Source organism: Synechococcus sp. MIT S1220 (assembly GCF_047303025.1).
In the GTDB taxonomy this organism is placed as follows: Bacteria; Cyanobacteriota; Cyanobacteriia; order PCC-6307; family Cyanobiaceae; genus Parasynechococcus.
Map to the genome: position 1 here is coordinate 1799565 of NZ_CP138939.1, position 57110 is coordinate 1856674.

General features: G+C 51.0%; 57 protein-coding genes and 1 other RNA gene (1 of these 58 only partly in view). 28 read left to right on the forward strand and 30 right to left on the reverse strand.

What is annotated here, in order from left to right:
- The first annotated feature begins 33 nt into the window (after positions 1 to 33).
- Positions 34 to 285, forward strand: coding sequence for a hypothetical protein (locus SIB64_RS09235; protein WP_413439947.1), 252 nt, complete (start codon positions 34 to 36; stop codon positions 283 to 285).
- A 491-nt stretch (positions 286 to 776) separates the two neighbouring features.
- Here the strand turns inward: SIB64_RS09235 and SIB64_RS09240 are convergent, their stop codons facing one another.
- Entirely contained in the window at positions 777 to 2489 is a 1713-nt protein-coding gene (locus SIB64_RS09240; protein ID WP_413439948.1) for an ATP-dependent DNA ligase, read from the reverse strand.
- 104 nt (positions 2490 to 2593) lie between these two features.
- Here SIB64_RS09240 and SIB64_RS09245 point away from each other — a divergent pair, with 104 nt between their 5' ends.
- Positions 2594 to 3064, forward strand: a complete 471-nt coding sequence (locus SIB64_RS09245) for a hypothetical protein (RefSeq protein ID WP_413439949.1) — start codon at positions 2594 to 2596, stop codon at positions 3062 to 3064.
- On the opposite strand, the gene SIB64_RS09250 is transcribed toward SIB64_RS09245, so the two are convergent.
- Entirely contained in the window at positions 3061 to 4047 is a 987-nt protein-coding gene (locus SIB64_RS09250; protein ID WP_413439950.1) for a ligase-associated DNA damage response exonuclease, read from the reverse strand. The two genes, SIB64_RS09245 and SIB64_RS09250, sit on opposite strands and share 4 nt — an antisense overlap.
- Positions 4048 to 6415: 2368 nt before the next feature.
- Between SIB64_RS09250 and SIB64_RS09255 the strand changes: the two genes are divergently transcribed.
- Complete coding sequence (locus SIB64_RS09255; RefSeq protein WP_413439951.1) at positions 6416 to 6730, forward strand: Nif11-like leader peptide family RiPP precursor; 315 nt, start codon at positions 6416 to 6418, stop codon at positions 6728 to 6730.
- A 257-nt stretch (positions 6731 to 6987) separates the two neighbouring features.
- On the opposite strand, the gene SIB64_RS09260 is transcribed toward SIB64_RS09255, so the two are convergent.
- Positions 6988 to 11484 carry a multicopper oxidase domain-containing protein gene (locus SIB64_RS09260; RefSeq protein ID WP_413439952.1) on the reverse strand — a complete coding sequence of 1499 codons (4497 nt, stop codon included), beginning with the start codon at positions 11482 to 11484 and terminating at the stop codon, positions 6988 to 6990.
- Between the two features lie 521 nt (positions 11485 to 12005).
- Positions 12006 to 12938: a quinolinate synthase NadA gene (gene nadA, locus SIB64_RS09265; RefSeq protein ID WP_413442960.1), complete on the reverse strand. Its 933-nt coding sequence runs from the start codon at positions 12936 to 12938 to the stop codon at positions 12006 to 12008.
- Positions 12939 to 12991: 53 nt separating this feature from the next.
- Between nadA and SIB64_RS09270 the strand changes: the two genes are divergently transcribed.
- From SIB64_RS09270 to SIB64_RS09280, 3 genes are all read left to right on the forward strand, one after another.
- A complete protein-coding gene (locus SIB64_RS09270; RefSeq protein WP_413442961.1) occupies positions 12992 to 13840 on the forward strand; it encodes a TIGR04168 family protein in 849 nt (282 codons plus the stop codon).
- On the forward strand, positions 13834 to 14916 hold the full coding sequence (locus tag SIB64_RS09275; protein ID WP_413439953.1) for a hypothetical protein: 1083 nt from the start codon (positions 13834 to 13836) through the stop codon (positions 14914 to 14916). The genes SIB64_RS09270 and SIB64_RS09275 overlap by 7 nt, the downstream gene beginning before the upstream one ends.
- Before the next feature lie 227 nt (positions 14917 to 15143).
- Positions 15144 to 15869 (forward strand): endolysin, encoded by a 726-nt coding sequence (locus SIB64_RS09280; protein WP_413442962.1) that lies wholly within the window; start codon positions 15144 to 15146, stop codon positions 15867 to 15869.
- Here SIB64_RS09280 and SIB64_RS09285 read toward each other — a convergent pair.
- Positions 15860 to 16669 carry a TPM domain-containing protein gene (locus SIB64_RS09285; RefSeq protein ID WP_413439954.1) on the reverse strand — a complete coding sequence of 270 codons (810 nt, stop codon included), beginning with the start codon at positions 16667 to 16669 and terminating at the stop codon, positions 15860 to 15862. The genes SIB64_RS09280 and SIB64_RS09285 overlap by 10 nt on opposite strands.
- A 31-nt stretch (positions 16670 to 16700) precedes the next feature.
- Here SIB64_RS09285 and SIB64_RS09290 point away from each other — a divergent pair, with 31 nt between their 5' ends.
- Positions 16701 to 17888 (forward strand): class I SAM-dependent methyltransferase, encoded by a 1188-nt coding sequence (locus SIB64_RS09290; protein WP_413439955.1) that lies wholly within the window; start codon positions 16701 to 16703, stop codon positions 17886 to 17888.
- On the opposite strand, the gene aroB is transcribed toward SIB64_RS09290, so the two are convergent.
- A complete protein-coding gene (gene aroB, locus SIB64_RS09295) occupies positions 17857 to 18978 on the reverse strand; it encodes a 3-dehydroquinate synthase (protein WP_413442963.1) in 1122 nt (373 codons plus the stop codon). The two genes, SIB64_RS09290 and aroB, sit on opposite strands and share 32 nt — an antisense overlap.
- Before the next feature lie 84 nt (positions 18979 to 19062).
- On the opposite strand from aroB, the gene SIB64_RS09300 reads away from it, so the two are divergent.
- The 4 genes from SIB64_RS09300 to SIB64_RS09315 all read left to right on the forward strand — a co-directional run bounded on the left by SIB64_RS09300 (position 19063) and on the right by SIB64_RS09315 (position 21826).
- A complete protein-coding gene (locus SIB64_RS09300) occupies positions 19063 to 19953 on the forward strand; it encodes a carbohydrate ABC transporter permease (protein ID WP_413439956.1) in 891 nt (296 codons plus the stop codon).
- A 56-nt stretch (positions 19954 to 20009) separates the two neighbouring features.
- Positions 20010 to 21188 (forward strand): 5-(carboxyamino)imidazole ribonucleotide synthase, encoded by a 1179-nt coding sequence (locus tag SIB64_RS09305; RefSeq protein ID WP_413439957.1) that lies wholly within the window; start codon positions 20010 to 20012, stop codon positions 21186 to 21188.
- Between the two features lie 6 nt (positions 21189 to 21194).
- A non-coding RNA gene (gene ssrS / locus SIB64_RS09310) (6S RNA) lies at positions 21195 to 21378 on the forward strand.
- A 160-nt stretch (positions 21379 to 21538) separates the two neighbouring features.
- Entirely contained in the window at positions 21539 to 21826 is a 288-nt protein-coding gene (locus SIB64_RS09315) for a hypothetical protein (RefSeq protein ID WP_413439958.1), read from the forward strand.
- 28 nt (positions 21827 to 21854) lie between these two features.
- Here the strand turns inward: SIB64_RS09315 and SIB64_RS09320 are convergent, their stop codons facing one another.
- Positions 21855 to 22130: a DUF2103 domain-containing protein gene (locus SIB64_RS09320; protein ID WP_413439959.1), complete on the reverse strand. Its 276-nt coding sequence runs from the start codon at positions 22128 to 22130 to the stop codon at positions 21855 to 21857.
- Positions 22131 to 22204: 74 nt separating this feature from the next.
- On the opposite strand from SIB64_RS09320, the gene SIB64_RS09325 reads away from it, so the two are divergent.
- Entirely contained in the window at positions 22205 to 22432 is a 228-nt protein-coding gene (locus SIB64_RS09325) for a hypothetical protein (RefSeq protein WP_413439960.1), read from the forward strand.
- A gap of 20 nt (positions 22433 to 22452) precedes the next feature.
- Here the strand turns inward: SIB64_RS09325 and clpS are convergent, their stop codons facing one another.
- A complete protein-coding gene (gene clpS, locus SIB64_RS09330) occupies positions 22453 to 22749 on the reverse strand; it encodes an ATP-dependent Clp protease adapter ClpS (RefSeq protein ID WP_413439961.1) in 297 nt (98 codons plus the stop codon).
- A gap of 71 nt (positions 22750 to 22820) precedes the next feature.
- Between clpS and petN the strand changes: the two genes are divergently transcribed.
- From petN to SIB64_RS09345, 3 genes are read left to right on the forward strand one after another with little or no spacing between them, the layout of a single operon-like run.
- Entirely contained in the window at positions 22821 to 22922 is a 102-nt protein-coding gene (gene petN, locus SIB64_RS09335) for a cytochrome b6-f complex subunit PetN (protein ID WP_028951966.1), read from the forward strand.
- Positions 22923 to 22949: 27 nt separating this feature from the next.
- Positions 22950 to 23087 carry a hypothetical protein gene (locus SIB64_RS09340; protein ID WP_413439962.1) on the forward strand — a complete coding sequence of 46 codons (138 nt, stop codon included), beginning with the start codon at positions 22950 to 22952 and terminating at the stop codon, positions 23085 to 23087.
- Between the two features lie 5 nt (positions 23088 to 23092).
- Positions 23093 to 24583, forward strand: coding sequence for a hypothetical protein (locus SIB64_RS09345; RefSeq protein WP_413439963.1), 1491 nt, complete (start codon positions 23093 to 23095; stop codon positions 24581 to 24583).
- Here the strand turns inward: SIB64_RS09345 and psb29 are convergent.
- Positions 24565 to 25212 carry a photosystem II biogenesis protein Psp29 gene (gene psb29 / locus SIB64_RS09350; protein ID WP_413439964.1) on the reverse strand — a complete coding sequence of 216 codons (648 nt, stop codon included), beginning with the start codon at positions 25210 to 25212 and terminating at the stop codon, positions 24565 to 24567. The two genes, SIB64_RS09345 and psb29, sit on opposite strands and share 19 nt — an antisense overlap.
- Positions 25213 to 25229: 17 nt before the next feature.
- Here psb29 and clpP point away from each other — a divergent pair, with 17 nt between their 5' ends.
- Both clpP and SIB64_RS09360 read left to right on the forward strand, forming a co-directional pair.
- Entirely contained in the window at positions 25230 to 25886 is a 657-nt protein-coding gene (gene clpP / locus SIB64_RS09355; RefSeq protein ID WP_413439965.1) for an ATP-dependent Clp endopeptidase proteolytic subunit ClpP, read from the forward strand.
- On the forward strand, positions 25883 to 26026 hold the full coding sequence (locus tag SIB64_RS09360) for a DUF2256 domain-containing protein (RefSeq protein WP_413439966.1): 144 nt from the start codon (positions 25883 to 25885) through the stop codon (positions 26024 to 26026). Before clpP ends, SIB64_RS09360 begins: the two co-directional genes overlap by 4 nt.
- Before the next feature lie 112 nt (positions 26027 to 26138).
- On the opposite strand, the gene ftsH is transcribed toward SIB64_RS09360, so the two are convergent.
- From ftsH to pyk, 3 genes are read right to left on the reverse strand one after another with little or no spacing between them, the layout of a single operon-like run.
- Entirely contained in the window at positions 26139 to 28055 is a 1917-nt protein-coding gene (ftsH, locus tag SIB64_RS09365) for an ATP-dependent zinc metalloprotease FtsH (RefSeq protein ID WP_413439967.1), read from the reverse strand.
- Between the two features lie 57 nt (positions 28056 to 28112).
- On the reverse strand, positions 28113 to 29342 hold the full coding sequence (locus SIB64_RS09370) for an ABC transporter permease (RefSeq protein ID WP_413439968.1): 1230 nt from the start codon (positions 29340 to 29342) through the stop codon (positions 28113 to 28115).
- A 4-nt stretch (positions 29343 to 29346) separates the two neighbouring features.
- Entirely contained in the window at positions 29347 to 31131 is a 1785-nt protein-coding gene (gene pyk / locus SIB64_RS09375) for a pyruvate kinase (RefSeq protein WP_413442964.1), read from the reverse strand.
- A 54-nt stretch (positions 31132 to 31185) separates the two neighbouring features.
- Here pyk and SIB64_RS09380 point away from each other — a divergent pair, with 54 nt between their 5' ends.
- From SIB64_RS09380 to SIB64_RS09390, 3 genes are all read left to right on the forward strand, one after another.
- The gene (locus SIB64_RS09380; RefSeq protein WP_413439969.1) at positions 31186 to 31515 is read left to right on the forward strand and encodes a nucleoside triphosphate pyrophosphohydrolase family protein; all 330 of its coding nucleotides are present in this window, start codon (positions 31186 to 31188) and stop codon (positions 31513 to 31515) included.
- 8 nt (positions 31516 to 31523) lie between these two features.
- Entirely contained in the window at positions 31524 to 31997 is a 474-nt protein-coding gene (locus SIB64_RS09385) for a hypothetical protein (RefSeq protein WP_413439970.1), read from the forward strand.
- Positions 31998 to 32346: 349 nt separating this feature from the next.
- Positions 32347 to 33051, forward strand: coding sequence for a calcium-binding protein (locus SIB64_RS09390; protein ID WP_413439971.1), 705 nt, complete (start codon positions 32347 to 32349; stop codon positions 33049 to 33051).
- Positions 33052 to 33314: 263 nt separating this feature from the next.
- On the opposite strand, the gene SIB64_RS09395 is transcribed toward SIB64_RS09390, so the two are convergent.
- The 5 genes from SIB64_RS09395 to SIB64_RS09415 form a co-directional block, all read right to left on the reverse strand.
- Positions 33315 to 33608, reverse strand: a complete 294-nt coding sequence (locus SIB64_RS09395; RefSeq protein WP_413439972.1) for a thioredoxin family protein — start codon at positions 33606 to 33608, stop codon at positions 33315 to 33317.
- Positions 33609 to 34135: 527 nt separating this feature from the next.
- Positions 34136 to 34747 carry a DJ-1/PfpI family protein gene (locus SIB64_RS09400; protein ID WP_413439973.1) on the reverse strand — a complete coding sequence of 204 codons (612 nt, stop codon included), beginning with the start codon at positions 34745 to 34747 and terminating at the stop codon, positions 34136 to 34138.
- A gap of 338 nt (positions 34748 to 35085) precedes the next feature.
- Positions 35086 to 35772 carry a hypothetical protein gene (locus SIB64_RS09405; protein ID WP_413439974.1) on the reverse strand — a complete coding sequence of 229 codons (687 nt, stop codon included), beginning with the start codon at positions 35770 to 35772 and terminating at the stop codon, positions 35086 to 35088.
- Between the two features lie 276 nt (positions 35773 to 36048).
- Positions 36049 to 36576 carry a tetratricopeptide repeat protein gene (locus tag SIB64_RS09410; RefSeq protein ID WP_413439975.1) on the reverse strand — a complete coding sequence of 176 codons (528 nt, stop codon included), beginning with the start codon at positions 36574 to 36576 and terminating at the stop codon, positions 36049 to 36051.
- Positions 36577 to 36696: 120 nt separating this feature from the next.
- Positions 36697 to 36888, reverse strand: coding sequence for a hypothetical protein (locus SIB64_RS09415; RefSeq protein WP_413439976.1), 192 nt, complete (start codon positions 36886 to 36888; stop codon positions 36697 to 36699).
- A gap of 564 nt (positions 36889 to 37452) precedes the next feature.
- Between SIB64_RS09415 and SIB64_RS09420 the strand changes: the two genes are divergently transcribed.
- Entirely contained in the window at positions 37453 to 38787 is a 1335-nt protein-coding gene (locus tag SIB64_RS09420) for a pentapeptide repeat-containing protein (protein ID WP_413439977.1), read from the forward strand.
- Between the two features lie 1152 nt (positions 38788 to 39939).
- On the opposite strand, the gene SIB64_RS09425 is transcribed toward SIB64_RS09420, so the two are convergent.
- Positions 39940 to 40137: a hypothetical protein gene (locus SIB64_RS09425; RefSeq protein ID WP_413439978.1), complete on the reverse strand. Its 198-nt coding sequence runs from the start codon at positions 40135 to 40137 to the stop codon at positions 39940 to 39942.
- A 406-nt stretch (positions 40138 to 40543) separates the two neighbouring features.
- Here SIB64_RS09425 and SIB64_RS09430 point away from each other — a divergent pair, with 406 nt between their 5' ends.
- From SIB64_RS09430 to SIB64_RS09440, 3 genes are all read left to right on the forward strand, one after another.
- Complete coding sequence (locus SIB64_RS09430) at positions 40544 to 40681, forward strand: DUF1651 domain-containing protein (protein WP_413439979.1); 138 nt, start codon at positions 40544 to 40546, stop codon at positions 40679 to 40681.
- 45 nt (positions 40682 to 40726) lie between these two features.
- Positions 40727 to 41044, forward strand: coding sequence for a hypothetical protein (locus tag SIB64_RS09435; protein WP_413439980.1), 318 nt, complete (start codon positions 40727 to 40729; stop codon positions 41042 to 41044).
- A 139-nt stretch (positions 41045 to 41183) separates the two neighbouring features.
- Positions 41184 to 41366: a hypothetical protein gene (locus SIB64_RS09440; protein WP_413439981.1), complete on the forward strand. Its 183-nt coding sequence runs from the start codon at positions 41184 to 41186 to the stop codon at positions 41364 to 41366.
- Between the two features lie 2300 nt (positions 41367 to 43666).
- On the opposite strand, the gene SIB64_RS09445 is transcribed toward SIB64_RS09440, so the two are convergent.
- Genes SIB64_RS09445 through ilvA form a run of 3 tightly spaced genes read right to left on the reverse strand, consistent with a single transcriptional unit; the run spans position 43667 to position 46070 of the window.
- A complete protein-coding gene (locus SIB64_RS09445) occupies positions 43667 to 43978 on the reverse strand; it encodes a YggT family protein (protein WP_413439982.1) in 312 nt (103 codons plus the stop codon).
- 26 nt (positions 43979 to 44004) lie between these two features.
- Complete coding sequence (scpB, locus tag SIB64_RS09450; protein WP_413439983.1) at positions 44005 to 44505, reverse strand: SMC-Scp complex subunit ScpB; 501 nt, start codon at positions 44503 to 44505, stop codon at positions 44005 to 44007.
- 38 nt (positions 44506 to 44543) lie between these two features.
- On the reverse strand, positions 44544 to 46070 hold the full coding sequence (gene ilvA, locus SIB64_RS09455) for a threonine ammonia-lyase, biosynthetic (protein WP_413442965.1): 1527 nt from the start codon (positions 46068 to 46070) through the stop codon (positions 44544 to 44546).
- Between the two features lie 79 nt (positions 46071 to 46149).
- Here ilvA and dxs point away from each other — a divergent pair, with 79 nt between their 5' ends.
- Both dxs and SIB64_RS09465 read left to right on the forward strand, forming a co-directional pair.
- Positions 46150 to 48084, forward strand: a complete 1935-nt coding sequence (gene dxs / locus SIB64_RS09460) for a 1-deoxy-D-xylulose-5-phosphate synthase (RefSeq protein ID WP_413439984.1) — start codon at positions 46150 to 46152, stop codon at positions 48082 to 48084.
- A gap of 24 nt (positions 48085 to 48108) precedes the next feature.
- A complete protein-coding gene (locus SIB64_RS09465; protein ID WP_413439985.1) occupies positions 48109 to 49311 on the forward strand; it encodes an NAD(P)/FAD-dependent oxidoreductase in 1203 nt (400 codons plus the stop codon).
- A gap of 114 nt (positions 49312 to 49425) precedes the next feature.
- Here SIB64_RS09465 and psaK read toward each other — a convergent pair whose 3' ends face one another.
- From psaK to SIB64_RS09480, 3 genes are all read right to left on the reverse strand, one after another.
- Entirely contained in the window at positions 49426 to 49683 is a 258-nt protein-coding gene (gene psaK / locus SIB64_RS09470) for a photosystem I reaction center subunit PsaK (protein ID WP_413439986.1), read from the reverse strand.
- 68 nt (positions 49684 to 49751) lie between these two features.
- A complete protein-coding gene (locus SIB64_RS09475) occupies positions 49752 to 50045 on the reverse strand; it encodes a DUF3593 domain-containing protein (protein ID WP_413439987.1) in 294 nt (97 codons plus the stop codon).
- Complete coding sequence (locus SIB64_RS09480; RefSeq protein ID WP_413439988.1) at positions 50046 to 50321, reverse strand: DUF2499 domain-containing protein; 276 nt, start codon at positions 50319 to 50321, stop codon at positions 50046 to 50048. It lies immediately after the preceding gene.
- Positions 50322 to 50634: 313 nt separating this feature from the next.
- On the opposite strand from SIB64_RS09480, the gene SIB64_RS09485 reads away from it, so the two are divergent.
- Together SIB64_RS09485 and csaB are read left to right on the forward strand one after the other, a co-directional pair.
- Positions 50635 to 50892: a hypothetical protein gene (locus SIB64_RS09485; protein ID WP_413439989.1), complete on the forward strand. Its 258-nt coding sequence runs from the start codon at positions 50635 to 50637 to the stop codon at positions 50890 to 50892.
- Between the two features lie 256 nt (positions 50893 to 51148).
- The gene (gene csaB / locus SIB64_RS09490) at positions 51149 to 52210 is read left to right on the forward strand and encodes a polysaccharide pyruvyl transferase CsaB (RefSeq protein ID WP_413439990.1); all 1062 of its coding nucleotides are present in this window, start codon (positions 51149 to 51151) and stop codon (positions 52208 to 52210) included.
- A gap of 34 nt (positions 52211 to 52244) precedes the next feature.
- On the opposite strand, the gene SIB64_RS09495 is transcribed toward csaB, so the two are convergent.
- The 6 genes from SIB64_RS09495 to SIB64_RS09520 form a co-directional block, all read right to left on the reverse strand.
- Positions 52245 to 52517: a CorA family divalent cation transporter gene (locus SIB64_RS09495; RefSeq protein ID WP_413439991.1), complete on the reverse strand. Its 273-nt coding sequence runs from the start codon at positions 52515 to 52517 to the stop codon at positions 52245 to 52247.
- A gap of 32 nt (positions 52518 to 52549) precedes the next feature.
- On the reverse strand, positions 52550 to 53005 hold the full coding sequence (locus SIB64_RS09500; protein ID WP_413439992.1) for a hypothetical protein: 456 nt from the start codon (positions 53003 to 53005) through the stop codon (positions 52550 to 52552).
- 570 nt (positions 53006 to 53575) lie between these two features.
- Positions 53576 to 54541 carry an ABC transporter ATP-binding protein gene (locus SIB64_RS09505; RefSeq protein WP_413439993.1) on the reverse strand — a complete coding sequence of 322 codons (966 nt, stop codon included), beginning with the start codon at positions 54539 to 54541 and terminating at the stop codon, positions 53576 to 53578.
- Between the two features lie 715 nt (positions 54542 to 55256).
- Positions 55257 to 56075 (reverse strand): carbohydrate ABC transporter permease, encoded by an 819-nt coding sequence (locus tag SIB64_RS09510; RefSeq protein ID WP_413439994.1) that lies wholly within the window; start codon positions 56073 to 56075, stop codon positions 55257 to 55259.
- Positions 56072 to 56935 (reverse strand): carbohydrate ABC transporter permease, encoded by an 864-nt coding sequence (locus tag SIB64_RS09515; RefSeq protein WP_413439995.1) that lies wholly within the window; start codon positions 56933 to 56935, stop codon positions 56072 to 56074. The genes SIB64_RS09510 and SIB64_RS09515 overlap by 4 nt, the downstream gene beginning before the upstream one ends.
- A protein-coding gene (locus tag SIB64_RS09520) for an ABC transporter substrate-binding protein (protein WP_413439996.1) crosses the window boundary here: on the reverse strand, positions 56932 to 57110 show its 3' end. It continues 1090 nt past the right edge of the window; the window shows 179 of its 1269 coding nt (coding positions 1091–1269); its start codon lies off the right edge, out of view; the stop codon is at positions 56932 to 56934. Before SIB64_RS09520 ends, SIB64_RS09515 begins: the two co-directional genes overlap by 4 nt.

The window sequence follows — 57110 nt, forward strand, 5'->3', positions numbered from 1 at the left end:
CAAGTAATACGCTTTTTGAGTATCGCAGCGAACTTGGCGCTCGCCTTTGCTTTCTCTATGATGAGATTAATGTTTGGTCATTTCGGGATGGATTCTCCTCAGCATTATGAATATGACCTCACTGGATTGGATGATTCAGTTTTCCTTCGACGTGTTCGAAGTTTTTCGGCAGATTCCTCCACTGTTGAATACAAGGTTTTCGCTGCTCCTGGCATGGTCGATCCATACACCTATGTTGTTGAAGTTCGTAAGGACTCACTTTCTAATTATCCCTGGATCGGTTAAGAATTTTTCATTTCAGATCACTTTGAGCCCTATTGATTAAGAGCAGCCATCGATGCTTGCTAGTTTTCAAATGTTATGGTTAGACCAACTCTATTGGTGACGTATTCGCCGATGTTCTTTGTTTTTTGATCTTTGATCATTGGTATGATTTGTTCTGATGATTAATCTGTCGGAAATAATTTCCAACTTGCATTGGTGGGGATATCAGGCCCTTTCTTTAAATCTTCCGGTTCAGACCACGACACCCTCCACTCAGGTACGCGGCTTGCAACATAATCAAAGTGCTCGATCCGCACACCGCCTTTCTCAGAAGCAGAGCCTGTCCAGCCGGCCATCCAGTAAGACTCGTCCTTCAGGGGGTTACCCCTCATCCAGATCCAGCATTTGTTTTTTGTCGCCATCCAGGATGTTGGGTTGTTCTTTCGATTCTGCCCGATCAGATGTGCTCATCTCCGATTCCGAGTCTCTTGAATCATTGAGCAGAGGATGCCTCAGGACGACTTGCCACCCACGGCTGATCGCACTGTTTTCACATTGGTATCTGTGCTCTGTTTTTCCTCGAACAGCTGTTGCGCCGTGATGAGTCGATCAGCTTGTTCTGCCAATTTATCGTGCCTCCACCTCAGGATTCGTGGAAAGCGCACGGCTAGCCCTGATTTGTGTCGTTTGGAGGGGTGAATTCCTTCAAACCCAATCTCGAAGACGAGTTCGGCTTTGACGGATCGTGCCGGTCCATACCTCTGCAATGTGTTGCGTCGTATCCAGCGATCAAGCTCAAGAATTTCTTTGTCGTTCAAGCCCGAATAAGCTTTTGCGAACGTAACGAGTTGAGGTGGTGTGTTGTTATCCCACAGACCGAATGTGTAGTCCGTAAACAGATTGGCTCTACGTCCGCTTCCCGCTTGGGCGTAGAGCAGTACGGCATCAAGAGTCATCGGTTCCAACTTGTGTTTCCACCAGTGACCTCGTTTTCGTCCACTCAAATATGGCGAGTCTGATCGTTTGACCATCAACCCCTCTGCTTTGCGATCCCGCGCTCTGTTCCGTTCTTGATCAAGATCGTGCCAGCTTCCTAAGGTCCATGCGTGGCTCTGATCGAAGCGCCATCGATCGGGATGTTCGAGCAGCGCCATGAGATCAGTGAGTTGTTGTTGACGGGCATGGAGCGGTTGCTCTCGGATATCGATTGCCTCGAGCTCGAGCAGGTCGTAAGCGATGAAACGAACTGGACATTCGCGTTTCAATGTTGCACCCACCGTTTTTCGGCCAAGTCGCCGTTGCAACTGGTCAAATCCCATTGGTGCCTCTTGACCGTTTTCCCAGCAGATCACTTCTCCATCGAGAACTGTTCCAGGTGGCAGCGCTGCTCCGACTGCGATCAGCTCAGGAAAACTGTTGTTGATCAATTCTTCACCCCGACTCCACAGATAAACCGAGTCACCGCGATGGATCAGTTGACCTCGGATTCCATCCCATTTCCACTCGATCAGCCATTCTTCCGCGTCGGTGTCATCGATGCGTTTTCGGTCCAATGGACTGGCGAGGAAAAAGGGATATGGCTTGCCACTTGATCGCTGTTCTTCTTCACAGGCTGGTGCTGTGATATTCCGAAAGTTTGCGCCTGAGGGTTCAAATCCCCCCATTAAGCGTTGCACCACCAGGCTCTCCTCAAGCTCAAAGGCCTCTGCGATTGCTCTGCTGATTAGTCCGGTGGAAACGCCCACGCGGAAACCACCCGTCATCAGTTTGTTGATCATGAAATGATCGTTATCTGGTGTCGCCTGCCACAGGGCCAGGACTGCTTCAGCTTGGTTGGCCTCTTTTAGGGTGGCGATGGATGGGAGCAGGATTTCCATCCACCAATGCAGTGGCCGATCTGCTCTGATCGCAGGAAGATCCACGTGCATTGGAGCAATCCGTTCCTTCACGCACGGCCAAAGCAAGCTGATCGTTTCCGCGGAATCTCCCACTTGGCCATGGCAGTCGTTGATCAACCATTCCGGTAAGTCGCCATGATCACGAAGAATCTCTCGCAGACGTCGACCTGTAATCAGACGTCGTCGTCGTTTACCGAGCAACAGCGTTAAGGCCCAGGCGGCATCCTCAACGGGAACGGATTTGAAATGATTCACCAAGCTCGCCACTTTGGCGGTTGTTCCCGTGAGCTGATCCAGTTGATCGAACAGGGCCAGGAATGCCTGCATGACACAGCGCCGTTGCGCTCATCCTGACCAGTTTCTCCGGCCTGCTGTTGTGAAAATCCACGCCACAACCTTTTCTCGGCCGGTCAACTCTTGATCTGACTGTGTTGAATTTGCTCCCCCCTGAGCCGCCCTGTCGTGAGCGGCTGTGGGTTGTTGTTCCATCGGGTTTTGCATTTGGTGTTATCTCCCTTCAGGGTTCACCGTTCCACGTCTGGTTTGAGGCAAGGTTCTGGTTGCCCTGTGCTCTGGCTGCTCATCTCCTCTGCGGCCTGATGACCATGGGGCAAGCCTCCGCTATCCATCTCCTAACAACCATGGCCCTCCTCTGGGAGAATTTTGTTCAACAATTGAACAGCGTCCGGTCCACAGGCTCGGATCGGGCGCCGATCGCCGCTGTCGCAGGGTCCGATTCCCTCGACGACCCCAGTGACCGTCGTCGTCGGCTTGAAAAGGCATTGGAAGCGATCCAAGACAGTGGAAACGCGATGATGATCGAGTCGTTGAAGGCTGCAATTGAGGGCCGGCAGGCGAATCTCAATCTTCCTGAACTGCCCGATGGAATCGGCAAGTCCTAATCGGACTCCCCCTCAAACAGGGTTTCGAGCGGTTCCGCATCGATTGCTTCGCTCTCTCGCAGGTAACGGGCCAGGACGTCGCTTTGACCGTGGGTCACGTACACCTTTTTGGCTCCTGATTCGCGAATGGTGCGGAGCAGCCCGGGCCAGTCAGCGTGATCGCTCAGCACAAAACCCCTTTCATAACCGCGTCTGCGGCGGGCTCCTCGCACCGCCATCCAGCCGGAGGCAAAGGCTGTCTGTGGTGCCTTGAACCGCTTCATCCAGCTCGAGCGGTGTGCGGATGGTGGTGCCAGGATCAATCGCCCTCCCAGCGGCTCGTTGCGGGGCAGCTCACTCACGGGGCGGCTTGGTGCCATCGGGACCTTGGCCGTTCGGTAGTGGCGTGTCACGGTTTCGACGGCTCCGTGGAGCAGGATTTCATCCTTCACGCCAAGGGCATGGAGTTCTGCGAGCAATCTCTGGGCCTTTCCAAAGGCGTAACAGAACAACAATGAGGGGCGAGTTTGATCTCCTTTCCACCAGTCCCTGATGGCCATGGCAACCTCCTCGCCGCGCTGCCATCGGTAGATCGGCATCCCGAACGTGGCTTCAGTGATGAACACATCGCAAGGCACGGTCTCAAAGGGGGCACAGCTGGGGTCGTGGTCTCGCTTGTAATCCCCGCTGACCACCCACACTTCTCCATCAGCTTCAAGTCGGATCTGGGCTGAGCCCAGCACGTGGCCTGCGCTGTGAAAGGAGACTTTGCACTGTCCCAGCCAGACTTCTTCTCCATACGGGATTGGTTGCAAGTTGATGTGCTGGCCGAGCCTTTGGCGCAGCACCCCCTCGCTGACATCCACCGCCCAGTATTGATCGCAACCAGCCCGCGCATGATCGGCATGGGCATGGGTGATCAGTGCCCTTGCGACCGGACGCCAAGGGTCAACCCAGGCATCAGCGGCTCGGCAGTACAGCCCTTCTGCTGTGCGTTCGATCACGCTGCGGCTGAGATGGCTGGTGCAAGTCTGAAAGCTCCGTCACTAAAATGCGCCCTTTGGTTCGCAGAAGAGGCGGCTTTTCGCTTTCTTGGTCCTTGCGGTGTTCGTTTTGCCCAGTTCCGCACTGGCTCAGAAAGAGATTTCGAAGGCGAAGGGCCATAACCAGTGTGTCTCTCCGATTTATTACGAGATGACGCCGACCATGGTGAAGCTTGTCCCTCGGGATGGATGAATATTGGAGCAGGCTACTGTCGAAAGAAATAGAGAAAGGCTGACTCTTGTGGAGATTGTTGAAACACAACCTCCAAATCTTTAATTGGTTGAGCTTGTTGGTTTACATACTTGGGTTCTTTTACCATATTTTATATCGGGGAAATTTACCTAACCTGTAATAATAATTTGCTTTGCTGGAACTACTCGTGTTCTCAGCGGATTGACGTCTAGATAGCCATAAAAGCCAACAATTTTGCGCAAAAAAATTAGTAAAAAGAGCTTTTCAGTTGTCCGATTTTCTGATGTCCTAATTATCGGCACAGTTTTCTTGCTCAGCAAAGTAAGTCTGTGTACAAGTGTTTGCTGATGACGACTCTTGTCTTGAACTATTGAAATCTGCTTCGCTTGGTATCAGGCATGATCGTTGCCTTGGTTTTGTAATTTATCTTTGTAGATTCAATAAATTGTGGTTGTGAAAATAATTTACTGATCCAATCTTCTCTTGTTGAAATTGTTTTATTTCTCTTTGCCCAACTTCCTCTATACTTCTCTCTTTGACAAGTTATTTGTTTTATCATTTTTTTCTTGTTGTTTTGTTGAGATAAACAATGAGCCTAATTTTTCCACTCTCCAGTTTTCGGAATGAAATAGTTGATGCTGTTTGAATGTTGACAACTGTCTTGTACCCGAGAACGAAGACAATCTAGATTTCTAGGAAATATCAGGATTTTGATCAAAGCTTTAAGATCAATTAATTCTCTGTCAACCTAGATAATTATTGACTTCTCATACAATTTTTAATCTTCAGCTCCATAGAATAATGGTCCATTGCTGTTGTATGACTGGCCATTACCATTCATATTCATCATGATGCATTGCTAATACATCTATTCTTAAAATGTTTTTTATTTATCTTCCACCATTGAATACAAAATTTATCGCGCTTTTTGTATTGATTTACTTTAATGGCTTGTATTCAACAATATCTTTTTTTCTTGCCCAGCACATTCCAGCAGCGGATTCAACGCCGCCAGTCCCTAACAACATGATTATTGAGGCATCACTCAATCAATTTAGCTAATCTTCTACTTTTACTAAAACTTCACTTTGCTCAAAATACAATTTTTTTAAAATTATTTTCATGGATTATTGGTCACTCATTTTATTGTCGCTCAAGCAAGCAATTTCGGCGTGCCCAAATGTATGATTTGTTTTTACTTCCGTCCATCTTTTTGTCGCTACAAATAAATACTCATCGGTCTGCATGATTTTGTTCTGAGAACGAAAGGTCTTGAGTCATTGTTGGCTGAACAGTTCTCATTAATATGTATCGCGATATTATTAAGTTTGAATATTTGTATTATTGATTTGGTAAGTATCGCTACTCTTTTCTGGTGTTCTCCCCGTCTGTAGTGAATAGACGACCGAGCAAGTCTGTTCCAACGGGCTGAGTAAAAATGCTCAAAATCTTGCCTGTAGCTGCATTTTGCACATCAGACCGTAATCGATTCTGCAACTGCACTTTCAGAAAACCGTCAAAATCACTTGAAAGAATTTTTGAACGTGGACACCAAGTTGAGACAACTGCTTGATCGCTGCAACAAAGAAGAGCGTGAAGCTGTGGAACGATGGTTTAAAAGTTTTCAGGCTATAGGACTAACGAAGCACAGCGGGATGTCAGTGGCTAGGGGCACAAGCATGTCATGCCCTCTCTAATGTTTCAAGTATTTTAAATTTACGCCCTTCCTAATACCCATAACTCTTTTTTTAATATAAGCCTTGTTATTTAATCAAGCTTCTCTCTGATATTTTTTGCTTCAGACTTTTGCGTGGCCAGCAATCAATCACTAGCGATTTTGAATTATTCTTGACAAGACGTACGATTGACTTTTGATCAATAATTAATCTTTGACAAAATTTCCTTGGCTTTAAGTGATTTGTCTGATTTTTCTATTTTACTCTTGCGGGATTTTGATGGAGTAATTGTTTCTCAACCATGCAATAGTTGATTGATTTATTTGTCGGTTTTTTAATTCTTAAACTCGAACATTAATTTGCTTTGTTGTTGGAGTATTCAGTTGTCTTTGTCTGATTCTTTGGGCTGTTGGCATTCCCTGAAACATCTCTGCTAATATGATCACATGATCTTACACACATGTTAGAAGATCAACTTATTGCCTTTTTTGCAACTGTTGAGGTTGATACCTCGTTGCAAGTCATGCTTGGCCACGCTTCTAGCCCTGACGACGTGGTTTGTATCGCCAAAGATGCTGGTTTTGATATTTCAGCTGAGGCTCTGGTGAAGATTAACAAGCTGATTGAGGATGAATCCGATGAAGAAATTTCTATCGACGACCTGGCTTCAGCGAGTGGGGGCTGGTTTTGGGGGAGCCAAGCAAAGATGAATTTCATTTCAAATCGCATTTATCTCCTCAACAAATTCTTTAGTGATACTGCATTTATGAACTAATTTAGCGTTTGCAGCTTTTCTGGTGTTTTTATGTATTTGAGATTTGATGTATCTCCGCCGCGTGCTTTTAGGTTGATATGTCTGCCCTGAATCATCAAATCTTTTGCTAAAGCATACGAAACTCTTCGCTTAGCCTTTATTACTCTTCTGAGGTATTATGGGACAATAGTATCGTTTTCCTTTTAAATTGAATTTCATTGATGTTTCCCTGAAGTGTCTGTTTTACTTTGATCATAGATGGCTTGGCTTATGCTCGTTTAGAAGAAGCCTGTGTCAGAGACTGGGGTTCCCACCAATGTTGTTAGACCAGTTGATGTGAAGTCCTCAAACACAGACTGCGTTGATTTCCAATTGTTCAGGTTGCTCGCTGGTCGGTCATAGAGATCCTCCTTGATCACATTAAATCGTTCTTCGTCTTTCTGGAAACCTTGGCTGAACGATCCTTTGATTGATGCACCAATCATGTATTGACTTGTCATCCATTGCGATCCAGCAGAGAGAAGTCCAACCCGGTATTGATCGGATCCTTGCGTGTCGAGGAGAATTTCCATCGGCAAATGACTTTTGTTTACACTGTTGTCTGCAACTTTTTCATTCCACTTCGCGAGCTCGTCAGCCTCTGGCTGGCGCTGATAGAGAGTCATGAATGCTTTTCCAATGATTGTGTCTGCATCAAGTGCGTCAAGATCGCCGCCATAATATGCTGAAATAGAACCATAGTACTTGTTATTGATTTTGTCTGCCAGATTTTCGACTGTTTTACCTGTTCCCAACACCTTGGCAGATAATGCTGAAAGCCGCGAAGGCCATATCATTTGGTTGGTGTAAACCTGATTGGCAAGCGCTGTTAAGTTGTTGCGTGCGTAGTAATCGTCTGCTCCAAAGGTTGAATCCATGTCACTATCTGTAATTCCCTGCAGATCATTTTCGTTGACAACGTTTAATTCATCAAGATTAATCGCTACTTGCGCAGAGCTATTGGTGATGACATCGGAATTCGACATCCTGCCAATTGTTCCATTGCCTTGCTCAATGATTAACTGAGAGCCAGCAACAACAGCTCCCTGGCCCATCGCTCCCGAGATAACGGGTGCAACTGACTCAATGCCGTCGCTGAGAGTTTGTGGGCTTGGGGTTGCTGATGAGGGTGCAATATTCATGGCCCCTTTGCCGGTGTTCCGATAGCTTCCATCATCTGCTTCTGCTGCTATTTCATTGCCATGCCCATGACCTTCATGGCCTTCATGGTCGTGATCCATGTGAGAATCGTGTTCAGATATCGGGCTCAGTGACTCAAGTGCTTCATCATCCTCTGGTATGGAGTGAGCAATAAAATGGCCAGCAGCCAGTTGCAAGGTATGAAGGTACGATCCATTGTCATTTTGTGTGGTGACGAGGAGGTTTTCGATGGGCGACTGGGCATAACTATTGAAACCGGCTGTTAAGACAACTTGGCTGATCTCTTCTGTCGATTCATCATTAAGGATCACGTCAGCCAAAATATCATCATTTCCAATTGGATACTTGCCAAAATACCCGCCCTCCTTTTTGCCGGTTTGATATTGCAAACTAAAGACGGAGCCGTCGAGAATTGAAACTCTTAAACCACCATCATTGAGAGCATAAGCAATGGCATAATCATTGAAGTTATCGAGATTAAAATCTCCAACCGTGAAGCTGACTTGCGTCTGCTCAAGATTTTTAACTGGCGCAAACTCATTTTTGATGGTTAGATTTTCCCAGGGATTGATTTCTTGTATCGAATCCCATTGACTTAGATCCTTCGAATCATTCTGCCAGGCAGTGATTCTCATTTTTTTGAGATCAAGATTCGAATCGATAGATGCCTCAGTAAAACCTGCTGTGATCAGATTGCGGTTTCCATCTCCAGTGAAATCCTCTGCATTCAACCAAGGTGCCAATTGCGAATTTTGATAAGGACTGAATTGTCCTGCGACCTTCGTTTTCCCATTGCTTGCTTCACTACCGTCAAGAATCAGAACCTGGCCTATGGCCGATGCATCTTGGCTGGCAAGCAGAATGTCTTGAACAAAGTCCCCGCTGAGGTCACCTGCGGAAGCACGTTCAATGCTTTCCTCAGATGAGAGATTGATCGTATGTTCAAATGCTGCATAATCTTGTGCGCGATAAATTGTGAAATTGCCATCCTTTAAAGATTCGTCTTCGGCAGGGACAAGCCAACTATCTGCTGTATTTTCTACGATGGTCACAACTTGCATCATCCCTGCATCTTCATGTTCCAACAAGTGGCAATGATGCACATAGGTTCCAATATAATCTTGAAATAACATTCTGATTGTTGTATCATTTGCACCCGTTGTGGCTAACTTGCTAACTAAATTTGAGTTTCTTGCAGGCTTAATCTTGTGAAATCCACCACTGTAAGGTTCCTTTTTGACCACTTTACCTTGATCAGCATTATAATAATGATATCCGGAGCTGTTAAGCATCGTCACATCTTCCAGATTCCGTTTGTTGCTTAAACCTGTATCGCTATCTTTGACCTGATAATCGTTGACGTGGATGTGGAAGGGGTGTCCAACAAAATAGCTGTTTGTTCCTGAAAAACCCCAATTCCAATTCCTTAGCCGCCACTCTTCCATCGTTCCCAATTGGGCAATGTTAAGGTTGCCATATGGGAACACGTGGTCGTTAATGAAGTCGGGATTCTCGTAGCCAAGCCATTCAGAAGTATTCTTTAGAAATTTATAACGTCCATATTCACTACCGATTTCAGTCTTAGATTCCCAGTTTGGCCCTAACTGATCCTCCATTGCTCCACGATTAGCTTTATCCCATTGGCTTTTGGGGCCAACCAACATCAAGACGCTGTAATTCATTTCTCGCTTGCGAACAGGAAGCCATTTATCTTCCCCTTTCTTAGTTTGTTCAAACAAATCCACACTTGGAATCGCTTCTATGTCGTAATCTTCTGCTTTTGTTGTTGGTTCAACGATTTGAACCTTCGTATCGTTGTTTGCCTTTTTGATGAATTTGTCTTGCTGTTTGTTCGTGAGTGATTCTCCTGAGCCGTCAACAACGAATTTCCCTAAAGGCCCTTGACCCGAATTTGATTTGTCTTGTCCGACATTGGAGCTGCTCAGGTTTTGGTATTGTGAGGCTTGGAACCGGAGGTTGTTGATTTGATATTCCTTGCCATCTTCTTTATTCTCGAAGTTGTAAACTGATTCGATTTCAATTGTTGTGTCTGGTTGAGCATAGAAAAGAACGTCTGCGCGCTTGCCTGACGACATTGAGATGATATCGTCTGCTTTTGCGTAACCTTTTGCGGGCTTATTATTATCTTCTGGTAGTATCTTATTGTTTTTGTAGGGCTGATCATAGCCAATAACTGTTTGCTCCGCTCGTCTGATTTGCGGGTATTGATGGCCATCTTCGCCGTACATATATAGGGGAACATCAGTGCGTGTGTCATCATCATTGATCTGCACAAGTTTAATGTTGAAGTAATAATTGTTGTCTTGATTTGATAGTGTTAACGATTGCCAGCCAGGCTTGATGGCTTCAGACGGTTGAAATTCCCCGTTAATCGTAAACAGGGTCATCCTGTTCACTGGTTGACCTTGGACATTGACTGTGTCAATCGCTGCTAGTTCTAAATCACCAGACTCTTCATTCACACCAACATCCATCGTTTTCAGGACAGCCAGGTTCCTTGGCGTTGCTTGCAATCCTGGAACTTTTGCCAAGGGATCGCCCACTTGCATGAACCCAGACAATCCTCCGTACAGTTGTGTATTTACGGCAGGGTGGTAATGCGGGTGATACCAGTACGATCCTTGGCCATGGTCTTCAGGGATGGGTATTTCCGTTGTCCAGCTTTGACCTGTGGTGAAACGCGACACCACATTGTCTCCAAATCCAGTGGCATTGACATGGCCACCATGCATGTGGAAATTCGTACTGGTCATGCCGCCTTCCATGGCACCACCATTCAATCCGTAGGACTTATTTCCGATTAGGGATGCCGCTTGCATCTCTTCTGGCGTTAGGCCAGGAATTTGAATGTCGTTTGAAAAGTTTATTTTGAGAGTATCGCCAGGCGGCAACATCAGTACTGGCCCGGGATACGTTGTTTCCTGGCCGTCGATTTTATAGGTGTAAAGAAAACGTGGATACCAGAGATCTGGCGAATCTTGGGCTTTATCGAGATTTGCCTTCAGCGTTTCAATATCGAAAACGGAATTAACGTCGTCTGTATTTGTATAATTTTCCCATATGCTGGATGATTGGTAGTTTTTGTTTTTTCGTATTTGCTTATGAAGTTCCTTTGCTTCTGAGCTTTTGTACTTACCATCTTTATCTTTTCCGTCTTCATTCCATGGTGCTTCGTTTGTATTGGCCTTGTCCCAGCCATAACCTCGATATCCGATGTACTTCAGGTCTTCCAGTGTTCGGTTCAGTGATTGAGTTGAAAAAGTGCTCAGGATTGTTTTACGGTATTGACGGGCGCTTCTGTTTTCGTCTTCGATGTTGAGCTGTGGTACGAGCCAGTTATTGACGAAGCTATTGATATTATTGATTTGAACGGAGTCCGTATTAACGGACAGATTGGTTTCTAAAACTCCTTCATTTTTATTGTTTCCCTGCTTGCGAGTTACAACAAAATGTCCATCCTTGTTTGTGTCCAGCTCGTAGGACGACGACAGGACCAGATTCGGTTCACCATCTCTGTTTTTGGGGTAGAGATTGCCGAGGACGAATCCTTCCATGGAAAGCTATGAATATCCAATTTGATTACTAGCTAGAAATGCTGTAGCCAAATGTTCAATCTATAAAGGAATTGTTTAGTTTTCCTGGCTGTACAGGCGTATGTGCGTGTATTCGTTGATTTGCTTTGGCCTCAATCGGGTTCTCTTCATCTTTTTCAACACATTATTGACTAACGATGGCGCAAGCATTGCCGCTTGTTTTATCCTGGCAGGCTTGTGTTTCGAGGATCGTTAATAGTATTTGATCTCTTTTTGGTTTCGAATTTCAGTTCTTCTCTGCTTTATTTCACTGGATTGTTTTAAGCGCTATGCCATGAACGAACACCTTTGCTGGAATTTCAATTATTTTTAAACTCAGAATCGAGTGGTTTGATTGTTCTTCCTGGTTCTGATCTTGGTGGATGTTGATGTTTGCTCGTCCACGAGCTGTAAACGTTTTATTCCCATTCCAATCCCCATTTGAATTTGTATTGGTCTTGGACGGTTGAGACATTTTGATCTCTGCCCATCCTGGAATCCCATTAAAGGCTCATTTCCAGCATACGTTGGATTGGTTTCAAGGCCCTGAGTCGAATCTCCTCGTCCATTTCAATCGCTGGTTCGAGGGTCTCCAGGCATGCCTGCAGTTTTTCAAGGGTGTTGAGTCGCATGTGCGGGCAGGCATTGCAGCTGCAGCCATCCAGCCCAGGCACATCCAAGAGGGTTTTGTTCGGAACTCGCTGTTTCATCTGGTGAATGATTCCGGGTTCGGTCAACACAATGAATGTGTCGGCGTTGCTGCTCTCGCTGTATCCGAGCAGTTTGCTGGTGGATCCGATGAAATCAGCCAGGTCGAGCAGGTTTTGTTGGCACTCGGGATGGGCGATTACTTCGGCAGCGGGATGTTCCAATTTCATCTGTAGAACAGCCTCTTCGCTGAATGTTTCATGGACGATGCAGCGTCCTGGCCAGAGCGTTAAGTCCCGTCCGCTTTGCCGTTGTACCCACCGTCCGAGGTTCTGGTCTGGTGCGAACAACACAGGGCGGGTTTCAGGGATCTGCCGAACCAGATCCACCGCGTTGCTGCTTGTGCAGATCAGATCACTCTGTGCCTTCACAGCTGCTGTGCAGTTGATGTAACTCACCACCAGATGATCTGGATGCTGGGCGCGAAAGTCAGCGAATTCATCGGCTGGGCAATCGTCTGCAAGGGAACATCCAGCGTCGAGATCCGGCAGCACCACCGTTTTTTCCGGACTGAGGATTTTTGCGGTCTCTGCCATGAAGTGCACCCCGCAGAAGACGATCACGTCCGCATCGGTGCTGGCGGCCTTTCGTGACAGTTCCAGGGAATCGCCGATGAAGTCGGCAATGTCCTGAATTTCAGGTTCCTGGTAGTAGTGCGCCAGGACGATGGCATTGCGTTCCTTTTTCAGCTGTTCGATCGCCGCAACCAGGACGGTGTCAGCGCTCATGGGGACGGGACCGAGGCAGGATGGCTCCAGCCTAGGCATCAGCTCTGTCGCATCTGCGCCTCGCCATCGCCGGCGACCTCCACGGCTCCTGGAGCGATGCTGATGAGCGTCTGCTCGAGCAGCTGCGGCCTGATGCCGTTTTTTTTGTGGGTGATCTCAGCGACGGTGACTTACGACTGACCCGTCGCATCGCCTCCCTGCCCTATCCCTTGGCAGTGATCCTCGGGAATCACGATCGTGGTCGCGATCGCAGTGGCGAGATTCTCCGCCAGCAGCTCACCTTGCTCGGTAACAATCACTGTGCCTGGGGGCGGCGGCAGTGGAGCTCGCCGGCCCTTTCGGTGGTGGGAGCACGGCCCTGCAGTGCCGGTGGTGGCTATCAACTTTCCAAAGCCGTGGAGGCGGTCTACGGACCGGTCACTCTCCAGGAGTCTGCAAGGCGTATCGCTGATGCTGCCAACGCGGCTCCATCCAATCTCCCCCTGGTTGTTCTTGCCCACTGCGGTCCGTCCGGTCTGGGGTCAGACCCCGCCAGTCCCTGTGGCCGCGATTGGAAGACACCGGCCATTGATTGGGGTGATCAGGACCTAGCTCTTGCCTTGGATCTGATGGCGCGACAGCGCCCTGCCGATCTTGTGGTGTTCGGCCACATGCACCACAAACTCAAGCGCAGCAGTGGTTTACGTCAGAGCCTGCTTCAGGATCGCCGGGGTACGGCCTATGTGAATGCCGCTTGTGTGCCACGCCTGGGGGTCGATCAATCGGGTCGATCTCTGATGCATCTGTCTTGGGCTGAGTTTGTCGATGCGCGGCTCACCCACCTCAGTCATCGCTGGTACAGCTCCGATGCGGCTCTGATCCATGAGGAGGTTTTGCCTTTGCAGAACTCCGTCGCATGCTGATTTATGTCTGCAGCAGCAGCCATGGTTTCGGCCATGCAGCGCGAGACGCTGCGGTTCTCCAGGAACTTCATCAGCTTCGTCCCGACTGGAGGCTGGTGTTCAGTTCAAAGCTGCCTGCAGCTGTTCTCAAGCTGTTGATCGGCATCTCATCCGTTGAAATCCGTTCTCTTCAGTGGGATGTGGGCATGGAGCAAGCCGACGCACTGGGCAGTGATCCGGAGGGAACGCTCAAGGCACTTGAGCGTCTTGATCAGGTTCTCCCCGACCAGCTGCAAGACGAAGCCGGCTGGATCAGGGCGCAGGGCGACGAGGTTCTGATCCTTGCCGACATTCCCCCCTCCGCCGCTGACCTTTCAGCGCAGCTGGGCTGTCCGCTGGTTTGGCTGGGCAATTTCGGTTGGGATGCGATCTATGCACCGTTCGGGGGGCGGCTACGAGAGCACGCCGAGAGGGCAGAGCAGGCCTACCGGCGTGCGGACTTTCTCTTGCGTTGTCCATTCGATCTCCCCATGGATTGGGGACTGCCGGAGTTGCCGCTTGGCTTGGTCACCAGCCGAGCTCGCGCTCTACCCCTTCATTTTCTGAAGGAGCTGCAGTGCATCGAGAACCCAATGGTGATGGTTGGTTTCGGAGGGCTGTGTCTGCCTATTGACCCTCGACATTTTGGCTGCTGGCCCGATCACCACTTTCTGATGCCAAGGCCAGTGGAGCAATCAACTCACCTTGCGTTTCAGGGGATCTCCAATCTCACGTTGCTCCCCGATGGCGTGCGGCCTCTGGATCTGATGCCATTGTGCAGCCGGCATCTTGGGAAACCAGGGTTCAGCACGTTCTGCGAAGTGATGGCCGCAGGCGTTGGCCTGCACGTTGTTGAGCGCTTGGATTTCGCTGAAGTCAGTGCACTCATGCAGGGCCTCAAAAACCATGCCAATCACCTGATCCTGTCCCGCTCCGCCTACATACGGGGGGACTGGGGGTTGGACCGGCCGCTCCAGATGGCTGAGCAAGGAGGATTGCCTGCAGATGGCGCTGCACAGGCTGCATCCGCCATTGTGACTTTGGCGGAACGAATCTGATCCCGCTAAATTGTATTCAATGATGCAATTTCTCCCTCAGTGTGATTGATGTTGCGAAATTCAATGGCCTAGTTGATAAAGGTGTTCGATTGGTTGACTGGCATATTTACCCATTCCTTCAGCAGTTCTGTTCGACAGAGTCTCCGAAGGAAAATTCATTGCTTTAAAGCGATGAAGCGTCATCCGCTTCTGACGCCTTCCTTGCAAATGTCCTCTGAATGCTCCTTATGGCTCTCCAGGTAACGATCGGTCGAATCTCTCTCGTTGCGACCGTCTTTTCTGGACTTCTGCCCATCAACCTTGCGATCCAACCAGCGCAGGCAAGCATTCTTCCTCCAGCATCCCGAGCTCAATTGCTGAGCCCGCCCGATGCCGCTCCCTCGCGAGCCCTCCCCTACATCATCACTCCCGAGCGCCGGGCGATGCTTAACACCATCCGTTTCGCTGAGGGCACCTGGCGAGGCGGCCTCGATGTGGGATATCGCGTCATGTTCGGTGGTGGCCTGATGCCGAACATGAATCGCCACCCCGATCGAGTGATTTACAGCTCTCGCTACGCCAGTGCGGCAGCTGGGGCCTACCAATTCATGCCGTTCACTTGGAATCTGGTGCAACGCAGCATTGGTGTGGTGGGATTTGGGCCTGCGGCCCAGGATCAGGGTGCTCTTTTTCTGATCGAGCGTCGCAAAGCTCTTCCTCTGACTGATGCTGGAAGTCTCACCCCCATCCTGACTGCCAAACTCGCTCCGGAGTGGGCTTCGTTTCCAACCTTGGCGGGTCGCAGCTACTACGGCCAGCCGGTCAAGAAATACGCCCGGCTTAAATCGTTTTACAACGTCAATCTCCTGGAGCTCCGACGCCTCAGGGATGAGAAAAGGGCTGCGTTGGCCAATTTGAAAGCTGAGCCTGAGGTCTGCACAGGCTCACGAATTGAATGCGCGACTCAACTCTGATCAGCATCCGCATTCAGGCGACGACCGACTGTCGCCTGGGCGATGAGGTAGGCAAGAACTGCACCCCCAAGAAATCCGAGGCTGTTTCTGAGTAGTGGTAAAACGTCCGATGTCCTGGTGATCACGGGCGCGATACCGAACACCCCGAACAGCATCACCCAGAGCGGAGAAAGCAACAGCAACCACGACCAAGCGATGGTCTGATCCTCCTTTCTTGGATACCCAGCAAATCCCGCAATCACACCACCAAGAACCGACGTGGTCAACGTCCAAAGCCATTGCTCCAAAGGCAAGCCGGGAACAACCTGACAACCTCCACGTTCAAGGCAGATTTCAACCGCGTTGAGTGCGTCAAGAATGGCCCCGTCTTCACCATGGTCCTTGACGTAATACTGATTTCCAAAACGGGTCTGTAACTCGACCCAATAGGTCCGAGGCATCAGGGCGAAAAAAGCATCTCCGACGTTGAAATTCAGCAGGTTTCCGCCCCGAGGGTCGGCGACCAGAAGCAGGCTGCGTTCATCGAGACCCCAAAACTCACGCAGAGCGAGACCTGGTGTGCGTTCGTACTGGGTCAGCACCCGTAATTTCCAGCCTGTGTTTTCCTCAAACTGGTCGAGAGTCTGTTCCAGGCCATCCCGCTGCGTATCGCTGAACGCGCGAGCCAGGTCGATCACCGGCGTCGGATGGTCGGGCAGAAGGTCGGGATTGTCATAGGCATGCGCTGGAGAAGCAATGCCGACACCAATCATCAGAATGAGCAGTCCGGTCCACAGCCTTCGGAATCGATGTGTTGCCATGGACCTGCTGCAGTGAAAGGCATTCTCACCAATGGAACCGAAGGTTGCGGCCTGTCCAGCCTGGTTGGCCCATCATCTGCAACAGGCAGGGGGGGTCGTGACCTTCCGGCAATTCATGGACTGGGTCCTCAACGACCCGGACCACGGTTATTACGGGTCTGGTAAAGCCTGCATTGGGCCTCAAGGAGATTTCGTCACCTCTCCTTCGCTTGGCTCAGATTTTGCGGCCTTGCTCGCCAGGCAACTTGCCGACTGGATCGGTGTCCTTCAGGCCAGGTCAGGCGAAGCGGGGCGTTTATCGATTGTTGATGTCGGCCCTGGAGAGGGGCACTTGGCCGCGGATCTGATTGTCGCTCTCGCGGCCCTGATCCCTGATCTCGGTGACGTGATCGAGCTGATCCTTGTGGAGAGGAACCCTGGGATGATGCGGCGCCAGCAACAGCGTCTTGCTTGCGTTCAGGACATTCCGATCCGCTGGTGCAGTCTGGAAGAGCTCCATGATGCGCCGATCCGTGGCGTGATCCTCGCCCATGAGCTCCTGGATGCTCTTCCGGTTGATCGGCTGATTCTCCGGCAACAGCAGTTGTGGTTGCAAGGAGTCGCGTTGGACGCCAATGGGGTCCTGAAGCAGCTTGCCTTGCCTCTTTCAGATGCGCAGCAGCAAAGCATTGAGCTGTTCCAACAGGACCTTGGCGTTCCCCTTCCTCCGGATAATGCTGAGGATGGCTGGACCAGTGAATGGCATGTTTCGCTGGAACCCTGGCTTGCTCAGGCTGGTGCGGCCCTCGAGCAGGGAGTCCTGCTGGTGATTGATTACGCCCTCGAGGCCAGGCGGTATTACACCCGTCAGCGCGCTGAGGGAACACTGCTGGCGTACTCCGCTCAGCAGGGCTCAAAGGATTGGCTCCACACACCAGGGCAACAGGATCTGACAGCTCATCTCTGCATCGAATCACTGACGGCTGCAGCGGTACGCATGGGGTGGACCGCCATCTCAAGCTGCCGTCAAGGGGAAGCCCTGCTGGCACTGGGTCTTGCTGAGAGATTGCATTCTCTTCAATCGTTGGATCCCAGCCAGCTGGCTACGGCGTTTCAACGGCGCGAGGCCCTGTTGCGATTGGTTGATCCGGCGGGGCTTGGCGAGTTCCGTTGGTTGCTTTACGGGAAAGAGATTGAGATTGACTTGTTCAAACTTTCAGAGCCTCGAGGGTGCGGCTGATCTCCTCCAGCGTGATGTCATCGCGGATTTCAACGGCTCCGATCGTTTTGGGCATCACAAACCGCAAGCGGCCATCCCGCACTTTCTTATCTCCCTGGAGGCACTGAAGAACGGCATCCGGTTCCAGGGATGGCCATCTTGTCGGTAATTGCATCCGTTTGATCAACTGCTGCTGCCGTTCCGCTTCGGCCCGGCTCCAGCTGCCGCGTTGCACAGCCAATTCTCCGACGGCGACCATGCCGATTGCCACGGCTTCGCCATGCAGCCAGGTGCCGTAACCGCAGAGGGTTTCCACCACATGCCCAAAGGTATGGCCGTAGTTGAGAATCGCCCTTAAACCACCTTCCTTCTCATCGGCGGCGACCACAGCGGCTTTCGCAGCAGCTGAACGTTCCAGGATTGTTTCGAGGCGATCCCGTCCCAGTCCTTCGGGATGGTCTGGATGGGGGCACTGTTCCAGCAGTTCAAACAGCTCCGGATCCCCAAGGACTCCGTACTTCACGACTTCTGCCAGTCCAGCTCGGAACTCCCGGATCGGCAGCGTGGCGAGGGTCGCCGGATCAATCAGCACCAATCTTGGTTGATGAAATGCGCCGATCAGGTTCTTCCCGCCAGGATGGTTGACGCCAGTTTTGCCTCCGATCGAGGCATCCACCATCGCTAGAAGTGTTGTGGGGACCTGAATCACGCCGATCCCCCGCAACCAAGTCGCGGCTGCAAAGCCAGTCATGTCACCAACGACACCACCGCCCAGGGCCAGCATCAACGAGCTGCGTTCCAATTTCTGAGCAAAGGCAGCGTCGTGGATTTGGGCAACCGTGGCGAGGGTTTTCTGATCCTCGCCCGCCTCGATCAGCAGCAACTCAACATCGAAACCAGCCTTTTGAAGAGCGTTCAAACATGCTTCTCCGTAGGGACCGGCGACGTCTGGATTGCTCACTAACAGAATCTTTCGCCCAGATTGAATCCCGATGCGGAGCAGTGCATCACCGAGCGTTTCAAGGGAACCATCGCCAATGATCACCTCGTAGGGATCCTGCTCCAGGGCGACCGCGATCTGGCGATGCTGCAGATTCGGAGCGATGGCCATGGGTAGGAAGACAATCGTCACAGCCCACTTTGCCGTTCAGACAGCCGTTGGAGCGGATAAGGTCGGCCAAGGCCGGACATTTTGATGGCGCCCTCACGACAGCTGCGCAACAGCCTTGTGGCTTGGGCTTTTCTGTTGCCGGCTTTGGTGCTGATCACACTGTCGGTGCTGATCCCTGCTCTGATGGCTCTGGTGATGAGCTTCAGCTCCACGGGCCTGGATGTCAGTGAGCCGCTTCGCTTTGTGGGGCTGGCCAACATCCGGCGCCTCCTGTCGGATCCAATGGCCTGGAAGGTCAGCACGACCACATTTCTCTATTTAATAGGCGTTGTGCCGCCGATTGTTCTCGGTTCACTAGCCCTAGCCGTTTTGGTGAATCGTCGTTTGCCCGGAATGCATGTTCTGCGGGGAGCGTTTTACACACCGGTTCTTGTCTCGATCGTTGTTGCAGCGATCGCGTTCCGCTGGCTCTACGCCGAAAACGGATTGATCAACGGCTGGTTGGTTGCCGCGTTCGGAGATTTCATCACACCGATCGGATTTTTGACTGCCCCGCAATTGGCTTTGCCGGCAGTGATGCTTGTCACCTTGTGGAAGGGACTCGGTTACTACATGGTGATTTTTCTGGCTGGTCTCCAGGGCATCCCTGGGGAGTTGTACGAAGCGGCTGAATTGGATGGCAGCGAGGGTTGGCACCAACATGTGGACATCACGCTCCCTCTATTGCGTCCTTACATCACGCTTGTGGCGGTGGTGTCATCAATCGCGGCCACAAAAGTGTTCGAGGAGGTTTTTCTGATGACCCAGGGTGGCCCGGCCGATTCAACCCGCACGATTGTTTACTACGTCTACGACCAAGCCTTTGCAGAGCTTGAAATCAGTTATGCCTGCACCCTTGGGCTGGCTCTCTTTCTGCTCGTCATGCTGTTAACCCTGGTTCGCCTCGCCTTCAGCGGTGATCGGGCGCTGATTTGACCAGCTGAGGGCCAGGCAGAGTGGCAAGCTTCGGACATCAGCAATCGCCTGACGCGATGTCCAGCTCTGCCGCCATGATTGGAGTTGTGGGAGGGGGGCAACTGGCGAGAATGCTTGTTCAGGCTGCCAAGGCGCGCCAGGTGGGCGTTGTGGTCCAAACGGCATCATCCGACGATCCAGCCGCCGAGGGGGCTTGCCGCCTGGTTCATGCTGATTCACGGGATGTGGCGGGAACCCGCGAGCTGGTTCAAGGGTGTGCGGGTGTCACATTCGAGAATGAATGGGTCAACATTGATGCCCTCATCCCACTGGAACAACAGGGGGTGAGGTTTCGACCGGCCTTGGCAGCTCTTGCGCCCTTGGTCGACAAGCTTTCGCAGCGCCAGCTGCTCGCTGATCTGAATATTCCCTGCCCAGCCTGGATTCCGCTGAGCCGCGTCTCTCCAGCCCAGCCTGCCCTACCGACCGGATGGTCGTTCCCGGTGATGGCCAAGGCGTCTCGAGGTGGATACGACGGCAAGGGCACGCTTGTGCTCAACAACGTGGAGGAGCTCGCTCAGCTCATCCGCAGGGTGACCACTACGGAATGGCTGCTGGAAACCTGGGTGAACTACGACCATGAGCTGGCCCTTGTTGTGAGTCGCGATTCGAAGGGGCGAATTCATCGCTTTCCCCTGGTGGAGACCCACCAATCCCAACAGATTTGCGACTGGGTTCTGGCTCCAGCACCTGTGTCTCAGTCCGTTGAAGCGCTCGCATACAACGTTTCTGCTTCCCTTCTCACCAAGCTGAATTATGTGGGTGTGTTGGCGTTGGAATTCTTTTACGGGCCGGTTGGTTTGCAGGTGAATGAAATTGCACCTCGAACCCACAATTCAGGTCATTTTTCAATCGATGCATGCAGCAGTAGCCAGTTCGATCAACAGCTCTGCATCGTTGCTGGATTGCCGGTTCCTTCTCCCCTGATGGTGAGTCAGGGCGCAATGATGATCAACCTGTTGGGATTGGGGGATAACGCCAACCTTTCCCTTGAGAAACGACTCGAGGCCCTGCACCAGCTGCCAAACGCCCATCTGCACTGGTACGGAAAAACTCCTGAGACACCGGGTCGAAAACTTGGTCATGTGACTGTTCTTCTCGAAGGTTCCGATGCTGCGTTCCGTACAGAGGAAGCCCTGCGCACATTGCAGACGATCCGCTCGATCTGGCCTGCTGCAGCAGAGAGCAGCGATTAAACTTGAGGGGAACTGCCATGTTGGTGACGGCCTCCTTCTAGTGCTCTGATCTGACTCTCTTTCGACTTGGGGAGACTGTCGTGATGGTGCAGTAGACCGGCCTCGTTGCCGGAAACGAATCCCCACTTTGCCTCCCCTTCTGGTTCATCCAGGTCGACCACAAGGAGGTGCACGGCATGGCGGTTCACCCCATTCCCAGATTCACTGCCCGGAGTGGTGTCTCAAGACAAGCCATCAGGCCCTCAGGCTCTCAACGAGGTGGCCTTTGCCGCTTGATCACGCTGCGCTCTGCGGATCAGTCTTTTGTCTGTCACTTGTCGTGAGTTAGCCAACGCATCAATGCCATTGAGATGGTGAAGTCTTCCTATTCCCTTGGGCCACGGATTCCCTTTCGGTTTCTGCTTTGCGGCTGCAGCGTTGTCGCGATCGCCATGGAGTTTGGGGCGCGAGGTAACGCTGAATCCTTGCGCGCAGCGCCGGTGGTCTTCCGCGCTGACGACGCTGAAATCTCCTGCCGTGCGCTCCTGCCGCAGTGTTTCAGGCGCCAGGACTGGGCAGAGCTTTGTCGCAATGAACCGGAGTTGCGAGAAGGGCATCGCGAGTCCTGTGTTCAGGCCCTCGATGTGGATCAAAACTGAACAGCGTGGAGAACAGGCACTGAATCCCTCAGGGACGATGGCGGTTCACGGTCTTTTGGAGCGAGTCGCGGTCTAGTTCCGTCACCACAAACACCTCCTGCACTGTGGTACCGCGGCGGGCGACAAGCTTGTATCCCCCTCTGATCGGAATGGAGACCCTCAGCTGGAGTGTTGGACTGCGGCCCTTCACGCGGCTGATCACGGCCGGAGTAATGGTTTGGATGGCCGATTCGCGAGCAAGGGCCTTCAACCAGGGAATCAATCCCTGGACATACGTGCTGTGGGTGATTACAACCCGGCCCAAATCGGTACTAAATCGCTAGTTCTGATCGAAGTTAGCGGTCATGGCTATGTCATGGAGAGCGCCTCACCAAGGTGATGCTTCGATCCGTTGACGATCTACGCCTGGCCGTCGCCGGTCCACTTGAGGATCGTTGTGGACCTCAGGCAAGGATGCTCACCGTTGAGCTGCATGGCAAGGAAGTGCGAGGACTTGCCATATGTCCTGGCAGGGTCGTGAAATACGTTCTTGATGCGCGCCAGCGACGGTTCCGAACCATCGACATGCTTCGGATCACTAAAGCGAACAGGAAACCGGCTGCATGAACTGACGGACATGCCTCTTTTCAGCAGCGTTCGATCGGAGCCATGGTGAGTCCTTCAGAAGCAAGTTGTTGGTGGTAAAGCTCAGCCTGTTCAAGAGGACCACACCACACCTCTGCCGAGCCCTTGCTGTCTACCTGATTGGCCAGTGCCCAGGCCTTTTCTTCACTCATCCCTGGGATGATCTTTCTGAGGCAGTCAACCACATGTTGAAAGGTGTTGACGTCATCGTCGAGAACGATCACGCGGGCCTGCGGATAGCGCTGCTCCGTCCTGGCTCTCTCCAGCAGCGTTGATGAACCAGGGCTGGAGCTGCTCATGACAGTTGCCGAAGCTGCGCTTTCAACGTCATGACCCTAGGTAAGATCCCATCATTCCATAGGTCAAGTGCATGTTGTTCACCCTCGCCTGGGCTGCCTTGGCTGCCACCTTTAGTTTTTCGATCGCCATGGTCGTGTGGGGGCGTAATGGTGACGGCACGCTGAATTTCTGAGTCGACGTTATTTTCCGAAATTCCCCGTTGATCGCCTCTCTTCAGCTGAACCAGTCCCTTGCTCTGATTGCGGCGATCCTTCTTGTGTTTGTTTCCGTCTCAGTCGTCTATCTCTCCGTCGTTGAGTGGCGTGATCGCCGCCGGAGGCAGATCTCAAAGCGTTGATCGTCTTGAAACGGTTTTTGAGGACGGCTCTGGACCTTTATCGCTCCTATCCCGTCACTGCGTTTCTTGTTTCAACGTTGACCGTTGCTCCTGCGACGGTTCTGATCAACTTGATTCGTTCTGATTCAACGGAGCTCCAGAACTCTGTTTTTGTTGATGACCCCCTGATAGAGATCAGTGAGGGTTTGTCCATGGTGCAGAGCTTCCATATCGAATCCGAGGCGAAGATTCCGTCGTTGTGGATTGAACGCCTCGGTGAGCAGAACGCCGCCGATCTCTGGGCACACCGTGATGGCGAACTCTGGTGGCAGGCATGGCCAGAGGAAGGTGAGCCCTGTCTCATCCTCCAGGAGGAGATCCTCGATGCTGCCACCGCTGGAGATTTCGACCCCAAAGTCCTGAAGGCATCGGAGTCGGTTCGTCTCCACCGCGGCTTGATCTTGCTGTTTGCCGATGCACTGAACCGCCAAACCTTTGATCAACGGTTCAGTCCAGCTGGAGTCGTCTCTCCTCCGATCGAGCGACAGTGTTTCGATCAACTGAACACCACAACAGCAGTGCTGTGGAAACCCTCTGCTGTTGCCTCGATGGCGGGGGCCTTGACGCCTCTGCTGCGAAGTGCATCCCACGGATGTGTGGCCATCGAGTTTCGCGGTCGTGAATTGCGTTGGATTGGGGTGGTGGCCTCCAGGTCTCTTCGTGAAGCCTCAAAACGTCTTGTTCCTCCCGATCCGCGTGCCTTTTTAAGAGCGAGCTTGTCCAACCAGGCTGCTGAAACAAACCAGGCTGCTGAAACAAACCCCTCAAATGCCCTCAACCCTGGAGAGCAAGGCCCCCTGCTCAGGCTTCAAAGCCATTCAGCCCGAACGCTTCTGGGTTCCCTGCTCAACACTCCGTTGATCAGAGATGGACTCGAAAGCAACTATGGCCTGATTTCGAACCTCCGCAATCAGCTGCTTGCTGCCCCCCTCAACTTGCAGGTGCTCCAAAACCAGAAAGGTCCGTTTCAGGCGGCGGTTCAGCTTGATTTGGTGTTGCCATCACCCAATCCAGATGCTCTTAGCAGCTTGAAGACTGTGAGCAATCGTTTGAAAAACAGAGGACTTTTTTCAAAACAGCGCCGATTCAAGACATCAAAAGGTGAGAACGACGGGGAGAAAATCCTTTGGTATGACTACAAACAGAACACCAAGCGGTTGCTTGGTGGATGGAGTTGGAATCACGGCAGCTCCCCTGACGCTGGGAACATGTCGTTGCAGATGACGCTCGCGAGGCAACCCGATCTGAAGATGTCTCCGGTGTTCCTGACCGATGCTGGACATCTCCAAGCCCGTGTCCGTCCATCAAAACTCCATGGTCTTGGCTTGATCCCTAAAACTTGGCCTGCACCCGTTCGCAGAGCTCATACTCTCGGGTTCTCTGTGAAGCCTCTGGAGGGGTCAGGGACCAGCCATGACGACTGGCGCTTGATCTCCGGTTATTTGGTGCTCCCCTGAGTGGTTTCTGCCTGGCGTTGTTCACGCTTCCGACGATCACTTGCCAAGGTCTCTTCCATCAGTTCAACGGCCTGTTCCAGCCGTTCACGACTGCTGAGATAGAGCGTGATGTCCTTTTCAAGCCGCGAAGCGGAAATATTCAGTCGCTCAGCGAGTCCCGCAGCGTCATCTTTCAGATCTGAAACCTGAATCTTGCCCGAGTCAGCTTGCGCGACTTCGAGCAGGCTGAACACACCGATCCCCATGAGCCGGGAGTAGTGGCTGTCGTCGTCCAGCCGAAACTGGGTGATCCAAGATTCCAGTTCTTGATCTGAATGCTGTCTGGCTTCATTCAGGGTCGCGTCCGCCTGGTTGCGAAGACTCTCGGCTTCGAAGCCGTTGCTGCTGCAGAGGGCTTCGAAGAGCGGGATGGTGTGGTTCTCCGGGCGATATCCCTGGGTGAACGCCTTGAAAACGGTCTGCAGGCCCACCGCGAACAAAGCGTTGGTTTTGAAATGCTTCTGGTGGCTGAGCAGATGCAGCTCCACCAACAGCTCATCGCTCATCCGTCGGTAGAGAGGGGAGATGACGTAAGGGAATTGCTGATGAAATGCGCGTTTGCTGTCAGCGATGGTCTGACGGTCGCCCAAGTCCTGTTCCGGAATGAATGACGACGACCATAGCGCCGAAGTTGTCGCCGTTAGGATTAACCCATTCGAGTACAGCGAAGATGATCCCGATCGTTATCGAGGAGTCCGGAAGGGGCGAGAGAGCCTTCGATATTTATTCACGTCTGCTCCGTGAACGGATCATTTTTCTTGGCGAAGCTGTCACCAGTGACTCGGCGAACAGAATTGTTGCTCAGATGCTCTTTCTTGAGGCTGAGGATCCTGAGAAAGATATCTATCTGTATATCAATTCCCCAGGTGGTTCTGTTTATGACGGGCTGGGAATTTTCGACACGATGCAGCACATCAAGCCAGACGTTCACACGGTTTGCGTTGGGCTGGCGGCAAGCATGGGCGCTTTTTTGCTCTGCGCTGGCGCTAAAGGAAAGAGAAGCAGCCTGCAGCACTCCCGCATCATGATTCACCAGCCGCTTGGAGGTGCTCGAGGTCAGGCAAGTGATATCCGTATTCAGGCTGATGAAATTCTTTTTCTGAAAGATCGCCTGAATCAGGAGCTCGCTGGCCGCACTGGACAACCCCTCGATCGTATCCAGCAGGATACAGATCGCGATTTTTTCATGTCACCCTCTGAGGCTGTTGAGTACGGTTTAATTGATCTGGTGATTGATAAGCGACCGGTTCATTCTGTCGCTTGAAATCAGATCTCCCTTCCAAAATTTGCCCCGTCTGCGGTAGGCCTTTCCAATGGAGAAAGGCCTGGAAACGTTGCTGGGATGAAGTGATTTACTGTTCTGAGCGATGTCGTAGGCGCAAGAAAACGAATTTTATAAAGTAACTAGTTTTAATTTACGATTTATCAACTTAAATTTTCCGGCCAAGAGTACTTATTAAATAATTTCATGCACCGCTAAAAAATCCGGGGGTAACCCCGGATTTTTTTATTAATTTCAGTCTTTAAGAAGCGGAGTCGTTCTTTCCTTGTCTGGAATGTCGACAAACTCGGAGACAACTGCTCTGAATTCGTCTCCATCCATTGTCTCCTTCTCGATCAGGTTGTCGACAAGGCGATCCATCACCTCACGGTTGGAAGCGACAATTTTCACTGTTTCTATATAACAATGTTTAACCATTGTTCTAACCTGTTCGTCAATTTGTCGAGCAATTGAATCAGAGACATCGCTTCGTGTCATCAGATCTCTGCCAAGGAATACTTCCTGGTTTCCACCTTCGAGAGAAACGGGGCCCAAGTCACTCATTCCAAAACGAGTCACCATCTGGCGAGCCATGGAGGCAACTTGCTGGATGTCACCTCCTGCGCCGGTGGTGACTTCCTGATGACCGAAAACCACATCTTCTGCAGCCCGTCCACCCAAAGCGCCCATGATTCGGGCCTTGAGTTGAGAACGAGTCACCAGCGACTGTTCCTCATCTGGAGAGAACCAGGTCAAGCCTTGGGCTTGCCCACGTGGGATCAACGTGACCTTCTGAACAGGATCGTGATCTTTGACCAAAGTACCGATCAAGGCATGACCAACTTCGTGATAAGCGATCAAGCGCTTGCTCCGTCCGTCGGTTAACGGACGACCCTCCATCCCGGCGATGATCCTGTCGACGGCATCATCGATTTCACTAAGGCCAATGGCATCCTTGCGGCGCCTGGCTGTAAGGATGGCTGCCTCGTTCATCAAATTGGCAAGGTCAGCACCGGTGAATCCAGGCGTCCGACGCGCAATGCTCTCGAGTGAAAGATCGGATTCGAGTTTTTTGTTACGGCAGTGAACCTCGAGAATCGAAAGACGTCCTTTGATGTCAGGCGCATCCACTGTGACTTGACGGTCGAAGCGTCCGGGACGCATCAAAGCTGAGTCAAGAACATCAGGACGGTTCGTCGCCGCAATAATGATGATGCCGCTGTTTCCCTCGAAACCGTCCATTTCGGTCAGGAGCTGGTTCAAGGTCTGCTCCCGTTCGTCGTTGCCACCTCCTATACCTGCACCACGTTGGCGACCAACAGCATCGATCTCATCAATAAAGATGAGGCAGGGGCTGTTTTCCTTCGCTTTTTTGAAGAGATCACGAACACGGCTGGCACCGACACCCACGAACATTTCGACAAATTCTGATCCAGACAAGGAGAAGAAAGGAACACCAGCTTCGCCAGCAATCGCTTTAGCAAGCAGAGTTTTTCCTGTTCCTGGAGGACCAACAAGCAATAACCCCCTTGGAATTTGAGCGCCGACAGAGGTGAATCGCTCAGGTTGCTTCAGGAAAGTAACGACCTCCTCTAGTTCAAGTTTGGCTTCGGTAACTCCCGCGACGTCATCGAATTTGACGCCTGTTTCGGCTTCCATCATGAAACGGGCCTTGCTCTTGCCGAATTGCATGGCTTGACCGGGGCCACCGGGCATACCGCTGTTGCGTCGGGCAAGAAAGATCAGAGAACCGATCAGAAGCAGAGGGAACAGCAGATTGCCGAGCAAGCCGAGGGCAGGTGGAGCTGACTGAGGCGGATGGATATCGAAGCTGATGCCTTCATTTTTAAGGGTATTGATCAGCTCCGGTGCCAGGCCTGGTAGATCAACCCGCAAGCGTTGAACGCGGTTGTCCAGTTCAGGGTCAACGGCTTCAACAACAGCATTTCTGCCGTTGTCGTAGACGTCAACAGCGGTGACTCGACCAGCTTCGACGTAGTCGAGGAATCGGCCGTAGCTCATACGAGCAACTGCTGAATTGCGAGGGGCAACGGTGGGTCCACTGTTCCCCATGCCGTTCACACCACCACTGCTGAAGACCTGCCAAGCAATCAACAGGACCACCCCGATCGGCAGTAGCCATAGAGCGATGACACGCCAGCGCTGATTCATGACCCTGAGAAATGATTAAAGAGTGTAAAGGAGTTGCAGCGAATGCTGAGGACCCCTTCAAAGACTCCTCAAGGCAACAATCGGATCGAGTCGAGCGGCACGTCGTGCAGGAACGACTCCGAAAAAGAGGCCGATCGATCCCGACAGAGCGACAGTGCCTAGGACCGTGGTTGATCCGATGCTCGCCGGTAATGGTGTGACGGCTGCGACGAGTGCCACTGTTCCAAGGCCGACCCCGGTACCGATTAATCCACCGAGGCTGGCCAACACCAGCGATTCCACCATGAACTGCTGCAGCACGTCCTGGCTGCGTGCTCCTAGGGCCTTGCGGAGTCCGATCTCTTCGGTGCGTTCACTCACCGAAACCAACATGATGTTCATGATCCCAATGCCTCCCACCAGGAGAGAGATCCCCCCTATGGCAGCCAACATCAGCGTCAGCCCCCCAGTGATGGAGCCGACAATGCTGAGAGCATCCTTCTGAGAGCGAACAGCAAAGTCGTCGTCGCGAAGAATGTTGTGTCGTTGCCGAAGCAGATTCGTGATTTGAAATTTTGCAGCTCCCGTGCTCAATTCATCATTCGCTTCAACACTGATGAAACTCAGACTGATTCCGAACGTTGGATCTCTACCCGTAAGCCTCGTCACCATGGTGGAGAGAGGAATGTAAGCATTTTCATCCTGATTGCTTCCGAAAACTGCTCCTTTCGGTGCCATCACTCCGATGATCGAGAAGGATTGACTGCCGATTCGCAGCGGTTGGCCGATTGGTGAGCCGGTTGGAAACAGTTTGGTGGAGAGATCAGGACCGATCACAACCACATTCCGGGCTGCTTTGACGTCTTCCTGGTTGATGAACCGACCTTGAGCAACATCGAAACTGCGAACCGTCAGGAATTCGGGCGTGATGCCCGAAATCGAACTCGTGGCACTTCTGGCACCTGCCTGAACAACCTGACTGCTGGAAATCTGAGGGGCCACCCGCTTCACGCTGGGAACCTGATCGGCAATGGCTTCAGCGTCCTCGAGAACAAGGGTGCGAGGGAAGGCAACCCCCCGCCGCCGGGTGTCGTTGTTGCCGGGAACCACAAACAGCACGTTGGCGCCGAGATTGCTCAACTGCTCTTCAGCCAGCCCCTGGGCGCCACGCCCGACCCCAACAAGCGTGATGACCGATGCATTGCCAATCACGATGCCCACCATGGTGAGCAAGCTCCGGAGTCGGTTGCTCTTCAGAGTGGTGAGGGCCATCCTCACCGTTTCCATGGGTGGCAACCGACCTGACATGGGGTCAGAGCATGGAATCCAGCCTTGCGGCTGAGCTCACCCCGGTGCCGCGATGGACCAGACCGTCGCGGACCTGCAAGGTGATCACTTCGCCATGCCTGAGATCCTTGGTGGCATTGGGAACACCAGTGATGGTGGGGACGCCAAGGCGCTGAGCAATGACCGCAGCGTGGGAGCTTTCAGCATTGGCTTCGGTGACAACTCCAGATGCATTGCGGATGGCATCAAGATCCTCAGCAGTCGTGTCGTGCATTACGAGGATCTCTCCGTCTTCAATCTTGCTGGAATCACCTGGATTCAACGCTAAGCGAACACGACCGCTCACCGTGCCGCTACCGATCCCATTCCCTTTGGCGAGCACAGTGCTCACGATGCCCACTTTGACGAGGTCAGTGGATCCGGAAACACCGGCCAAGGTTCCAGCCGTTTGGATCACCAGATCCCCTTCGCGCAACAGGCCTTTCTCCTGAGCTTCTCCCATGGCCAGGGTGAAGGTTCCGGAGGTGCTTTTTTGCTGCGGGATCAGCAGCGGTGTCACCCCCCAGACCAATTGCAGCTTGCGTGCAACGTCAATTTCACTGGTAATCGCCAGGATTGGAGCCGCTGGCCTGAATTTGCTGACGTTGTGGGCTGTGGCACCACTTTTCGTCAGAGGAAGAATGGCAGCTGCATTGAGTTGACTCGCGATCGTGCTGACGGCGCTGCTGATCGCATTTGGAATTGTGCTGGGTAAGTGGCTGTCGATGGAGCGCCTTGGATAATCCTTTTCAATGCGACAGGCAATGGTGGCCATGGTCTGAACAGCCTCAACGGGAAAATCACCCACGGCAGTTTCGTTCGAGAGCATCACTGCATCCGTGCCGTCGAGAATTGCATTGGCCACATCACTAACCTCAGCACGCGTCGGACGCGGACTTGACGCCATTGAGTCGAGCATCTGTGTGGCCGTGATGATTGGGATCCCCAGGCTGTTCGCTTTTTGGATCAGGTCCTTTTGCAACAACGGCACTTCCTCGGCAGGCATCTCCACGCCGAGATCTCCCCTGGCAACCATCACACCGTCACAGAGAGGCATGATGGCATCGATCTGATCGATGGCCTCGAACTTCTCGATCTTGGCGACCACAGGGGTGCTGAAGCCCTGTTTTCGGATGAGCTCACGAATCTCCTTCATGTCCGAAGGATTGCGAACGAAGCTGAGTGCGACCCAGTCCACCCCCTGCTGCAGTCCGAAGGCGAGATCAACCCGATCTTTATCCGTTAGCGCGCGGACGGAAAGTTGAACATCGGGGAAATTGACACCCTTGTTATTCGATAAAACCCCGCCGACAATGACTGTGCACTCCAGCGTTTGATTTGATTGATCGACGCGATCAACCTTCATTTCGACGCGGCCGTCATCCAAGAGAATTCGGCTTCCAGCCGTGACCTCTTCTGCCAACTTGTCGTAGGTGACGGTGGCAATCGTTTGATTGCAGCTGACGGGCCTGGACGTCAGGGAGAAACAATCGCCTTTGCCCAAAGTGATCGGTCCGTCTGTAAAACGGCCAAGCCGAATCTTCGGACCTTGAAGATCCTGAAGAATTCCAATGTGCTGTCCCAACTCAGTGGAAACCTGACGGATGGTGGCGATCCGAGCTGCATGCTCGCTGTGATCACCGTGCGAAAAATTCAGTCGGAACGTGGTTGCCCCTGCTTGGACAAGTTCACGGATGCGTTCAGCACTCTCGGTAGCCGGGCCGATGGTGGCAACGATCTTGGTCCGTCGGTTCTGATCGAACTGGGCCATATCGGGGCCGGAAAACCGTGCGGAAACTACCATCCAGGCGTATTTTGATAGGTCATGGAGCTCAATGCTTACCAGAGTGCAGCACGAAAAACGGCTGCATATCCCGATATCGGCAGTAATCCGATCTACCCCACCCTTGGCTTAAGCGGCGAGTCGGGTGAGGTTGCCGACAAAGTGAAGAAGGTAATTCGCGATCAGAACGGCGTCTTTGATGAATCAAGCCGCGAGGCGATCAAGCTCGAATTGGGGGATGTTCTCTGGTACGTGGCTCAGTTGGCAGGTGAGCTCGGTTATGACCTTGATGAGATCGCTACGGCCAATCTCGACAAACTTGCCAGCCGAGCCGCACGGGGCCGGATTTCTGGCAGTGGTGATTCGCGCTGACTCCTTTCATGTTTCCCAGGTTGTTCTCCGGTGTAGTGGCCTTGATTCTTGGCCTGGTTCTGGCGTTGCCGGTGGCGGCGGCGGAATTGCGGCTTGCTGAGGTTCAGCTCACCCCCTGCGCGGAGGAGGACCCAGGGCGTCAGCCCGACTTCAGCAGACCTCTTGGAGCGAGTTGCTACGTCTTGAGCGGCAATGTCGACAACCCGGGACGTCGGCCGATTGTGGACACTGATGTGTACGCCCGGATCCTCGATTCCAGTGGCGAACCGGTTCTCCAGAACCGAACACGGGTTGGATCGATCGGGGATGTTTCACCGGGGGTTCATGCCTTTGCGTTGCGATTGGCCGTGCCGGCTGGCACGCCCGGTCCCTTCGATGTACGTAATGCCCGTGCAAGGGGGTTCAATGCGCCGGTCAGAACCCGTGCCACAGAAGATGATGATCTTCTCCCCCTCGAACAGGACATCGAAGACACGTTCTGACTGACTCCATCAGCTGGCCTGCCCGGCTTTATCGATGAACTGAAGAAAAATCCAGGGCCGTTGGGAAAGGCATTCGAACCTGGCTGACTAGGCGATGGGGCGACTGATATCAACAGTCAGCAGGGTGATTCAGCTGCAAAACGGCATGACGTCGTCAACGTCAACCTGAGGCGCTCCTTCGTTTTGTTCATTCGAATCATTTACTCGGCAGGGCCGCGTTCCTCAAATCCCATATACAGCAGTGCTTTTAGAGAAAAAACTGGCAGTGCTGAGAGTTTCACCTGTATTTCACCAAACTCCCTCTGACTGCTGACCAAAAGATAACCAGAGCATCAAAAATTCAGCTGAGATGGTGAAAGCATTCGGGAAGAGATTCCCACAACCACTTGCATTATTAGTCATGGAAAAAGCAACCGTTTCAGTTGGTTGGTGGCATATTGGGGATGTCATTGGCTCATCGAAGGATGAAGAATTCTTTGGGAGACATGTGTTGGACCATATGTTCGGCGAAGGAGGTGACGACAGGATGTGGGGCCACGGAGGTGATGACATGCTCAATGGCGGCGCAGGAAATGACAAACTGATTGGGGGCCGGGGCAATGACTACCTGGGCGGCAAGACAGGCAACGACAGCCTGAGTGGGGACGAAGGAAATGACAGCGTGCATGGCGATGAAGGCAATGATTACCTGCAAGGCGGCTACGGAAATGACCTCATTTATGGATGGGAAGACGATGACACCCTTGCTGGCGGCGCAGGAAATGACACCTTGTGTGGAGGTCATGGTGTTGATCTAATTACCGGTGGCCTAGGTAATGACGAATTCGAACTCACTAAAGGGGCTGGACATGCAATCATTACTGACTTCAACAGTGGCGATGACATCATTCCGGTTGAGTCAGATTGGACTTATGGTTCAACCTTTGGACGTGGTATTGAAGAAACTGCAATTTTCGACGGGAGTGGTGATTTACTAGCTGTCCTTCAAAGATTTAAACCAAGTGATCTAATTAGGCATACTTGGGGAGGCCGATTGATCCTTGATGGAATTTAAAATGCAGATGAATCCAAATTTTGAATCACCTTCTTGATAAACCACTCCTCCCCCTGCTTCTGCGGGGGCTTTTTATAAGTATTCAATCGAATAATTAGAAGAAGGTTAAATGAAAAACCCCGTACTTGGCGGGGCTGTTATCCGTGTGAGTTGTTTTGTCGGGAGATCGATAGCGACAACACCAACGTCCCCTGCTTTTCCCTTGCGGGTGTTGTATCGCTTTCAGCTCCACTGCCTAGAGCATCGGGCTTCCCGACAAGCAATCATGCTCCAGCGTTGAATTTGTTGATCAATCCTTTAAAAAAGTCGCTGGTGAACGATTGGCTGCCTGTCTGACGAGCAACCACTTTTCCATCCTCGATGGCGACAAGAGTTGGAGTCGCGATGACGCCACTTTCCTTCGCGAAGTCTGTCCATTCATCACCCTGCTTGCTGTTAGTGAGAATGATCACATTTTCCCAGTCGTCGACTTTTGAAAGCTGACCCTTAACGTAATTGCAAGGGCGGCAGCCGTCCTGAACGAATAGATGAATGGTTGGTTGCGTTGTTTTTTTCATGATGTTGAAGCGTCATTGATGAGGCCCTTTACCCCAATCACCACAGCATCGGGGATTCACTTTTAGATTCCATCACCCATGCGTGGGATCTTGTTTGCCAGTTCACTCCCCCATTTGGATGAAGCGCACGGACTCAAAAATAAACCCGCCATTGCTGCCGGGGGATTCTGTTGATGTTGACTTAGATCAGTCTTTTTCAATCGTGCCTGAGCTGTGGCCAGCGGCTACAACTGCTGCACCAACACATTTGCCATCTTTAAGGTTCCGGTACAGATCTTTGTAGAATGGAACCGCTTTTGTCCCTTCCTTGGCGATGATATAAGCAGCAGGATTCCATGCAGCTCCGCCGCTGCAGGTTTCGAGTTGTTCAATCGAAAGTTCAGAGTTGTTTATTGGTTGTGTGTGAGGTAGTGAATGTGATGCAGTCGTTTCAAATCAGAAAGCGTAAGATGTCAACATTGATTCCTGACCCACTTAGTAGTTGACAACAACCATTGATCAATGAAAGAGGCCCTCAGCAAAATGTCTCACTCCATGAGTGCATCAAACCGTTTCTCTCCTGCTTTGAATGCCAGGAACGGCGTCCTGTAGTCCATCTGGACAGCTATCTTGTCATGAACATCAGCACCTGCTAGACGTTTCACCACATGCAGGCCAGCGTCAATGGCTGAAGTCACACCCCCAGCTGTGATCACATCACCCTCATCAACGACACGTTCTCTCACAACCTTTGCACACATTGGCTCAATCGTGCGCAGTGCATTGGGATGGGTTGTTGCCCGAAGCCCTTGAAGAAATCCAACTTCACCAAACAAAACGCCACCAGTGCAAACAGAAACCTTCAATGGTATTTGTTTAGCTGTTCGCAGCAAATCAAGCAAATTCTCGTCTCTGCGGATCTTATCGATGTAATACGTTCCGGGTACAAAAACAAGGTCATAACCCACGAGGGGTTGATCCACTTTGTTGGCAACTATTTTGAGGCCATGATCATCTGTGATCTCGCTACTTCGAACGGTACAGATGTCATACCTGAGATCAGGAATGAATCCCATCGTTCTTAGCCTTACAACAGGATCTAAGAACCCGACAAGATCGAGACCCGTCATGTCTTCATAAGCAATGAATGCGATATTCAAAATCCAAGGTCAGCTCAATTAAAAATAGTGCTTTATCATCCCTCAAGCAACATTACACGCGCGCTCAAATGCTGATGGGCACGCTGATTGATCCCAGTCATTGACCGGAGGGATCGCAGCTATGCCCCTTTTAGTCCGGATCTCTCTTCTCCGATGTGGTGGATCCTGCGCTCAGCCGTTCAGTTTTTGTACAGCGCCATTGCTGAGGGGGATGCTGATTGGTGTTGTTTTGCCGGGGGATTGATCAGGAACCACACGACCTGCCCTGCTTTTCCCTGAAAGAGTGTTGTATGGCTTTCAGTTCATCGAATGAACTTCAGGCGCCCCGGCTCCTTCCCTTAAAATTCAGGAACACAAATAAACACATTGTTGCCAGATTGATCATAGAGATGTTGAAGTGTGTGATTTTCAGGAAGCTGAGCACTCCTGATTTTGTCGTCACCCTCTGCATTCCTGATGCCAAACGTATTTCCATAAAGCCTTGTCGCCACATTGAATTCTGCAGCGGTTGTAATCGTTTCTCCCGCCTCCATATCGAGAATAGATAGATCACTTTCAGAACCTCCAGTTAAAGCTACAAATGAATCAATGCCCTTCCCACCAACAACTCGAACATGCTGAGTTAGTGTTCCTTCTTCGTGCTGATGAGCATTGATAATCGTGTCATTTCCGCCCTTGGCCTCCACAACCGTCCAGTAGTCAACGTGCTGATGTATTCCCCATGGATTCCGTGTATTTACTGTGATTGAGTCATTTACAAGAGTTCCTTGAATATTTTCACCAATCATAATGCCAGAATGATGCGCTCTCTCGTCAAATTGTTCTGCATCCGACTCATCGAAGACTGTTTGAATTTTTTCGAATGAAGGCTCAAGGCTTCTTGGATCGATTGTGAATAGGCCTTTTTGCCCCACTTCCTTGAAATAATTTGCTGCCGATTTATTGCCAATATGCAAACCTTCTTTCTTAAGAACTTCGGGAATACTGGAGACGCCTTTTTTGTTGGCTTTGATGAGTTGGAACATTGTCTTGAGAAGTGTGTGGTTTGTGTCTTTGGGGGCTCCCCCGTCGATAAACACACCATCTCCGGAATCACTGCCTCACTCGATGACCTGCGTCAGCAGTCCCTGTGAGGTTGGTCACAGGTGCCAAAACCCATCAAGCGACTGGTTTTCCCACGACCCCAATGTGGTTCACCTCCTGGTCGGGGTTGGCCCATCGCAAGCAGATTGACTAATTAACCCCGTCATTGCTGACGGGCAAGTGTGCTGTACGCGTTTGAAATCAGATAGTGACAGATGTCAGCATTGATCATTAACCATTTTTGCAGCATAATCACTGCCATATTCTGCCGCCATAGTCCAATCGGCGCAGGCACCTTCTTGATTACCCAACAGCTTTTTGTATTGGCCACGAAGACTGTAGTGAAGTTCATTATGAGGATCGTTCACTATCGCTTGATCCAGATCTGCGATGGCCCCCTTGGAGTCACCTAATTCATCTTTTGCACGGCTACGACCACTGTAGGCATCTACATTCTGAGGCTTGATTTTTAAAGCCTTTGTGTAATCAGCTATAGCACCTGTGAAATCTCGCATTCTCAGTTTCAGATCTGCACGCTTAATGTAAGCATCTGCATTCTCAAGATCATTTTCTATCTCTTTACTTAAATCATCAATCTCACTTAACACTTCTTTTTCTAACTGTGATTGGTTCATGAAATCATAGTAATCAATCCTTTCCGAAGGATTTGAACAGCCGGAAATCAACGAAGATCCAAATATAAAAGCAGGAAGTGTAGCCGCAATGATAATCGTTCGGCAAGACATCTTCTGAAGCTGCTGGTATTAGCATAAGTAGAGGTATTACCGATTTTTGTCTGTATTGAATTTACCAGCATAAACTCCGCCATGGTTGACGGGTCTATGGGTACATTGACGTATTAATTGTCAATACATCTCACCATGGATGAAGTCATCGCCAGGCAGGAAGTCATCGCCGGGAAGATATTTAAACTGCTTTTCCGTAAGTGATTTAGCTGATTGCTGCTTCTTGCTTATTGTACGCAATTCAAAACGATAACGACTTGATCCACCTTTATGGAATTTCAATTGATCAAGTGTGAATTCCGTGTTGGTCATTGGTTTGCAAGGTGGTGGAGAGTTATTCCCTCCGATGAACACACCATCTCCGAAATCACTGACTCACTCGATGACCTGCATTCCATAGCCATCGACCACCAGCGCTTGGCATTCATCAGCAGCGTGTTTGTCCTGCTGTGGGGTGTGGTTCTGCTCCTACAGCTGCTGTTGTTCAAGCACTCCAACATGATTCTTGAGCAGGTCGTTTTCCTGCTGGCCTTCCGGTCATTACAGCTCAGTGAACGCTCTTCAGAGGCTTGGATGACCGGATTTCCCCAGCCATTTGTAATCGTTTGCTGGTCTGCGTCAGATGGACCAGTACCCGTGGAAATCCAACCGCTACTGATCTGGACCTTCGATTGCATTAAATCTATTAACGGGCTGCCAGTTGCTCCAGATCCGATAGAGATAGAGCCATCAAGGCCACCACTTCGATCCATGGAATCTGGGCAGCTGTTATCCGCGTAACGGGATAACAGTTGACGCAATAGATAAATAATATGAAGAAATACGATGAGAAGATCTTACTTGGCTAAGAAGTTAGATGAGTAATCAGCAAAAACGATGTCCTTTAGGTTGGTTGCACAGCTTAATCGCGTATATACCGGCCTTCTTGCATCGGTATTCAACTCCAATGGAGAAGAACTGTCTTTTACGACCCGCAAAAGCTTTGACCAATGGAAAACACGTAATTTGAAACTTGATGCTGATAAGATTTTTTTGGGTGCTGATAGTGCAGACCTGACGGTTCGCATAACAGATAATAATGGCGACGAAGCGAATTTTATTAAGGGTGAAAAAAAACTAGATTTCGAGGGAGATGAACAAATATTTTCTCTTCAAGTGAGCCAGGCAAGAGGTTCCGGCAGGGTAAAGATGAAGCCAAAATTTGTTGTCGCCAAGGAACACTCAGATAACGACACGATTGATGACGACACAAATGAAGACCTCTCGGCAACAGTTGCAGAGCGTGATCTAACAATTTTAGACTTAAAATCACAAATATCAAAGTTGCAAGAAAAAATACCTGATAGCGATGAATTGGCCGAACGTGATATAACAATATTAAACTTGAAATCACAAATATCTCAATTGGACGAGCAATTGGCAGCAATAGACGAATTGTCAGAAGCTGATGCATTTACCCAACAAGATCTTGCTATTAGTGAAAGAGACAAACTCATAAAGGGTCAGTGGGACTTGCAGGGTGTAGACCTCAGCGGCAAGAATTTCATGGGGGGAGTTAACTTTCGAAATGCCAAGTTGAATGGAGCGAAATTTACTGATTCGCTCCTTGGAGGCGCTTCTTTTAGAGACGCAAATTTAATTGGTGCAGACTTTAGTAGTAGCAGCAATGAGAGTACTTATTTAGCTGCTACGGACTTCATTGGTGCGGATCTGACTGATGCGAATCTGAATAATGCGTGGGTACAATTAGGGGAAATGGCGGGCGCTAAACTGATAAATGCAAAAATGAGTGGAACTAGCCTAATATATACGAAACTGAGAGATGTGGATTTCAGTGGCGCGGATCTGACTAACGCGGATCTGACCGGTGCATATTTAGCTGGTACCAAATTTATAAACGCGAAAATGAATAATGTGGACTTGAGAAATGCATCTCCTAAAGGGCCAGACTCGACATGTCCCAGTAACATTGGACGTGTTGGATGGAGAAAACGCGGTGATAAGTTTACGGATTTCACGGGGGCAGATCTCACAGGCGCTAAAATATATAAAACGCAATTTGCCGGAGCAAATTTTACGGATGCTGACCTCACAGGCGCGAAGGGCAAGCCACTGTTCGCGATTGAAATGAGGAAGGAGACATTTTGGAGTAATACAATTTGTCCTGATGGGAGCAACAGTGACTTAAATACAAACTGCGGCTTTTACTAAATGAAAAATAGGTTAGTCAATTATTTTGGTATTTCTTTTGCTCATTGTCATCTCTTGAATTTCCTTGTTTGAATTAATAGTTGACTATGGCATTAAGTCGTATTGTCGAAGCTAATTGTGATTGTCCAGTATTTTTATGCCTACCAGCTTCAGCCTCTGAGCACCAAAAACCCCGCCAAGCGAGCGGGGCTAAGTATGAATGAAGCCATCTACATCATTGGCGATTCGGTGATACAGGTACATGCGCTCCGCATGACATTTAAGGAGTGATAGCTTTCAAGGCTATTTAGGCCTCCTTGATTTTTTGCCAGGACCGTAAAGCAAGATCGCAGGGAAGCCTGCAATTGGAGTTGCACCAACCAGTGATAAATATAATAAAAATCATGCGATGCCTTCTTGCCAAATACTTACTCCCTTAAGTAATGGCAAGAATAGAGAGATCCAAAGAAGAACTCCAAGTGCAATGCCTAATAAGCAAATAATAATATTAGGAATTGAACCAAGTGGCCTACCACATATAGGAGCCGTTCGCCATGCCAATGAAAGGCAAAAAACAGAAAATAGCAAACCTCCGAAAAAGGCAGTAAGAATAAATGGAAGGAGAACGATTCCCGTCAATATTTCGAGAAAGGACCAAGAATTTTTTTGTAGCCATGGCTCTCAAACAATAACCGGTCAACGACATTTCGACATAATCACACTGTGATTTACTCCTAACCTATCCAGAACACGGGTACTCAGTTAGGCGGTGCACAGTTTTACCAACGCATCTTCTGCAGGTTTTTGATATAGCTGCTCACAATAAAAACCCCGTCATTTCTGACGGAGAGGGCTTCAATGGATACAAGTTAAATGAATATTAAAAACTATAAGAGGATACTTCTTCAAGATTACACAACTTACCATTGGATTTTGAGTTGATGATTATTTCAAATGTATTAAGATAAGTAATAGCGCTACATTCAGGATTAGCTGTGTCACTGCCCATTCCAAAGGGCACTGGGCCTTCTTCAATAACAATGCCAGTTCTGTGAAAGTCTTGTCGATAAGGCATGATGATTAGGAATAATTTTAATGTGTGGGGTGAGATAGGGTGTGAAGAGTTTGCATGCTCCGCCATTTCTGACGGGGGTCCAATGTCATCTTCAGGAATCAATACTTAGTATTCTGCAACTCTGTAAGGTGAGGCGAACCATTTGCTAAGTCGATCATTGCTGGGATACCTCCGGTAAGCGCATTTAAAGCAAGCCAACCGGCCACAGCGACTGGACCACCACCATTCACATTAGATAGATCATCCACCGAAAGTTCCTGGTCAGTTTGGTTGGTCGTGAGTTGAGTGTTGCTCATAGGTCAAAGGGAGTGTGTTGTGTGTCTTGCCTTGAGCTGTGTTGCCCTCGACATTCACAAGATCACATCCCTCTTGGTGAATACTCCTGTTCCTCTCTGGTGTGGATGCCACGGGTTACTGGTGAAAGCTTGGTGAAGCGGTCCCGCTTCCCTCAAATCCAACGCAAGACAGGGATTCCAACAAAAAAACCGCACTTAACGGGGCCGGTGTGTGTGAGTTGTTTTGTCGGGAGATCGATGGCGACACATCAACGCCACCCATCTGAGCTGGTATGCATGTACTGTCCTAGGAGTAATTATGGCTGAGGGCTGGTTGATCCATCAAGAAGGTCTAGTAGCCAGATTCCATCGAGACGAAAAGTCCTTGCTGCGTGATCCAATGCTGTTCGTGGATTACTGAAAGGAAATGCCAGAGGGTCAACCAGCTCTTCTTAAAAGCAGGCGTCATCTACGGAAGCCAGAAGCTGTAGAGCTTTGGAAGTCGATGAAGCGCAATGGCTGGAAACCTTGTAGGCCGTTATGGGGAGCTCATAGCAAGGTGTAGAAAGGAATGAAGGGATTAGGGTAGATAGAGTTAGTGCAGAAGTTAATGCTGAAGTTCTTTCCAGTATTTGGTGCTCTCCTTCTTTCAGCGGCACCCGTTCAGGCTTTTGAATCATTTGAGGAGTTAGATAAAGCCTGTAATGCTACAGAAGAAAACATTAAACTCTGCGGGGGAGTTAGCGAATGGATTTCTTCAGTTTATATTACGGGCACGCTTTGTGAATTAGATGAAAGAGGTGTAGTTTCGACAGAGCAATTAACAAAGTTTTGGGAGGGCTATAAAGGTTGGGACGAGGTGGCTTTGTGGAACAAAGGAGCACAATCTGTATTTGAAGAGTATCCGAATTGTCCAATCAAACCATGAAGTTATTCAAGCAACTATGAAACTACTTCCACTCATTGGCGCACTGCTATTCTCAACAGTACCAGTATAGGCTCAACCAAAATCTTTATACTCAGATGTTTGCAACAACAGCGAGGAAACATTCAAGGCTTGTCTTGTAATGTTTTTGCACTGCGGCTTCACTGCACTATGCGAGGGAGTTAAAAATGGTTTTTTAGATCAAGGCTATCCTTCGGCTTTTGTTGAAGCTATTCTCGAAGCTGCTGAAGAAGACGACAATATTCCTTTAGTAGAAGAAGCGATAGAATTAAGCAAGTCAATGAATCCAAAATGTGGCATCTAATTAGTCTTTTGTTGGAGCCACTCAATCGGGCTACAAAGAGTCTCAAGGGTCGTACGAAATCTTGGCGAATCATTTCCGTGATTGGTCGCTCTTGAGGCTGCTTATGTTCGGCCACCTCGCCAATGATCATGAGACTACCTTCTAAACTCCTAGAGCAGTCATAACATTGCATTGGGCAAGCTGGTCCGCCATATCTCCATCTCCATCTCCATCTCCATCGCTATGAATATCACTATTCACAGGAATGAAAAAGTGATCTCCTATTGTCATTACTGCGTATTCAATTGTTGTGATCCTAGTAGTCGTAGATGAAGGGTTGTAGGTTTTTGACATAGGGATTCAATTAGATTTAGTAGCCTTGGTTCATCACATTCAAACCACGGTCTTGCCTGCATTGCTGCATCTTTTGCTGAAAGGCGGAAGGGCCTAGCTGTTGTTGACGCCATTGTCGTAGATTTTGATACTGTGCATTCTTACGTCGACGTTGTTGAGTCTGTTCGGATTGCTATGAATCGAACTCTAAAGTAGTAGGTCGTTTGAACGGAATCTTCTTTGCATGTCCTGTATGAATCACCCCGCTAGCATCTGTTTTGACATCATTGATGAAGCCACTATTAGGCCTCAACTTTGGTTTAGATCGATTGATTTATACATTATGATAGTAGCTAGCGACGCGTTTATGTTTTGTGGAATTGGTCAAGAGCGCTGGTTGTTGGTCAATGGGTCTAGGAAGGATATGCTCCAGTAGAGCCTTATCGTTCGGGACCAATTCAAACTTGATCAGGTCTTACGCTTCCCATAGATGTCATGGAACGCATCTAGATCCATCTGTTTAGCCTTGTGATCTGATGCCTAATGTATATCTTTTCAAGTCTGTACAAATCTGCTTTGAATATCTTCAATACAAGCTGGTGGGTGGGAGTTATTAACCTCAGATGGGATATTCTTAAGTATTAGCAATGATTAACTGCGTAAGAATAAATTCTTTATGCCTTTTGCTTTGAATTGCAAGAGACGATGCATTCTAGCTGGATCAAGCTATGGATTGATTAAATTAATTTTTGCGTTCTTTTGCTCATGCTTATTTATGATGCTGGAGAGTGGTTTAATTGATTTCACGGCCCTATTAATTATAGCTCCTGTAATAGGACTTTTAAGATATTCCGATGTCGCAGAATTAAAAAATATTTTTTGATCTTGATTATTCCATGCGAACTTGATCCAGTTGAGCGGATGGATAATTTTTGAAGCGATATCAGTGTGTTTGCTCTTTGAGCGTGGTGAATGTCTTTTGTGGTCGACTGGCCTTAGGGATGGCTCGACCACGGATTGGACTGTGTTTTAGAGGCCTAGGAATTTGGCGGGAATGCCATCCAGGCTGTTGTTGCCCAGCATCTGGAAAATGATATTCACAAGCATTCCTGCCAAGTGCAAGGCGCCAACAAGAGCAAGTCCCCGCCATAGCTTTTCTGAGAAGGCAGGTGGCTTGTTGTCAACCCATGTGCCAGTGTCGTTTGTCATAATGATTACAGATGACGCCATTATTTTCTACTTTTAGTGGTGCCTTCGTCACTGAGGAGAAACATACTGTTACTCGGGTTCATTGCGAACAGAGTCATTGCCCGGCGACGTTGAAATGCTATTGGGCTTTGATTCGCGCCTACCTTGTGACCTCAGCGTCTAGCACAATGAAACGTGCATCGCACACCTGTAGACGTAGGCCCAATCTCTCCCAACTGCTTTCAATGGTTTTGAGCTGGATGATGGGAGTGGTGGGCGCGATTGTTTGATTGTTCGTGAGGTGTTCTCTTTGATGGATCGTTTTCTTGCACTTCGCACTGCCTACAACGCAATCATGCTGGGTCATGGCGATGGCCTCGTGGATTAATTTAAAAAAAAATTGAATTCTCTTTGATCGTCATTGAGTGCATGGGTCCTAAAGATGATAGCATTTTTTGTTAGGATTATTTATAATTCTGCTTGAATAATCAATCAAGTGATTGACGCCTTTGTTCTGAGGACGCTGTTGTCGTATTGACAGGATTTTTGATTTATTTTTGCTTGTATTGATTGAGATTGATGTTTTGAAGAAGAGTCTGATGTTGTGGAGAGTGGTCTTGATTGCAATTAACCGCGTTGATTAAAGTTAAAAAGGGAATTCCAGAAAGGACAAATCGATCGATCAGCCATTGGGACTCTCGATACGATTGTTAGCTTTATGGATCTGATCAAATCGGTTTGAAATTCAGATCGGAAGTCTTGCCTCCCTTGCTCATAAGCCGGGTTCGGAGACCGTCATCTCAGAAGCCACCAGCGAGCCCTCCGAACTGATAGCTGGAGGTTTGAAGCAAGCTCTGGAGCAGTCTCAGGACGAAGAATGCAAGGAGTGCAGACAAGTCAATTCCACCAATGGGAGGGATCAGTCCCCTAAACATGTTGAGGTATGGATCCGTGATTGAGGTGAGGGTTGCGAAGAGGGGATTGCTGGGATCGATGTTGGGGAACCAACTGAGGATCACGCGAACAAACAGCACCAGCAGGTAGAAATTGATCGCTACCGAGAGAACATTCAGCAGTACTGCCAGGCCTTGGGAAAGAGCTGCGGTTTCCACGGACGCTTGTTGGGACTGTGCTGACTTTATGCAGGCCCGGCAAGTCCGGGGGTGGACATGTCAGGCAGAACGGAGAATGTCCTGTGAAATTTTTCTGAAAGCGTCAGCCAGTACGACCGACCATCGGTCTGTCGTTTGCGTTCAATGAAATCCTGAGCCAGCAGTTCCTTGATGTGGTCATACGCACCTGAACCCCTTAGATCCACCAGTTCAGACTGAAGAATCCGTTTTTTCAGGGCAATGGTCGCCAACGTCCTCAGCGTTGCTGTGGACAAATTCACAGGCAACATGTCTTGAACAAGATCACTGAGGCCTGGTCTGAGCTGAAGGCAGTAACGCCCCTTCTGTTCAATGATTTCGAGGGCGGTATCGCGCTGGGCATACCCAGTTGTGAGCACTAACAAGGCCTGCTCCACCTCCTGACGTTCAGCCTGAGCCAGTTCCGCAAGCTCCTTTGCTGAGACCGGTCGGCCTTTCAGATAAAGGATCGCCTCCAACCGGGAAGCAAGGGATGGCTCAGCATGCATCGCAACCCCACGAATGCATCAAAGTAACGTCCGATCCCTTAGAGGAACAGGCTGTAGGCCAAATTTTCAGTTTCATCCCAGCATGGATAGCCGAGCTTCTCGAGGAAGCGGTTCCAGCCCGCCATGTCTTCGTTGGGCACCAGCACGCCAACGACGATCCGGCCAGTGTCAGAGCCGTGGTTCCTGTAGTGAAAAATGCTGATGCTCCATTCAGGGTGAAGGGCACTGACAAAGGACATCAAAGCCCCTGGGCGTTCCGGGAATTCAAAGCGGTATAAAAGTTCCTGATAGTTCCGCTGCGCAGGACGTGCCGAAGCGGGCAGTCGACCGCCCACCATGTGCCGGAGGTGCACTACGGCAAACTCGTTTTGACTCAGGTCATGGCAGGGAAATCCACGGCTCGTGAGGCTGTTCACCAGTGAGATCCGGTCCTGTTCCCCACGGACCTGGATTCCAATGAATATCTGGGCCCGTTGGCCTTCACTCATCCTGTAGCTGAACTCCGTCAGGCTTCGGCTCGCCAATTCGTTGCACAGCGACCTCAGGCTTCCTGGGGCCTCAGGGATTTCCACCGCCAGCATCGCCTCACGCTCTTCTCCGAGTTCGGCCCGTTCAGAAATGAATCGCAAACGGTCGAAATTCATATTGGCGCCGCAGGCCACCGCCACGAGTGACTCCTCTCGAAGCTCACGGTCCGCTACATCGCGTTTCAGCCCCGCCACCGCCAGGGCCCCTGCCGGTTCCAAAATCGATCGGGTGTCTTCAAAAACATCTTTGATTGCTGCGCAGATGGCATCGGTGTCGACGGTGACCATCCGATCGACATGCCGTTGTGCCAGGCGAAATGTTTCCTGCCCCACCTGACGAACGGCCACTCCATCAGCAAACAAGCCAACCTGACTCAGTTCCACCCGTTCTCCAGCCTCCAGAGAGCGGGTCATGGTTGCGGCATCCTCCGGTTCAACACCGATCACCTCCACTTCGGGCCAAAGCGCCTTGACGTAGGCCGCAACCCCACTGATCAAACCGCCGCCACCGACGGCGAGATAGATCGCGGTCGGTGGTTTGTCGCACTGACGCATGATCTCAAGTCCGATCGTGCCTTGGCCGGCGATGACTTCTGGATCATCAAAGGGATGGATGAACGTCAATTCCTCCGCTTCACAGCGTCGGCGAGCCTCTGCTGAACACTCGTCATAGGTTTCTCCGTGGAGCACCACTTCACCCCCAAGGGACTTCACGGCACGGACCTTCACCTCCGGGGTGGTGCTCGGCATCACGATCACGGCGCGACATCCCAGCCGCGATGCGCTTAAGGCAACCCCCTGGGCATGGTTGCCGGCGCTTGATGCGATAACGCCTCGCTGCAGCTCCGCCTCGCTGAGCTGGGCCATGCGGTTGTAGGCGCCTCGCAGCTTGAACGAAAACACCGGTTGCAGGTCCTCCCGCTTCAGCCAGATGCTGTTGCTCAGTCGACGACTGAGGTTTGGCGCGTAATCCAGGGGGGTTTCCCGAGCGACGTCATAGACGCGTGCTCGGAGGATCCTCTGCAGGTAGTCGGTCATCTCGCCATTCTCATTCCAGTCGACCTTCATTCGCTGATGGGATGGACCTCGTAGATTGCGGGAATTGGTGTGCATGTGCATGCATCTCGGAGATCTGAGCCATCCGAACCAGCTGCATGGACTCAGCACCGCTGAGCTCACGGACGTTGCCCGTCAGATCCGTGAACGCCACCTTGAGGTGGTGTCCACCAGTGGAGGACACCTCGGCCCTGGACTTGGCGTTGTTGAACTCACTCTGGCTCTGTATCAAACACTTGATCTTGATCGGGATCGAATCGTTTGGGATGTGGGCCACCAGGCCTATCCGCACAAGCTGATCACCGGTCGCTACGACAGCTTCGACACCCTGCGTCAGAAAGGTGGGGTGGCTGGTTATCTGAAGCGCTCTGAGAGCGACTTCGATCACTTCGGCGCCGGGCATGCCAGCACGTCCATCTCCGCCGCCCTGGGCATGGCCCTGGCGAGGGACCGGCGAGGTGAGGATTTTCGCTGTGTCGCCGTCATCGGTGATGGAGCTCTCACCGGTGGCATGGCGCTTGAGGCAATCAACCATGCCGGACATCTCCCTGAGACTCCTTTGGTTGTCGTGTTGAACGACAACGACATGTCCATCTCCCCGCCCGTCGGAGCCCTATCGACCTATTTGAATCGGGCCCGGTTGAGTCCGCCGATGCAGTTCCTCTCCGGGAGTGTTGAGGAAAGCGTCCGTCATCTTCCGTTTATGGGAGGTGAATTACCTGCGGAACTCAACCGTCTCAAAGGCAGCATGCGTCGATTGGCCGTGCCGAAGGTCGGTGCTGTCTTCGAGGAACTTGGATTCACCTACATGGGTCCGATTGATGGTCATGACATCGCCGAGATGGTGCGGACTTTCCAGGCAGCTCACCGGGAAGGAGGGCCGGTTTTGGTCCATGTGGTCACGACCAAGGGCAAGGGTTATCCCTATGCCGAAGCGGACCAGGTCGGCTACCACGCGCAATCAGCCTTTGATCTCACCACGGGCAAGGCCATACCCTCGAAGACTCCAAAGCCGCCCAGTTACAGCAAGGTCTTCGGGCAAACGCTTGTGAAGCTCTGTGAGCAGAACAGCAAGGTTGTTGGAATCACGGCCGCGATGGCCACGGGAACCGGACTGGACCTGCTTCAGAAGGCCATTCCCGATCAGTACGTCGACGTTGGCATCGCTGAACAGCATGCCGTCACCCTTGCAGCGGGGATGGCATGCGAAGGCCTCAGACCTGTCGTTGCCATCTACAGCACATTCCTTCAGCGGGCCTTCGATCAACTGATTCACGACGTGGGCATTCAGAACCTGCCCGTCACATTCGTGCTCGATCGCGCCGGAATCGTTGGCGCGGATGGACCAACCCACCAGGGCCAGTACGACATCAGCTACATGCGGGCCATTCCCAACTTCACCGTGATGGCTCCGAAAGATGAAGCTGAATTGCAACGCATGCTTGTCACCTGTCTGTCCCATGACGGGCCAACAGCGCTTCGTATTCCAAGGGGCTCCGGTATCGGTGTTCCGTTGATGGAAGAGGGCTGGGAACCGCTTGCACTCGGTTGTGGCGAGTCGTTGCGCGAGGGGGATGACCTCTTGCTCGTGGCCTATGGCGCCATGGTTCAACCAGCGCTTGACACGGCAACCCTGCTGGAGGAAAGCGGGCTGTCGGCCACTGTGGTCAACGCGCGCTTCTTGCGACCCCTTGATGCGGCCCTGATTCATCCACTGGCCCGTCGTATCAAGCGTGTTGTGACCTTGGAGGAGGGTGCTCTTGCCGGGGGGTTTGGAGCAGCTGTTCTGGAATCACTGAGCGATGCCTCAATCCCCGTGGAACTGTTCAGGATTGGTATTCCAGACCAGCTTGTCGATCACGCCACGCCGCAGCAGAGCAAGGAAGCGCTCGGTCTCACGCCTGTTCAGATGGCGGAACGGATCCGCGAGAGGTTTCAACTAGCTCCTTCGCTTGAACAGCAGTCAGAAGCTCATTACGGACTTCTCTCGTCCTGAGCTACGCCCTGAGTTCCCCGCCCGTTGCTGAAGATTCTGATTGCAGGTGCCGGTCCTGCAGGTGCTCGACTGGCAAGACATTTGGCATCAGCGGGTCATGCGGTTGTTCTCGCTGATCAAATTTCATCTCCAGCAACCAATGCCTTCTCCAGTGCTGCATTGTCTCAATCAGAGGCAGAGGTTCTCAGGATCCCTAGGCAATGCTGGTCATCAGTTTGGAGCGGCTGGCAGGTCATCGATCCGCGCGGACTTGAATACCAGTGGTGGGCTACAGATTCACTGGGGGTCGTTCTTGATTTCGCTCAATTCAGAGCCTTGTTATGGCAAGAGGCTGAGCGGTCTGGTGTCGAGCTCCTGAAAGGTTGTCGTGTTCAGCTGAAGCGGTTGCGTTCGGAAGGGGCTGATGTCTGGATTCATCAACGACATGGCCATCGCCAGGAGCGCCGCGTTGATCTTCTGGTGGATGCCACAGGATCACGGCGTGCCCTGCTTCGTCAGGCCGGCATCCCTGTTGATTCCAGCCGCGATCCCCTGCTGACTGGCCATGGAGTGGAGTGGATTCTCCAGGCTGACCCCAAGTCTTCAGCACGCTGGAGAGATCGTTTGAGCTTCCTGCTGGGCAGCAGATGGATCAGGCATGGCTACGGATGGGTTTTCCCGATGGATGGGTATCGCCTCAAAGTCGGCGTGTGCAGGCTGCCTCCCCCTTCGAGCAAAGCAAGTGATCTTTCAGGTCTTCAGCGCGACCTTCAACGGCTTCTGATCTGTTTTGATCTCAATCGATGTCCCGTTCTCGATCGCCATGGAGGGGTGGTGTCAAGCACTGTTCGGCGTTTGGAAAATCTGGGTGGCGGCTCACTGATCGCCATTGGTGATGCAGCAAGCACGGCGAATCTGCTTGGGGGGGAAGGGATTCGCTACGCCATCAAAAGTGCTGATCTGCTGGCGTCGTTGCTTCAGGACCAACAGGGGTCTGCAAAGTCTTGGCAGAAGTTGAGACGAAGTTATCGGCATACGCTCCATTCGGAGCTGGGCCGACGCTGGGGATGGTCGGGACGGTTGGCACAACGCACCTGGTTTGGTCTGAAGTCGGAACGTGCTGACCTGAGGATGTCCCGATTGATTGAAGGCCTGTCAAAGAGAGCGGATGCTGCGGATCTTTCGTCTCTCTTCTTTGACTACCGATTTGAGCGGTATGGATTAAGGCTGCTTCCCTATGTGTTTTGACCTCTCATGTTTTCTGATGCTTCTCCTTGGAAAGCTTTTCAACAGAAAGGCCGATCAAAATCCCCAACCTGATTGGGATTTTGATCGGCGGGTGAATCAATTTGAAAAGGTATGTCAGAGGATTCCGCGAGCAGCCAGACCCTGAATCGCACCGATGCCGATGATGTGCCCCAGGCTTGTGGTTCCCAACAGTGCGGCATGGGACATGCCGCCGAAGAATGCAGGGTTAGGAAGCTGAGCACCTTCATTGGGATGCTTGATGGTGGCTTTGCCGACAGCAATGGCGATCACGTTGCACACGATCATGACCAGGGCGACTTTCGGCGACCAGGACAGGGTTGCGGGAGCGATAGCGAAGAGGGGAGTCAGCATTCAGTCCATGGAGCGACGTCTCATCATCTGAGGTCAGCCGTCAACTGACTTGGACTCTTAAGAGTTGTTTACTCTTTTTTTCCTTTTTGCAGTAACCCCCAGACAAGCACCGCATTGCTAAGGGTCAGGAACGCTTCGGCACCACCGTGCAGCGGGTCGATGGCGACCAGTTCCGCCTCACAGCAGCGCAGAGCGACAAGCGCCGCAGCAATCGTCACCGCAACAAATAGAAGGGTGAGCCGAAATCCCCACAACACGGTTTCGGAAAAGCGACCGCACCGGCCAGCCCACCGAAGAAACAACAGATATGGAACAAGAGAGAGCGCAAAAAAGGGGGAAGGATCGATGCTGCTCAAGTTCATCTAAACCTCCTGGGCCTGGTTGAGTTTCCAAGCGGCGAAAGCCAATGCCGTGTTGCCCAGGAGCGTGAATCCGGCCTGGAGCACCACAAGCCCGCGCAGGTCTTCGCTGTTGTCAAACAAATGCCATGTGCAGGCGGCCATGGCGCTGACCAGAGCGGGCAACATCGCAAGGGCCATGCCTCGAAAACCACGTCGTTCAAGCAGGACGATCGCTAGGCACCACTCGATGACGGAGGCCACGTGAATCCACCAGGTGCCGATCGATAGGGAGTGCATGCACCAGGTCGATTTCGTCCCAAGACTAGAAAGACAGATCAGCCCTCTGGCCGCTTCAGTTCATGGGGGCGAAGGTGCTTCAACAATCGCATCGGGGCGGAACAAGCGCTCAGAGACGCATCACAAGGGGAAACGCAGTATTGGTTTCGTCCGATCAATCGGTTCTTTTCAGGAAGGCAAGGTGAATTCAGTCCTTCTATCTCTAGTGAACCAAGATTCAGACAGCCAATAAGGCGAATTCATTGTTATAAACATCGCGTTTATTCCTCATGCATTCCGATTCATAAGACTGTTGCTTTTGGCTGAAGATTGAATGGGTTTTGAATCATTCTTTTTTGTGTTCGAAATCTGTTGCAGCACTGGCTGGCTGATCTATACGAGTCTCGTCGGCAGTATGCGCGTTTTGAAATTGATTTGCGATGAGAAGAATTTGCTTAACGCGTGCGCGATTATTGAATTTGACTCAAATCTGAACCGCCTGATTCATGCAGAAATCAATGCGTCGATTGCTGGAGAATACTTGCTCTCTCTTCCGCTGAATAAAATCATCATTCAGTCCATCTCGATGTGAGTAAGCTTTCGGATTTATGAGGCGTTGTTTGTAATCTTGTTTGAAGATGTCATGCCAATATCTTCGTGAGAGAAACTTTTTTGAATGATATCTGCCAAGCCTTGTCAATCCATCGGACCCAACTCGATTTTGAGTTGGAGAGTCGCGTTTTGATCATCATTCTGTTCCGTAGGGTTCTTTTCCCCTCGAAACGAAAGGCTGCTCTCTGGGGTTCGGTTGCGCATAGAGTTTGACTCGGCTGCATCCTCCAGTGACGATGACCGTCGGAACGACCAAAGCAACTGTCGTTCTGCTCTGCGGATACTACGGAGAAGACAATCTTGGTGACGATGCTTTGCTTCAGGTCCTCCTGGAGGATCTGCCGTGGGGCTGCCGTCCTCTGATCACGGCTCGAAATTCTGTCTCGGTTCAGCCTTTCTGTGCCGATGCGATGGTCGTGAACCGACGTTCCATTCGTGCTGTTCTTGGAAGTGTCAATCGCGTACAGGCTGTGATCTTTGGAGGTGGAAGCCTGCTTCAGGACAGCACCAGTCAGAAGAGTCTTTTCTATTACCTTGTTCTAATTATCTGGTCTCGTTGTCGAGGTCGTCGCGTTTTTCTTTGGGGTCAAGGGCTGGGTCCTCTGGATCATCGTCTCAGCCGGTTGATCGTGCACTGGGTTCTTCCTTTATGCACATCTGCCAGTTGGCGTGATCAACGCTCCTTCGACCTGGCGCGGCGCTGGGCGCCAAGACTTCCGAGCTGCATAGGGCCCGATCCCGTTTGGCAGATGCCGATGCAATCCTGGACCGGTGGTGTCTCAATTGTGCTCAGTTGGCGACCTACGCCACTGCTCGATGGCAAGGGTTGGAGAGGTTTGCTTTCAGCGGTTGATCAATTGGCTTCGGAACTGGATGCACCTGTTCATTGGCTTGCCTTTCATCAACATCAGGATGCCAACTTGCTGAATGATCTTTGCGACCTTGATTTAGTTCCTGAAACGTTGATACAACGTAGTAACACTGTAGTGCCGAATTCTATTCAAGAGGTCTTTGATGCGGTGCGTGAGGCCAGGATAGTTCTGCCGATGCGGCTGCATGCGTTGATTCTGGCTCGACTCACCTGTTGTCCCATGGCTGCTTTAAGTTATGATCCAAAAGTTGAAGCAGCAGCGTCAATGTCTGGTGTGGTTTGGTCTTCTTTGCGACCACTCCCATCGACAGATCAGCTGATTACACAGTGGCGTTCTGTGCTCGATCAGCCTGCCGATCCCAATGCTGTTCAGCAGATCCGTGATCAGGCATCAGCCCATGCCGGTTGGTTGAAACGACACTTTTGATTTTGGTTGATACTGGGATATATGTTTTGGTTGATCAATTGTGCTTGCTCTGAAGTGTCTTTTCTTTGTTTTTAATTGCTTGCCCCTTAGTTTTAAATTGCATTGGAAGAATAATCCAGCCGCCTCGCCACAACAGGATGCCCGTCATTAATGCGATCAATGCCATTGCGCCCAGGATCAATTGATAGCCATATTGTGATTGGAGTTCGGGCATGTTTTCGAAGTTCATTCCATAGATGCCAACAATAAATGTTAATGGCGTAAAAATTGTGTTTACGATTGCAAGTGTTTTCATGATTTGATTCATCTGATAGGACGCATTGGCTATGCATGTCTCAATCACACTGGAGACTTTCTGATGAGCGTTGGATTCGAGTTGGAGAATTTGATTGATGAACCTTGGCTTTCTCTGAGCCAGGCTTCTCGTCGAGAATCCAGGTGAGTGTATTGACCGTGTAGCAGTGGTGAAAGAGATGTTTGCAGCATCATTAACTGCCGTCGAATTGTTCTCAGGATCCCTCGAACCAGGATGAGATGATTCAGAATTCTCGAGGAGGGCATGTTGAGGCAGATTTCCTCTAATCCGTCGAGATGATATGAAATTCTATCGAGGGCGTTGTTGTATGCACACAACGTTTCATTGATCAGGAGTTGAGCAATTTTTTCGAGTCTTATTTGTGCCTGCTTTTGCGCTTTTTCCCGAACTAGTTTCTCGACAGTGATAAAGGCTTTCTGGTGAGGATCTTCTTCGATGCTGATCAGTAATCCTGGCTTGAGTAGCAAGCAAAATTGCATGCTCTCTCTAATCGCATGCCTCTGTTTTCTTGGATTGATAAATAATGCAGTGTTGCTAACAGATTGCCATTGAAGATCTGGAAATGATTGGCTTGTGGATGAGAGATTAACAACGATATATCATTTTGCTCTACGTTGACGGCCATCAAGGTTTCTTCGATTGTCTGCAGATCGGCAAGCCCTTTGATCTGGATCCATAAAACATCCGATCCATGGTTTTTTATTGCTCGCAATTCCTGGTATGTGAGCTTTTGGCTGATTCAATTCATTGCCTTGGGACGTGTAATCATTGAGGCGTATGGACGTTTAAACTTAAAAACTCGGATCTGAGTTGTTGCTCTTCCGCCAGTACGTTCCAATGTTCGTGATGAAAAACCTGGCCGCTCATCAAGAAGTTTGGGCTCTGTGTTGGTCGCTCTCAGTGGATTGTCTTGTGCACTATGCATCCTGCAGGTCTGTCCTCAGCCTGACTCCCTTTAGTTTGGGCAGTTAGGGGCGAGTTGTCTTGAGCTAAGACCCCAGCTCTGCAATGTTGTTATGTCCACATTGCTTTTGTTTCTGTACCTGTTCCTATTGACGAAAGCCGCTGCTTTTTGAAAAACGATGTTCCAGGTCCCGCTTCCACGCCACAGCGGGTCGCTCCGGAACGATTGTGTCTCCGCTAGAGATCATCTGAAGTTCGCCGCGAGGACTGTTGAGAATGAATTGCTGGCTGGCACCGTGCCATTCACGATTGATCAGTTCGCATGGCATCCCTTCAGCATCGAAATAGAGATGTTCTGGTCTGATTCCGACCATGACGTCGTCATCCTCTAAAAGGTTCATGGGTGGTCGGCCGATGAATTGTGCGACGTAAGTTGTCATCGGCTTGTCGTATAACTCCTGAGGACTTCCGATCTGTTCGATCTGTCCGGATCGCATGACGGCTATGCGATCGGCGAGAGCCATGGCCTCTTGTTGATCATGGGTGACATAAATGACCGGCTGAGGACCATTAAGAATGAGTTTTTTCAGCTCAGGACGTAGTTCATCTCGCAGCTGGGCATCAAGATTGCTCATCGGTTCGTCCAGCAGATAGATGAGGGGATCGCGCAGAAGAGCTCTGGCCAATGCGACTCTCTGACGTTGACCACCCGAAAGTTGAGCAGGAAGACGATCAGCCTGTGCACTTAATTTCACGACATCGAGCATGCCGCTGATGCGGTTTTGGCGCTCTTCAACTGGGAGACCTCGGATTTTCAGACCCAGTTCCAGGTTGTTTCGAACGCTCAGGTGCGGAAAGAGGGCATAGCTCTGAAACACCATGCCGATCCTGCGTTGACGAGCCGGGATTCCATCAACTCTTCGTCCATGAATCAGGATCTGGCCTGCATCGGGTTGATCAAGTCCAGCAATCAACCGTAGGGCTGTGCTTTTGCCGCATCCGCTTGCACCCAAGAGGGCCACGCATTCACCCTCGTTCACGCTGAGATCAAGTTGACGAAGGATCCAGTTCTCTCCGAAGCGTCGACCGACCGATTGAAGCTCAAGCGTCATCGCTGTCATGCTCCAGCCAGAGAGGTCGCTTCACAGGGTCGATCAGAACAATGCATTCCAGCCTCGGGATCTCTCATCCTTCATGATTGCTTTGTACGGATTGGACAAGGCTTGATGCAGACCGGGGTTGTCTTATCGGCTGCGCTTGTCGTGGGGTTTTGAGGCTTCGGTTACTCCAAGACAGTAAACGCTTCCATCCTCTATGCCGACGCCAGGGGTTGTCCCACATCCGTTGACGGGTTGGCTCCGTTGACTCTCCAAAAAAAAGCAGGGATTCCACCCCCTGCTCAAACTGTCTTCTTTGCCCTGCTGATGGATGACGAACATCAGCACAAGCCGAACAGCATGCATTCATACTGCTTTACATATCTTAACGCAGAGGACTCGTTCGGCGCGCGGTTTCGATTTTGAGTTGCGGCAGCAGGTTGGCTCTGTGTTCTCAATCTTCAAAGTGGTTGAGATTTTTCCATCGATGTGTTGAGTTAACATGCCCACCTATTTTGTATTTTAACCAAAGAAAGTCGGCAGTTGCTCTTGGCCATTCTTTTTGCAAGGGTTGTTGTAGATTAATGCTTGGTTCTTGTTATTTTCTTTTATCGATCTGGCCATTGATCTGGTGTTGATCAGGTGATGAATCATGTTTCGATGTGAGTGCTTATCGAGTGATTTTTCTTGGAATGGAAACGTGTTAATGCAGTTTGCATAGGCATTGTATTTATCCTTTTACGGCGCCATTGGTCAGTCCGGAAACGATTTGTCTTTGGAAGATCAGGACAAGCACAAGCAGAGGTATAGATCCAAGCACCGTTGCTGCCGCATAGGCGCCGTAGGGAATGGAATAAACGGATGTTCCAGCAATGCGGGCCATGGCAACCGGTAATGTCAGCATCTTGGCATCGCTGATCCAAGTTAGAGCTACGGGATATTCATTCCAGGCAAACAGAAAAACAAGGATTCCCGTGCTTGCAGTGGCAGGACTAATCAATGGAATCAAAATCCAGCGCAATCGTTGCAGAAGCCCCATTCCTTCAAGGCAGGCTGCATCTTCAAGATCCTGAGGCAATCCCTCAAATGCTGCGCTGAGCAGCAAAAGGGCCAAGGGCATTGAAAGTGCTGAGTAAGGCAAAGCCAGAGCGATCAGGTTGTTGCCAAGTTGAAACGTTCTTGCCAATTCCAGCAGGGCCAAAAACAGCAGCACGTAGGGAAATAGTGCTGCGGCCGTGATGAATAGTCGGCTATTTTGACGCCATAATTTTGGTAACCGCGCTATTCCATAGGCACCAGGAAGGGCAAGGAGCAAGGTCAGCAATGTGGAAACACTGGCAACAATGGAGCTGTTGATTAAATAAAGCCAGAATGGTGGATTACTTTGCCAGAGCTCTCTGTAGTTCTGTAATGTCCAACGCTCTTGAAACGCCATAGGCGTTGCAATCAACGCATCGTTCGTGCTGAAGGAACTAATGAGTTGCCACACCATCGGAGCGAGGGACCAAGCCAGCAACAGCACGATCCAGAGTTGCCGTTGTTTCATCATTTAACGGGTCGAAGTACGCCAATGGATCTCAGTGCGATCGCTGCCAAAACGATGATCACTGTCAGCATCAGAAATCCCCCCAGCATCACCGTCGCGCTGTATCCGAAATCCAAGAAACGCATCGCATTCAGGTAGGCGTAGAGAGCAAGGCTTTCCGTGCTGCTGGCTGGTCCCCCACCGGTGAGAATCTGAATCAGATCAAAAACGCCGAAGGCTTGCGCCAGTCGAAACAACAGGCTCAGCAGGATGTATGGCGTCAGAAGAGGCAGAGTGATCGATCGCAGGCTTTGCCAGGGCTTGCCTCCCTCTAAGCGAAAGGCTTCATAAAGATCTGCAGGAATCGTTTGCAGTCCTGCCAGAAGAATCAAGGTGATGAACGGGGTCGTTTTCCAGACATCAGCGGCGACCGTGGCCATCCAGGCGAAATTCGGGTCAGCAAGGAGATTCAGGCTGGGCAGGCCGAGCGCAGCTGCGAGCTGCTCAAGCGGGCCGTAGGGCGTGTTGAAAATCCATCGCCAACCAAGGGCCATCATCGTTGTGGGGAGTGCCCAGGGCAGCAAGGTGAGTGCACGTACGGCACCACGACCGCGCCAACGCTGATCCAGCAGCAGCGCAATCGCTAAGGCGAGCAACAGCTCCAAGGACACCGACATCACGGCGAAACGTGCGGTCTGGAGGCTGTCCTGCCAGAACCGTGCATCGGACAACAGTCGAACCCAGTTGGCACCCCCATTCGGGATGGGGACCAGCCCGGTAAGAACGGAATCAGCGTGGAAGCTGAGCCAGGTGTAGCGGGCCATTGGCCACCCGAACACCAGGGCAATCAGCAGCAGTGCCGGTAACGCCAGCAGAACATTCATCCGCTTCCTCCTGCTGATTTGAGAATCACTTCACTGCTGGCCTGAGCCTCATCCATGGCGGGCTGCACCGGTTGCTCTCCCGTGAGGACTGCGCTGAGGCGTCGCTGCAACACGTCGCTCAGTTGGGCATAGAGCGGGGTGGGTGGCCGTTCGATCGCCACATCCAGGGCCTTTC

Coding starts and splice junctions, on each gene's coding strand:
- SIB64_RS09240 (WP_413439948.1), bottom strand. CDS start 2,489: ATGCAGGCATTCCTGGCCCTGTTCGATCAACTGGATCAGCTCACGGGA.
- SIB64_RS09255 (WP_413439951.1), top strand. CDS start 6,416: ATGTTAGAAGATCAACTTATTGCCTTTTTTGCAACTGTTGAGGTTGAT.
- SIB64_RS09260 (WP_413439952.1), bottom strand. CDS start 11,484: ATGGAAGGATTCGTCCTCGGCAATCTCTACCCCAAAAACAGAGATGGT.
- nadA (WP_413442960.1), bottom strand. CDS start 12,938: ATGAGCGCTGACACCGTCCTGGTTGCGGCGATCGAACAGCTGAAAAAG.
- SIB64_RS09275 (WP_413439953.1), top strand. CDS start 13,834: ATGCTGATTTATGTCTGCAGCAGCAGCCATGGTTTCGGCCATGCAGCG.
- SIB64_RS09280 (WP_413442962.1), top strand. CDS start 15,144: ATGGCTCTCCAGGTAACGATCGGTCGAATCTCTCTCGTTGCGACCGTC.
- SIB64_RS09285 (WP_413439954.1), bottom strand. CDS start 16,669: ATGGCAACACATCGATTCCGAAGGCTGTGGACCGGACTGCTCATTCTG.
- SIB64_RS09290 (WP_413439955.1), top strand. CDS start 16,701: ATGGAACCGAAGGTTGCGGCCTGTCCAGCCTGGTTGGCCCATCATCTG.
- aroB (WP_413442963.1), bottom strand. CDS start 18,978: ATGGCCATCGCTCCGAATCTGCAGCATCGCCAGATCGCGGTCGCCCTG.
- SIB64_RS09300 (WP_413439956.1), top strand. CDS start 19,063: ATGGCGCCCTCACGACAGCTGCGCAACAGCCTTGTGGCTTGGGCTTTT.
- SIB64_RS09305 (WP_413439957.1), top strand. CDS start 20,010: ATGTCCAGCTCTGCCGCCATGATTGGAGTTGTGGGAGGGGGGCAACTG.
- SIB64_RS09315 (WP_413439958.1), top strand. CDS start 21,539: ATGGTGAAGTCTTCCTATTCCCTTGGGCCACGGATTCCCTTTCGGTTT.
- SIB64_RS09325 (WP_413439960.1), top strand. CDS start 22,205: ATGCTTCGATCCGTTGACGATCTACGCCTGGCCGTCGCCGGTCCACTT.
- clpS (WP_413439961.1), bottom strand. CDS start 22,749: ATGAGCAGCTCCAGCCCTGGTTCATCAACGCTGCTGGAGAGAGCCAGG.
- petN (WP_028951966.1), top strand. CDS start 22,821: ATGTTGTTCACCCTCGCCTGGGCTGCCTTGGCTGCCACCTTTAGTTTT.
- clpP (WP_413439965.1), top strand. CDS start 25,230: ATGACGACGACCATAGCGCCGAAGTTGTCGCCGTTAGGATTAACCCAT.
- ftsH (WP_413439967.1), bottom strand. CDS start 28,055: ATGAATCAGCGCTGGCGTGTCATCGCTCTATGGCTACTGCCGATCGGG.
- SIB64_RS09370 (WP_413439968.1), bottom strand. CDS start 29,342: ATGTCAGGTCGGTTGCCACCCATGGAAACGGTGAGGATGGCCCTCACC.
- pyk (WP_413442964.1), bottom strand. CDS start 31,131: ATGGCCCAGTTCGATCAGAACCGACGGACCAAGATCGTTGCCACCATC.
- SIB64_RS09380 (WP_413439969.1), top strand. CDS start 31,186: ATGGAGCTCAATGCTTACCAGAGTGCAGCACGAAAAACGGCTGCATAT.
- SIB64_RS09385 (WP_413439970.1), top strand. CDS start 31,524: ATGTTTCCCAGGTTGTTCTCCGGTGTAGTGGCCTTGATTCTTGGCCTG.
- SIB64_RS09390 (WP_413439971.1), top strand. CDS start 32,347: ATGGTGAAAGCATTCGGGAAGAGATTCCCACAACCACTTGCATTATTA.
- SIB64_RS09395 (WP_413439972.1), bottom strand. CDS start 33,608: ATGAAAAAAACAACGCAACCAACCATTCATCTATTCGTTCAGGACGGC.
- SIB64_RS09405 (WP_413439974.1), bottom strand. CDS start 35,772: ATGTTCCAACTCATCAAAGCCAACAAAAAAGGCGTCTCCAGTATTCCC.
- SIB64_RS09410 (WP_413439975.1), bottom strand. CDS start 36,576: ATGTCTTGCCGAACGATTATCATTGCGGCTACACTTCCTGCTTTTATA.
- SIB64_RS09415 (WP_413439976.1), bottom strand. CDS start 36,888: ATGACCAACACGGAATTCACACTTGATCAATTGAAATTCCATAAAGGT.
- SIB64_RS09420 (WP_413439977.1), top strand. CDS start 37,453: ATGTCCTTTAGGTTGGTTGCACAGCTTAATCGCGTATATACCGGCCTT.
- SIB64_RS09425 (WP_413439978.1), bottom strand. CDS start 40,137: ATGAGCAACACTCAACTCACGACCAACCAAACTGACCAGGAACTTTCG.
- SIB64_RS09430 (WP_413439979.1), top strand. CDS start 40,544: ATGCCAGAGGGTCAACCAGCTCTTCTTAAAAGCAGGCGTCATCTACGG.
- SIB64_RS09435 (WP_413439980.1), top strand. CDS start 40,727: ATGCTGAAGTTCTTTCCAGTATTTGGTGCTCTCCTTCTTTCAGCGGCA.
- SIB64_RS09440 (WP_413439981.1), top strand. CDS start 41,184: ATGTTTTTGCACTGCGGCTTCACTGCACTATGCGAGGGAGTTAAAAAT.
- scpB (WP_413439983.1), bottom strand. CDS start 44,505: ATGCATGCTGAGCCATCCCTTGCTTCCCGGTTGGAGGCGATCCTTTAT.
- ilvA (WP_413442965.1), bottom strand. CDS start 46,070: ATGACCGACTACCTGCAGAGGATCCTCCGAGCACGCGTCTATGACGTC.
- dxs (WP_413439984.1), top strand. CDS start 46,150: ATGCATCTCGGAGATCTGAGCCATCCGAACCAGCTGCATGGACTCAGC.
- psaK (WP_413439986.1), bottom strand. CDS start 49,683: ATGCTGACTCCCCTCTTCGCTATCGCTCCCGCAACCCTGTCCTGGTCG.
- SIB64_RS09475 (WP_413439987.1), bottom strand. CDS start 50,045: ATGAACTTGAGCAGCATCGATCCTTCCCCCTTTTTTGCGCTCTCTCTT.
- SIB64_RS09480 (WP_413439988.1), bottom strand. CDS start 50,321: ATGCACTCCCTATCGATCGGCACCTGGTGGATTCACGTGGCCTCCGTC.
- SIB64_RS09485 (WP_413439989.1), top strand. CDS start 50,635: ATGGGTTTTGAATCATTCTTTTTTGTGTTCGAAATCTGTTGCAGCACT.
- csaB (WP_413439990.1), top strand. CDS start 51,149: ATGACCGTCGGAACGACCAAAGCAACTGTCGTTCTGCTCTGCGGATAC.
- SIB64_RS09495 (WP_413439991.1), bottom strand. CDS start 52,517: ATGAATCAAATCATGAAAACACTTGCAATCGTAAACACAATTTTTACG.
- SIB64_RS09500 (WP_413439992.1), bottom strand. CDS start 53,005: ATGCAATTTTGCTTGCTACTCAAGCCAGGATTACTGATCAGCATCGAA.
- SIB64_RS09505 (WP_413439993.1), bottom strand. CDS start 54,541: ATGACGCTTGAGCTTCAATCGGTCGGTCGACGCTTCGGAGAGAACTGG.
- SIB64_RS09510 (WP_413439994.1), bottom strand. CDS start 56,075: ATGATGAAACAACGGCAACTCTGGATCGTGCTGTTGCTGGCTTGGTCC.
- SIB64_RS09515 (WP_413439995.1), bottom strand. CDS start 56,935: ATGAATGTTCTGCTGGCGTTACCGGCACTGCTGCTGATTGCCCTGGTG.